General features: G+C 47.0%; 46 protein-coding genes (2 of these 46 running past the window's edge). 10 read left to right on the top strand and 36 right to left on the bottom strand.

Annotation, left to right across the window (positions count from 1 at the left end):
- From ACYVGR_RS13160 to ACYVGR_RS13100, 13 genes are all read right to left on the bottom strand, one after another.
- A protein-coding gene (locus ACYVGR_RS13160; RefSeq protein WP_460957279.1) for a CheR family methyltransferase crosses the window boundary here: on the bottom strand, window positions 1-1734 show its 5' portion. It extends 1701 nt beyond the left edge of the window; only the first 1734 of its 3435 coding nucleotides appear in the window; the start codon lies at window positions 1732-1734; its stop codon lies off the left edge, out of view.
- Between the two features lie 526 nt (window positions 1735-2260).
- The gene (locus ACYVGR_RS13155; RefSeq protein ID WP_460957277.1) at window positions 2261-4357 is read right to left on the bottom strand and encodes a BatA domain-containing protein; all 2097 of its coding nucleotides are present in this window, start codon (window positions 4355-4357) and stop codon (window positions 2261-2263) included.
- 171 nt (window positions 4358-4528) lie between these two features.
- Window positions 4529-5233: a metallophosphoesterase gene (locus tag ACYVGR_RS13150; RefSeq protein WP_460957275.1), complete on the bottom strand. Its 705-nt coding sequence runs from the start codon at window positions 5231-5233 to the stop codon at window positions 4529-4531.
- Window positions 5230-6273: a hypothetical protein gene (locus ACYVGR_RS13145; RefSeq protein WP_460957273.1), complete on the bottom strand. Its 1044-nt coding sequence runs from the start codon at window positions 6271-6273 to the stop codon at window positions 5230-5232. Before ACYVGR_RS13145 ends, ACYVGR_RS13150 begins: the two co-directional genes overlap by 4 nt.
- Window positions 6270-7931: an NAD(P)-binding protein gene (locus ACYVGR_RS13140; RefSeq protein WP_460957271.1), complete on the bottom strand. Its 1662-nt coding sequence runs from the start codon at window positions 7929-7931 to the stop codon at window positions 6270-6272. Before ACYVGR_RS13140 ends, ACYVGR_RS13145 begins: the two co-directional genes overlap by 4 nt.
- The gene (locus ACYVGR_RS13135) at window positions 7921-9465 is read right to left on the bottom strand and encodes a polyamine aminopropyltransferase (RefSeq protein ID WP_460957269.1); all 1545 of its coding nucleotides are present in this window, start codon (window positions 9463-9465) and stop codon (window positions 7921-7923) included. The genes ACYVGR_RS13140 and ACYVGR_RS13135 overlap by 11 nt, the downstream gene beginning before the upstream one ends.
- The gene (locus ACYVGR_RS13130; protein WP_460957267.1) at window positions 9458-9664 is read right to left on the bottom strand and encodes a DUF350 domain-containing protein; all 207 of its coding nucleotides are present in this window, start codon (window positions 9662-9664) and stop codon (window positions 9458-9460) included. The genes ACYVGR_RS13135 and ACYVGR_RS13130 overlap by 8 nt, the downstream gene beginning before the upstream one ends.
- A gap of 12 nt (window positions 9665-9676) precedes the next feature.
- Window positions 9677-9871, bottom strand: a complete 195-nt coding sequence (locus tag ACYVGR_RS13125; RefSeq protein ID WP_460957265.1) for a hypothetical protein — start codon at window positions 9869-9871, stop codon at window positions 9677-9679.
- 13 nt (window positions 9872-9884) lie between these two features.
- Window positions 9885-11192 carry a DUF4178 domain-containing protein gene (locus tag ACYVGR_RS13120; protein ID WP_460957263.1) on the bottom strand — a complete coding sequence of 436 codons (1308 nt, stop codon included), beginning with the start codon at window positions 11190-11192 and terminating at the stop codon, window positions 9885-9887.
- Window positions 11189-11542, bottom strand: a complete 354-nt coding sequence (locus ACYVGR_RS13115) for an S-adenosylmethionine decarboxylase family protein (protein WP_460957261.1) — start codon at window positions 11540-11542, stop codon at window positions 11189-11191. The genes ACYVGR_RS13120 and ACYVGR_RS13115 overlap by 4 nt, the downstream gene beginning before the upstream one ends.
- Before the next feature lie 252 nt (window positions 11543-11794).
- The gene (gene infB, locus ACYVGR_RS13110; protein WP_460957259.1) at window positions 11795-15235 is read right to left on the bottom strand and encodes a translation initiation factor IF-2; all 3441 of its coding nucleotides are present in this window, start codon (window positions 15233-15235) and stop codon (window positions 11795-11797) included.
- A 172-nt stretch (window positions 15236-15407) separates the two neighbouring features.
- A complete protein-coding gene (gene nusA / locus ACYVGR_RS13105; protein ID WP_460957257.1) occupies window positions 15408-16652 on the bottom strand; it encodes a transcription termination factor NusA in 1245 nt (414 codons plus the stop codon).
- Between the two features lie 108 nt (window positions 16653-16760).
- On the bottom strand, window positions 16761-17273 hold the full coding sequence (locus tag ACYVGR_RS13100; RefSeq protein ID WP_460957255.1) for a ribosome maturation factor RimP: 513 nt from the start codon (window positions 17271-17273) through the stop codon (window positions 16761-16763).
- A 190-nt stretch (window positions 17274-17463) separates the two neighbouring features.
- Here ACYVGR_RS13100 and ACYVGR_RS13095 point away from each other — a divergent pair, with 190 nt between their 5' ends.
- Window positions 17464-18582, top strand: a complete 1119-nt coding sequence (locus ACYVGR_RS13095) for an endonuclease/exonuclease/phosphatase family protein (protein ID WP_460957253.1) — start codon at window positions 17464-17466, stop codon at window positions 18580-18582.
- A 60-nt stretch (window positions 18583-18642) separates the two neighbouring features.
- On the opposite strand, the gene ACYVGR_RS13090 is transcribed toward ACYVGR_RS13095, so the two are convergent.
- The 5 genes from ACYVGR_RS13090 to ACYVGR_RS13070 form a co-directional block, all read right to left on the bottom strand.
- Complete coding sequence (locus ACYVGR_RS13090; protein WP_460957251.1) at window positions 18643-19053, bottom strand: molybdenum cofactor biosynthesis protein MoaE; 411 nt, start codon at window positions 19051-19053, stop codon at window positions 18643-18645.
- 83 nt (window positions 19054-19136) lie between these two features.
- On the bottom strand, window positions 19137-19385 hold the full coding sequence (gene moaD / locus ACYVGR_RS13085; RefSeq protein WP_460957249.1) for a molybdopterin converting factor subunit 1: 249 nt from the start codon (window positions 19383-19385) through the stop codon (window positions 19137-19139).
- Between the two features lie 130 nt (window positions 19386-19515).
- A complete protein-coding gene (locus ACYVGR_RS13080; protein WP_460957247.1) occupies window positions 19516-19797 on the bottom strand; it encodes a hypothetical protein in 282 nt (93 codons plus the stop codon).
- Between the two features lie 102 nt (window positions 19798-19899).
- Window positions 19900-20913, bottom strand: a complete 1014-nt coding sequence (locus ACYVGR_RS13075) for a S1C family serine protease (protein ID WP_460957245.1) — start codon at window positions 20911-20913, stop codon at window positions 19900-19902.
- 98 nt (window positions 20914-21011) lie between these two features.
- The gene (locus tag ACYVGR_RS13070; protein ID WP_460957243.1) at window positions 21012-21599 is read right to left on the bottom strand and encodes an RNA polymerase sigma factor; all 588 of its coding nucleotides are present in this window, start codon (window positions 21597-21599) and stop codon (window positions 21012-21014) included.
- 142 nt (window positions 21600-21741) lie between these two features.
- Between ACYVGR_RS13070 and ACYVGR_RS13065 the strand changes: the two genes are divergently transcribed.
- Window positions 21742-21933 carry a hypothetical protein gene (locus ACYVGR_RS13065; RefSeq protein ID WP_460957241.1) on the top strand — a complete coding sequence of 64 codons (192 nt, stop codon included), beginning with the start codon at window positions 21742-21744 and terminating at the stop codon, window positions 21931-21933.
- Between the two features lie 175 nt (window positions 21934-22108).
- Here ACYVGR_RS13065 and ACYVGR_RS13060 read toward each other — a convergent pair whose 3' ends face one another.
- Entirely contained in the window at window positions 22109-23113 is a 1005-nt protein-coding gene (locus ACYVGR_RS13060) for an NAD(P)H-dependent glycerol-3-phosphate dehydrogenase (RefSeq protein WP_460957239.1), read from the bottom strand.
- Between the two features lie 234 nt (window positions 23114-23347).
- Between ACYVGR_RS13060 and ACYVGR_RS13055 the strand changes: the two genes are divergently transcribed.
- Window positions 23348-25831 carry a DUF2339 domain-containing protein gene (locus tag ACYVGR_RS13055; protein ID WP_460957237.1) on the top strand — a complete coding sequence of 828 codons (2484 nt, stop codon included), beginning with the start codon at window positions 23348-23350 and terminating at the stop codon, window positions 25829-25831.
- Complete coding sequence (locus ACYVGR_RS13050) at window positions 25828-27060, top strand: hypothetical protein (RefSeq protein WP_460957235.1); 1233 nt, start codon at window positions 25828-25830, stop codon at window positions 27058-27060. Before ACYVGR_RS13055 ends, ACYVGR_RS13050 begins: the two co-directional genes overlap by 4 nt.
- Window positions 27061-27094: 34 nt before the next feature.
- Here the strand turns inward: ACYVGR_RS13050 and ACYVGR_RS13045 are convergent, their stop codons facing one another.
- Both ACYVGR_RS13045 and ACYVGR_RS13040 read right to left on the bottom strand, forming a co-directional pair.
- The gene (locus ACYVGR_RS13045) at window positions 27095-28510 is read right to left on the bottom strand and encodes an efflux RND transporter periplasmic adaptor subunit (RefSeq protein ID WP_460957233.1); all 1416 of its coding nucleotides are present in this window, start codon (window positions 28508-28510) and stop codon (window positions 27095-27097) included.
- 86 nt (window positions 28511-28596) lie between these two features.
- Window positions 28597-30105, bottom strand: a complete 1509-nt coding sequence (locus ACYVGR_RS13040) for a TolC family protein (RefSeq protein ID WP_460957231.1) — start codon at window positions 30103-30105, stop codon at window positions 28597-28599.
- 80 nt (window positions 30106-30185) lie between these two features.
- Between ACYVGR_RS13040 and ACYVGR_RS13035 the strand changes: the two genes are divergently transcribed.
- Window positions 30186-31028, top strand: coding sequence for an aminotransferase class IV (locus ACYVGR_RS13035; protein ID WP_460957229.1), 843 nt, complete (start codon window positions 30186-30188; stop codon window positions 31026-31028).
- On the opposite strand, the gene ACYVGR_RS13030 is transcribed toward ACYVGR_RS13035, so the two are convergent.
- A complete protein-coding gene (locus ACYVGR_RS13030; protein ID WP_460957227.1) occupies window positions 30993-31691 on the bottom strand; it encodes an ABC transporter ATP-binding protein in 699 nt (232 codons plus the stop codon). The two genes, ACYVGR_RS13035 and ACYVGR_RS13030, sit on opposite strands and share 36 nt — an antisense overlap.
- Before the next feature lie 340 nt (window positions 31692-32031).
- Here ACYVGR_RS13030 and ACYVGR_RS13025 point away from each other — a divergent pair, with 340 nt between their 5' ends.
- Window positions 32032-32736: a head GIN domain-containing protein gene (locus ACYVGR_RS13025; protein ID WP_460957225.1), complete on the top strand. Its 705-nt coding sequence runs from the start codon at window positions 32032-32034 to the stop codon at window positions 32734-32736.
- Window positions 32737-32833: 97 nt separating this feature from the next.
- Complete coding sequence (locus ACYVGR_RS13020; RefSeq protein ID WP_460957223.1) at window positions 32834-33973, top strand: 5-(carboxyamino)imidazole ribonucleotide synthase; 1140 nt, start codon at window positions 32834-32836, stop codon at window positions 33971-33973.
- A 545-nt stretch (window positions 33974-34518) separates the two neighbouring features.
- Here ACYVGR_RS13020 and ACYVGR_RS13015 read toward each other — a convergent pair.
- The 12 genes from ACYVGR_RS13015 to ACYVGR_RS12960 all read right to left on the bottom strand — a co-directional run bounded on the left by ACYVGR_RS13015 (window position 34519) and on the right by ACYVGR_RS12960 (window position 52234).
- The gene (locus ACYVGR_RS13015) at window positions 34519-35823 is read right to left on the bottom strand and encodes an MFS transporter (RefSeq protein ID WP_460957221.1); all 1305 of its coding nucleotides are present in this window, start codon (window positions 35821-35823) and stop codon (window positions 34519-34521) included.
- Window positions 35824-35954: 131 nt separating this feature from the next.
- The gene (locus tag ACYVGR_RS13010; protein ID WP_460957219.1) at window positions 35955-36596 is read right to left on the bottom strand and encodes a bifunctional 4-hydroxy-2-oxoglutarate aldolase/2-dehydro-3-deoxy-phosphogluconate aldolase; all 642 of its coding nucleotides are present in this window, start codon (window positions 36594-36596) and stop codon (window positions 35955-35957) included.
- A gap of 5 nt (window positions 36597-36601) precedes the next feature.
- The gene (locus tag ACYVGR_RS13005) at window positions 36602-37609 is read right to left on the bottom strand and encodes a 2-dehydro-3-deoxygalactonokinase (protein WP_460957217.1); all 1008 of its coding nucleotides are present in this window, start codon (window positions 37607-37609) and stop codon (window positions 36602-36604) included.
- A 19-nt stretch (window positions 37610-37628) separates the two neighbouring features.
- On the bottom strand, window positions 37629-39884 hold the full coding sequence (locus ACYVGR_RS13000) for an outer membrane protein assembly factor BamB family protein (protein ID WP_460957215.1): 2256 nt from the start codon (window positions 39882-39884) through the stop codon (window positions 37629-37631).
- Window positions 39885-39925: 41 nt separating this feature from the next.
- The gene (locus ACYVGR_RS12995; protein WP_460957213.1) at window positions 39926-40903 is read right to left on the bottom strand and encodes a hypothetical protein; all 978 of its coding nucleotides are present in this window, start codon (window positions 40901-40903) and stop codon (window positions 39926-39928) included.
- 258 nt (window positions 40904-41161) lie between these two features.
- Window positions 41162-42634, bottom strand: coding sequence for a RagB/SusD family nutrient uptake outer membrane protein (locus ACYVGR_RS12990; protein ID WP_460957211.1), 1473 nt, complete (start codon window positions 42632-42634; stop codon window positions 41162-41164).
- A 16-nt stretch (window positions 42635-42650) separates the two neighbouring features.
- Window positions 42651-45641 carry a SusC/RagA family TonB-linked outer membrane protein gene (locus tag ACYVGR_RS12985; RefSeq protein WP_460957209.1) on the bottom strand — a complete coding sequence of 997 codons (2991 nt, stop codon included), beginning with the start codon at window positions 45639-45641 and terminating at the stop codon, window positions 42651-42653.
- Between the two features lie 126 nt (window positions 45642-45767).
- A complete protein-coding gene (gene dgoD / locus ACYVGR_RS12980) occupies window positions 45768-47003 on the bottom strand; it encodes a galactonate dehydratase (protein ID WP_460957207.1) in 1236 nt (411 codons plus the stop codon).
- Between the two features lie 144 nt (window positions 47004-47147).
- On the bottom strand, window positions 47148-48503 hold the full coding sequence (locus ACYVGR_RS12975; protein WP_460957205.1) for an enolase C-terminal domain-like protein: 1356 nt from the start codon (window positions 48501-48503) through the stop codon (window positions 47148-47150).
- A 237-nt stretch (window positions 48504-48740) separates the two neighbouring features.
- The gene (locus ACYVGR_RS12970; protein WP_460957203.1) at window positions 48741-49982 is read right to left on the bottom strand and encodes a mandelate racemase/muconate lactonizing enzyme family protein; all 1242 of its coding nucleotides are present in this window, start codon (window positions 49980-49982) and stop codon (window positions 48741-48743) included.
- 66 nt (window positions 49983-50048) lie between these two features.
- The gene (locus tag ACYVGR_RS12965) at window positions 50049-51089 is read right to left on the bottom strand and encodes a LacI family DNA-binding transcriptional regulator (protein ID WP_460957201.1); all 1041 of its coding nucleotides are present in this window, start codon (window positions 51087-51089) and stop codon (window positions 50049-50051) included.
- A 308-nt stretch (window positions 51090-51397) separates the two neighbouring features.
- Entirely contained in the window at window positions 51398-52234 is an 837-nt protein-coding gene (locus ACYVGR_RS12960; protein WP_460957199.1) for a fumarylacetoacetate hydrolase family protein, read from the bottom strand.
- Between the two features lie 90 nt (window positions 52235-52324).
- On the opposite strand from ACYVGR_RS12960, the gene recO reads away from it, so the two are divergent.
- Window positions 52325-53017: a DNA repair protein RecO gene (recO, locus tag ACYVGR_RS12955; protein ID WP_460957197.1), complete on the top strand. Its 693-nt coding sequence runs from the start codon at window positions 52325-52327 to the stop codon at window positions 53015-53017.
- 37 nt (window positions 53018-53054) lie between these two features.
- Here recO and lptB read toward each other — a convergent pair whose 3' ends face one another.
- A complete protein-coding gene (gene lptB / locus ACYVGR_RS12950; RefSeq protein ID WP_460957195.1) occupies window positions 53055-53786 on the bottom strand; it encodes an LPS export ABC transporter ATP-binding protein in 732 nt (243 codons plus the stop codon).
- A gap of 51 nt (window positions 53787-53837) precedes the next feature.
- The gene (gene recJ, locus ACYVGR_RS12945) at window positions 53838-55577 is read right to left on the bottom strand and encodes a single-stranded-DNA-specific exonuclease RecJ (protein WP_460957193.1); all 1740 of its coding nucleotides are present in this window, start codon (window positions 55575-55577) and stop codon (window positions 53838-53840) included.
- A 40-nt stretch (window positions 55578-55617) separates the two neighbouring features.
- Here recJ and ACYVGR_RS12940 point away from each other — a divergent pair, with 40 nt between their 5' ends.
- Both ACYVGR_RS12940 and guaB read left to right on the top strand, forming a co-directional pair.
- Window positions 55618-56046, top strand: a complete 429-nt coding sequence (locus ACYVGR_RS12940) for a DUF2141 domain-containing protein (RefSeq protein ID WP_460957191.1) — start codon at window positions 55618-55620, stop codon at window positions 56044-56046.
- Between the two features lie 215 nt (window positions 56047-56261).
- Window positions 56262-57671, top strand: the 5' portion of a protein-coding gene (gene guaB / locus ACYVGR_RS12935; RefSeq protein WP_460957189.1) for an IMP dehydrogenase. Its footprint extends 63 nt past the window's final position; the window shows 1410 of its 1473 coding nt (coding positions 1-1410); its start codon is at window positions 56262-56264; the stop codon falls past the right edge of the window.

The following is a 57671-nucleotide window of genomic DNA, read 5'->3' as shown; positions in this document are numbered from 1 at the left end:
GCCTCGGAACTGCAAAATTTCCAGATCCTGATTCACAACAACACTGGCCGGTACGTACTGGCTAAGTAGTAGGTTATCAACAACTTTATCCAGATCAGAAACTAAATGGGCTGGCACTGACCGGTCGTTAACTGAGCTATCAGCCAGACCTGGTATTTTAGTGTTTGCCGACTGACGATAAAGACCTGAATCGCTATCCAATTGCCGGGGGATTTTATTAAACGTCGCCCGGCTATCGACATCATTTTTACGCGAGAAAACTTTATAGTTTTTTTCCAGCTGTGAAAACAACGGCGCCGAATTGCCTACTGCCTCCGATTTTCCAAGAACCAGATAGCCATTGGCATTCAATGCGTAGTGAAACTTCGCGATGGCTTTCCGCTGTAATGTACTGTCCAGATAAATGAGCAGATTTCGGCAACTAATCAGATCCAGTCGCGAAAATGGTGGATCTTTCAGGAGATTATGGGGCGCAAAAACGCAGAGATCCCGCACCGATTTATTGATTCGGTAATGGTCATCTACTTTCGTAAAAAAGCGCTGCAAACGCGAGGGCGATACGTCCATCATTTCGCCCCGTGTATAACTCCCCAACCTAGCTTTGGCCACCGCCGATTCGCTTAAATCCGTGGCAAACAGCTGAATAGTCCGGTTTAAAGCTCGGTCGCCAAGTACCTCCAGCAAAAGCATTGCCAGCGAGTAAGCCTCCTGCCCCGTTGAACAGGCGGGCACCCATACACGTATTGGCTCCTGGGCGGGCTTATCGCGGAGTAGTTGAGGCAGTAACACCTTCTGGATGTAATCCATTGTTTCGGGGTCCCGAAAGAAGCTGGTCACATTAATGAGAAGGTCATCATATAGCAAAGAAGCTTCATCCTGATGGTGTCGCAGATAGTCGGCGTACTGGTGCAGGGAGTCTAACTTATAGAGTAAAACCCGCCGGATAATGCGACGCCGGATCGTCGTCATTTTGTAATGGCTAAAATCAACTCCCGTAGCCCGACGTAGCAATTGAATAATGATTTTCAGGTCTTCGGCGGACTCTTTGATCGTATCAACAAGCAACGATTCACTGGTTTCGGGCTCTACCGTTTCGGGTAAGGTTGTCTGCCGAAAAACGGACGTTTGCTGGCCCAGTCGTTCCAGTTCACGCGCGATATCGGCAGGTGGTAAAACTCGATCCACCACGCCTTCAACGACTACTGATCGCGGCATGCTCTGAAACAACGCCGACTCGTCCTGAGCAAATGTAATTCCCCCGGCCGATTTAATCGCTCGAAGCCCCAGGGTTCCGTCAGAAGCCGTTCCGGATAATACGATTGCGATGGCACCCTCTTTCTGCCGATTGGCCAATGACAGGAAAAACTGATCGATCGGCATATGAATACCTGAGCGGTCCTGAATTGGCAATAAGGTCAGAACGCCATCCAGAACTTCCAAATCCTGATTGGGAGGAATAACGTAAAAATGATTAGGCTCTACCTGCATCCGGTGTTTCGCTTCCCGAACGGGCATGACCGTAGCCTGGCTCAACCTATCGACAAGGTGGTTTTCCTGAGTTGGTTCCAGGTGCTGAACGTAAACATAGGCGAGCCCGGTAGTTGGCGATAGATGCGCCAGTAATTCTAAAATGGCTTCCTGCCCACCAGCAGATGCACCAATAGCAACAATAGGAACAGGGAGAGAAGGAGTCGTTGAATCAGGAGGGTTAGGGGTAATGTTCTTTTTTGCCATATGGAGGAAGCTTCTCTAACTTAAGAAGCAGTAAGGCAGTTAAAGGATTGGGATACGTTGAGCAATCGTTTTTCTATAAAGGTATAGTTTACGACCAAGATGGCAAAAGAGACCGCGTAGTTCGTGGCGTATTGGCCGGTGGGCTCTATCCACTAAACAATTTATTCTCCTCTCTTTAACCTCTTTCTCTACCATCCAGCACCGGTATCATAGGCATTATACCTATACCACACGTTAGCTCGTGACAGAAACAACGAAAGTCGGTGAAGAATCTCTCCGGGAAGTCATTCGACGTTCTGGGCAAACGTCATTCTACTCGAACAACTCAAAAAGCATGTTGCCTGAGGAGACAACAAATTAGCGTTTGAACAATTTCGGGGAAGAACTATGCCCCTTGTAACTTAATCAGTTTTCGCTACGCTACCTGCTGGTCAGCCTCTGCCTAATTAATGTATTCGCAATAGGTCTTAATTAGGGTATTGTAATAATTAATGAGCGTAATCCGTATAGCACTCCCGGATAAGGGCTACCCTTTCATAAATCGTACCAAGCCCGCTTCGACCAACAGAAAGGCTAATGCCGCCAGAAGGAAATATTTCCACAAGCTTTTTCCCAGATTTTCCTGTTCCAGAACCTGCACAAAATCACCATCCTGAATACTGTCGAATACTTCCACATTGGGTTGGTTAGCAAAAGCCTTGCGCAACTCATCGGCCGAATAAAAATCCATAGCCGATTCCTCATTGCCGTGATTAAAAGCCAGTAAACGCTCGGTTTTTCCTTCACTGTTCAACAACTCATAATAGCCTGCTTCTACGTCCTGGCCGGCCGCCAATTCATTGCTTTTCGGCATTTCGAGCAAAAGCTGGTTACCCACGACTCGCTGTACCGGAATGATTTCCAGTTTATCCCGTTTCAGTTTATACACGGAGCGTTCGGATGGATTGCTCACCGGAATTGTAATCAGATTATCATCAAAAGAATAAGCTGTTCGTTGGGCACGCACGCTTAGAGCCGCCATTTTATACATAACTGGGACAAACAGCGCGTGTTCGGCCAGGTTACCGTAGGCTGATATCAGTGGACTGCCGAACATATAAACGTTCCCTGGCGTTGCCCCCCCTACCCTGGACTGAGTTAACAATGGGTTCCCATCGCGTAAGGTCAACAAGCGCTCTCCCGCACTCCACCGCCAGACGGGGGCTGCGGTCGGCATATTCAGAGGTTCAGATTGGAAACTCTGCTGAAATACATCGCGAAAGAACGGCGTGCGTCGATCAGGATCAGCGATGGGTACAGGAGTTGGGGTAGCTCCCGCAGCAGCCATCACCTGAACGCTCCCGATGCCTAACGCCCTTAAAAATGGTTCATACGAAGCCGCATTCGGTACAGCAGGTGGAATAATGGCCAAGCTACCACCCTGTTTTACAAAACGTTCCAGTTCGGTTCGAAGCGTGCCATTTATATCGGCAACGCCTTCCAGTAGTACTAAATCCGTTTCTTTTAACTGACCAACATCAAAATTCTGGGCATTGAAGCTCCGACGCACAAACAAACTATCGTTCGAATACACCGCATCGACATAACCCGTTGGTCGACCTGCCGGAGCCGCCTGCTGCTCGTATAAATGCAGCACCCGAACAGCGGGAGACGCTTCAATCACAAAAAAGTACTGATTATCGAAGGTGATTGGATAATCTTCAAATACAATCCGACCCCGGTGGTATCCTTTGGACGTTACATTGAAATTAAGCGAAACGGTTGCCGAACCGCCCGGCGCCAGCACAGCCGACGCGGTAGATGTCTGTGTATCATCTAGGTATAATCGTATTGGCAGGTTTTTCACATTCTCCCGTCCTGCGTTATTCAACTTCACGTTAATGCTATTGTTCTGCATTTCGCGAATAAACGGCGTGCTAAGCCAGACCGAATCAACATACACATTCTTGGTCGCCTGCGCATCCAGCGGTACAATAAACAGTCGGTCTGTTGTATCAATTTTCAGCCGAGATAAATCGCCTGCGGTACTTTTCTGAAAATCGGAGAACCAGAATAGTTGATTGCGGCCACCGGGATTAAGCGAACTCAGCAAATTACGCTGCCGTTTGTAAACGGTTTCGAGGGCACGCGGAGTATGGGCAAATCGAATAGACGTAACCCGATCCCGAACCGACTCAGCCGTGCCAGCCTGTTGCTCAGCGGCCGAGAAATCGTTGGTCAATAATTGAAGCGAGGTCGCATTGCGAAATAACGTCAGGAGTTCATCCAGCTTACTGGTAGCAATATCTAAGTAGCGTTTCGTATTACGCTCATTCTGCATACTGAATGAGTTATCGACATATAGGCTCGTAACGCCTTGCCGCGACAAACCTAGTTTATTCTTGCTCGGAATAAATGGCTGGGCAAAAGCCAGAACCAGGCACGCCAGGAACAGACAACGACACGCCAGAATGAGCCAGTGCTTTAACCTACGAAACGATTTGGTTTCGGTCTGAACGCTCCGGAGCAGGGCAACATTCGAGAAAAACACCCGCCGTGTCCGACGGAAATTAAACAGGTGAATGGCAATCGGCACCGAAATGGCCAGCAGGCCAAACAAGAAGGAAGGATAAAGGAAATTCATTCAGGCTGAATAGGAAAAGTTAGTTCATTGTCCTTCGTAACTTTTGAGCATTAAGTATCTTCGAAACAACGAATAACTGCTAATGATCATTATATCGCTACGCAGTGCACGTAACTGAGTATTTTATACTTAACGACCTTGTATGGTCCTTTCGTTTCTTTAGTGCCTAAGTTAGTCAGGGATTGTGATTTCGTAAAACGCAGTTTTGGTTTGTAGTACATCTGTATACGTAATTGACCCATTCTCATTCCCTATTGTCATAAAATCATCGATTGGCGTATGGCCGACAACCTGATGAAAACCAGCTAAATAATCGAATTTCGTCTCCGATCGATCTGCCCAAATTGGGCCACTAAATGGATCATGGCCGCCACGTCTGGCGCTAACCTCAAATAGCAGATTCCGAAGCGGAGACGGCTCTCCATAAACCTCATTCAATAATCCGGCCAGATAATAGCTAGGTGTGATGGTAAGCCCTTCATTCCCGATTTTTGTCAGAAACCGCATCAGCCATTTGTTTGTGATACCTGCATGCGTGAACAAATACGTTCCATGCTGATAGGCCATGTGAAAGAGGTGGTAATGTTTGTCGAATAAATCAGTCAAAGCCGGTTGCGCCCATGCCCGAAATCCTGAGCAGCGATAGCTGGGAAAATGCAGGTACTGCGCATCATGATTGCCAATTAGCAGGACAAACTTGTCGGGGTTCGACTGTTTTAATTGAATAATATCATTCAGATTCGAGTAAATTGTCTCATCGTCAACAATATAACTATCTGTATAATCGCCCAGAAAAATAACCTGGTCGTAATCGGTAAAATCAGCTTCCTTCCAAACTGTTCGTCCATGCAGGTCGCTTATGATAAGAAATTTCATGAACAATCTTTTCTCCGCCAGATAAAACCATCCAGCACATAATGGGTCATTTGCGGAAGCGCGAGTAAGGGTACTACCATCGCCAGCAGCCACCGTTCCTTAACAATCGGAAGTATCTGAAACCAGCTAAAAACCGAAGCATGTTCGCGCCAGACGAGCCCATCCCACAATCCTTCTTCAAGATAAGCCAGAATGCTGATCAAACTAAAAAAAATAAACCAATTATAGTTTTTTGATAGGAAGTGGTGCCATTTCTTCGGTTTTCGATCAAACATAGGCCGGTCGTTGAGCCAAATTAAGGCCATGTACGGAATGCCGTGCGATAGCACGTTGAGCATCGTAAATGCCATATCACCATTAAAATAAACGATCCCAAAATACCAGGACACGACTGTTCCGAAGATCAATAAGTTGCGAGGCCAGTTAATCCAGTGCCGATTCTGATAAAGCCAACTTTCTTTCCCGACATACAGCACGATCAATACCCAATAAAAAATCGTGGCCACGGTCTTTAGCCAATTGAGCTCGGGCTGGACAAAATCTCCATCCACAAACCAGTTAAAATGCCGATCGGGGGTCAGATGCCACCAGACGATCGGGTACACGGTAGCCGCATAAACAACCACCGTATCGAGCTGGGCCGACCAGTTGGGTACGTTTTCAGTACGGCTGTAAATTCGCATAAAGCCGTACTGTTGGCGAACAAAGTGAAACACCGCCAGATAAGCCAGCGTCCGCCAGAACCACAACCCATTGATACTGTGTAAAGCAACGCCCACCAGGTAGCAAACGACCGGAATCGCCACGAACAACAGCCGCTGTTTTTGGAAACGGGCTCGGTTCAAATAGGTACGAAACAGTGTGCTATACACGTGGGCCACATCGACCAGCAACACCAGAATAACCCAGCCAGCCAGCGGCATTTCGGCTGTCGTCTTGAAACGCTCGGGCAATAGGGCCACGATCAATAAAGCCACAAAAGGTGGAGCCAGGAGATACGCACCATCAAATCCGGCATTTTTTATCCAGAGCTGTTTCATAGCGTACTTATCACCTGTTTAGCCGTCCGAATTCCCTGATAAAATGCTTCCTCAAAAATAGAGATGCCACTTAAATCTGAATGGGCAAAAAACACCCGATTCGCCAGTGGTTGTTGCGCCCGCTGACGATCCTGCCCCCAAATGAAGCCGGGTGAAGGTGCAATCATACCATGCCCCCAAACCCAGATATCGGCCTGCGACACATAAGGCGTAACGCCCGGATGAGCACTCTCTAGCTCATCCAGTATCTGCTGGAGCCACGATTCATACGATGTTGTGTAGGCCATTCGGCGAGCCACGTCCGGCTCCTGCTCGGTTAAGGGTTTGTAAAAGGTGATTACCTTTTGGGAGCTGTCTCGCAAATCCTGATGGTTTGCTGAAATGTAGCCTACCGATGCTGTATTATAGAGGACATTGTCCCAGCAGAGTGGTAGCCCTCGCCCCTGCGGCAAGCCTGAAATAGTTAGATTAGCCACCATCCAGGGCGCATACCGAAAGTTTGTCAGCGCTGCCCGCGTCGGGTCGGCAGTGCGCAACAAGTGTTTCGTAATGAATTGTGGAGTCGCTACAATCACCTTACGCGCCCTTATGATTACCGTACGATTCGCCACCACATCGTAGGTATGGACCAGCACATCAGAACCGTTAAGTTGGAGATCAAACCCTAATAAATGCTGCCGGACTGGCGAGTCAGCCTGCGTCCGTAGCTGATCGGCCAAAAAACCATTTCCCTGTGGCCAGGTCAGCACCGAAGTAGGTCCGGCATTAGCCGCCCAGCCTTTTCTCGACGCAAAATAATGAATACCTGCCCAGGCAGAGGTCGTTGCCAACGTTGAGCCATAATCATCCCGACAGCTATAGGCTAGATACCAGCGCAGATACGGCGATGTAAACCCCTCTCGATCAAGGTAACTGGCGAAGGAAATGGCATCCAACGAGCGAAACTGTTCATCGTTAGACGAATGATCGAGCGGGATGGCAAATGCGTCAAGACCATCAGCGCCCTTAGCGTGTTTATAGCGTTCGACTAGTTGGAAAAACTGTCTGATTTGCTGTTTATCCTTGTCAGGCACACCTATCTCTGGCACTAGCCCCTCCTGCCAGTAGCCGTTAATAAACAGACGTTCTTCGGGGTCATGACACAGGAAGTAGTCGTTATAAACCGGCAGATTGTTCGCATCGAATCCCGTAATAACCTCACTTTCTCGTAAAAACTGGAGCAATTCTATATTTCGCAAATCAGGAACGGGCAGGTAGTGAGCACCATACGGATAGGCTGAAACGGCATTTTGTCCATAAGCGGCATTGCCCCCCGTATGAGCGTCCATTTCAACCAGAAGCACATCCCGAATGCCCTGCTGGTGCAACCATCTCCGCGCCGATAAGCCAGAAACGCCACCGCCAATAATGAGTACGTCGGTTTTTAACTGCTCGGCAATCGGTAATGTATATAATTCCGAAACGGCTCGAAGTTTATGCCCGGTCTGATGATTTGCCCCTACCAAACTACCTTTAATGTGGCTTATTGATCGCGTTGATGTACAGGAATCCAGTAAGTTGGCTCCGATCATCAAAGCCGCAGCCCCTGCGCCCGATTGTAACAGAAATTCGCGTCGGCTGATGTGCGTTTCAGCAGTTGGGTCCGTGTTATTGTCCATAGGGAGCCCACTCTTCTTCAAATGACTGAACCAGAACCTGATTATTTAATTTATTGACTTCCGTTGGCATGGCCGCCATATCGGGCGGAAAGTAAAGCATGTCATGAATAGTAGCCGCATCCACGAATCGTAGATTTTTTGGCAAGGCTCCACCAACACGCCAATGATGATTTCTAAGCGCCAGTACATACCCCCATTCGCCAAACGACGGAACATAAGCATGATAAGGAATTGTCTGGAAACCAACAGCCGCCAACGTATTTCGAACGCACCAGAACGATTTTCGGGCTACGTAGGGCGATGTCGACTGAACCACCACCAGCCCATCAGAAGCCAGTCGTTTTTCCAGCTCGGTATAGAACGTGGTACTGTATAATTTTCCAATCGAGTAGTTTGATGGATCGGGAAAATCAACAATCACAACATCGTAGTGCGTCGTATCCTGACGTATCCAGGTAAATGCATCGTTGTTAATCACCTGCACCTTAGGCGACAATAACGACCGCTGATTTAATTTCAGTAATGTTTCGTTCTGTTGAAACAGGGTCGTCATGCCTGGGTCCAGATCGACCAGGCGGATAGTTTGCACAGCCGGATATTTGAGTAGTTCTCGCACGGCCATACCATCGCCACCGCCAAGTACCAATATCCGTTTTGCATTCGGGCGTGCCTGCATGGCTGGGTGCACAAGGGCCTCGTGGTAACGATACTCATCGGCCGAACTAAACTGGAGGTTACCATTTAGATAAAGCCTGAGTTCCCGATTGTTGCGGGTCAGTACAATCCGCTGATAGGGCGTGCTTTTGCTGTAAATAACAGTATCCTGAAAGGAAATACCCTCGGCATAGGTCATAATCCGTTCGGCATAGACAAAGCCAGCGGTCAAGAGTAGAATAGAGCCCAACAATACGAGCGTAAAGCTGGGCCGAAACGTACGGGTTTCGGCAAATCGATACAGCAGAAATCCGGCTACGCCGATATTCATCAATCCGAAAAATAAGGACGTTCGAATCAGTCCAAGTTGTGGAATCAGAATTAGTGGAAAGATCAAGGACGCCAGTAAAGCACCGATGTAATCGAATGTAAAAACACGGGAAACCAGATCTTTGAAGGATAGCTGATTCTCCAGGATGCGCATCAAAAGCGGAATTTCCAATCCCACTAAAATACCTGTCAACCCAACCAGCGAGTACAGCACCAGCCGGAAGGAAGCCACATAATCAAACAGGACAAACAGCAGCGGGGCACTACACCCGCCTACCAAACCCACCAGCAATTCGATGCGGATAAACCACTTTAGCAGATTACCATCAAGGTGCTTCGATAGCCACGAACCGATGCCCATCGAGAACAGATAGACCCCGATGATGGTCGAAAACTGCATAACCGAATCACCCAACAGGTAGCTTGCCAGCGTACCTGCCACGAGTTCGTAGATAAGCCCACAGGTCGAAATAACAAATACTGATACCAGCAACAACCAGTGCAGAGACGTTAATCCCGGCCTGACTGCCACTCCTTCTTCGCTAACCATGAATGGCCGAACTAATTATGATAGACACGGCGATCATGAACGCAGCCGCCAGGATAGCCAACGCGACATTCTGTTCATCAAGAATCTTTTTCCAGAGATTTTCCGGCGTAATTTTCTCAATCACGACAAAGCTGATAACAAGGATGATAATACCAATCAACGAGTAAACGATAGAAGCAACAATGTATTTATATTCCATATCGGCTGTAGGTTATTTGTGATAAAATCGGGAATAGCCATGACCACCCGAACGGCCGGAGCTACTGTAAGCACCATTGCCAGCTTCGGTATTTTCCTTATCGTCGCCTAAGATGCGTGTTCCGGTAAAACCAGCCCAGGCGAATGCGCCAAGGCCAATCAGCCCAGCGACCACATAGTATTTGATTTTTATTAGCTCTTTAATCATCCTTATTGAGGAGTCAGGAGTTATCGGATTCTGTGTATACTTTCGAAAAATCGCTGTTGCTCCAGCGTTGCCCATCGTGCCAAAATCTACTTACATAGAGAAAAATCGGATAAATAGCCAGAAGAAGCAGAAACAACCCAATATTTGCTTCCAGAAACGTCTTTTGTTCAACACCGATCCGAAAGGATACATATTTCCCATCGGAAGTGGGGTAAATGTTTAGGTGGTATTTTCCCGTTGGAATTCGCGATAAAATGGCTTTATTATCCCGGCTTCCCTCCGACCAGCTTTCTCCATCTTCTACACCATAGTAATACTCCAGCGTTTTGGTAAATTCGTAAACCTTACCCGTCTGTTCATTGATCAACGTTACTGGTAACTCAAGCCATTGATTGTTGATATCCGCGTGCATGTCAAACGCAAGCGCTACGGGACCATCGACTTCGAACGAAGGACTTACTATTGGTTTGATAATGCCCGTTGAATCAGATTCTATCTGGTATGATTCTCTGAACAGTGGTTTTGAAGACTTTACCACACTAATTACGATCTGACATAGCCAAAGAGCTGCCAGCAATATTCCCGTAAATTTCACGACCGTTCGCCAACGATTTTCAGGATCAGCAGGCTCAAGTGCCCCAACGCCATATGGAATGGGTAAGTTGTTTGGATCGATAGCAAACGCAGCGGCTAAATCTTTCCGAGCTAGGTGGTTAGCCTTGTACCAGGTAGACTGGTTTTCATTCTGTTCGCCAACCAACATGTATGGCGGATCAATATATTCCGAAACGGTTAGTTGTGTATCCTCTAAAATATTCCAGTCGAACTCGCCTATGGCATCAACAACTTCGGCCGTGTAGCGATTATAAAGCCAATACTTTCGATCATCCGTTTTGATATAATACGTCTGGCCACCAACATGATAGTGTGAATAGGTTTTGTCTGTCGGTTCAATAAGTATCCAATGCCCGTTGTATTCTGCTAGCTGACTCGTACGTCCATCCTTCTGCAATAGCATATACTCAGACCAGTTGTAGGGGGCGTTCGCTTCTTTCTTATTCATAAAGCCGACAACCCGAATAAACTGACCATTCAGATAGCCTTCTGACCCGATTGGCAAAGTGGGGGCCAACGTTGTATTCGTGAACGTAGTCAGGGCTACGGGTGCCTCTTCATCTTCGTACTTAAAAAATGTATGGCAGTTTGAGCAGCCATAATACGAACTGCCCGATACATCGTAATACGTGATCGAAGTTTGGCACGTGGGACAAGCCAACGTGGCCGATGAAGAACTCCGACCAGAAGGAGCCGCGTCTGTCATCGAATGAGTTCTTGTTTAGAGAGTTCGGTAGCCGTAAAATGAGTCAGTATATCGGCATAAAACTGGCGAGCTTTAGCCGTGTTATCTCGCAGGTAATTCGATAGAAATACGTCGAAGGTGGCAATTCCTAACTCTGGCCAGGTATGAATAGACACATGTGACTCTGTAAGGCATACTACAGCCGTGAATCCTCCATTGGGAAATACATGATAGACCTCCCCTACTTTCGTTAAAGCCAGTGAGTCAATTAACTGGTCGAATGCATCTCGACACGATGACACATTAGTCAGGCAATCGGACGACGAGGAAAATGTTGACAAGAGATGTAAGCCTGGTTGGTAGGCGTTCATGAGTTTAGGTGCAGTAATACTAGTGAATATAAGACGCAAAGTTATTCGTAGCCAATAACGCGTCTTAAAAAAGTAGAATATCGGTTATCTGACTGGATAACAGGCACAAAAAAAGCCCCAACTGGTTTTCAGTTGAGGCTTGGTTTCTGAACCCGGATTTTTTTGATTTAACTGATTAGCTATGATTTTTTCGGTGAAAACCTTTTTACAAAATCAAAGTCGGTCAATTAAATCACAACAATCCTGGTCGGACTATAACGTACGTTTTACTTCTTTCAGTTCGAAGCTTTCGATTACGTCACCTACTTCGATATCGTTGAAGTTTTTGATGCTCAAACCACACTCGTAGCCGAACTTCACTTCATTCACATCATCCTTAAAGCGTTTCAGCGCACTGATTTCGCCTGTATGAATAACGATAAAGTCGCGGATAATTCGAATCTTGTTGTTTCGCTTGATATTTCCTTCCGTTACGTAACAACCAGCTACTGTACCGATTTTACTAATCTTAAATACCTCACGAACTTCAATATTACCAACGATAACTTCTTCAACAGTTGGTGCCAACAAGCCTTCCATGGCATCGCGCACCTCGTTGATGGCGTCGTAGATAATTGAGTAGAGACGAATTTCGATCTGCTCCTGCTCAGCTAAACGACGGGCACTTGATGATGGACGGACCTGGAAGCCTACAATAACCGCATCAGATGCAGAGGCCAACAGCACATCGGATTCAGAAATCTGACCAACTGCCTTGTGGATGATGTTCACTTGAACCTCTTCCGTAGAAAGTTGGAGCAGCGAATCTGACAACGCTTCGACCGAACCATCCACGTCACCTTTCACAATTACATTCAGTTCTTTAAAGGTACCAATCGCTTTCCGGCGACCAATCTCTTCGAGCGTAATGTGTTTGCGAGTACGCAAGGTTTGCTCACGCAGGAGTTGCTCCCGTTTGTTCGCAATTTCGCGGGCCTCGCGGTCCGTTTCCATTATGTTGAACTTATCGCCTGCCTGCGGTGCGCCTGGCAGACCCAGAATCTGAACTGGCGTTGATGGGCCAGCTTCTTTAATCCGCTCACCCCGATCGTTGGTCATTGCCCGAATACGGCCATAGTGTGCTCCTACGAGCATAATATCACCTTGGCGCAGCGTACCGTTTTCAACCAGTACAGTCGATACATACCCCCGACCTTTATCCAGCGAGGCCTCAATGACTGTACCGAGTGCCCGACGATTTGGGTTAGCTTTCAGTTCAAGAAGCTCGGCTTCGAGCAGAACTTTCTCCAGTAGGTCATCGACACCCAAACCAGATTTCGATGAAATTTCCTGCGCCTGATATTTACCACCCCATTCTTCAACGAGCATGTTCATAGAAGCCAGCTCAGCCCGAATTTTTTCGGCATCGGCACCTGGTTTATCTACTTTCGAGAAAGCAAATACAATAGGTACACCAGCAACTTGGGCGTGGTTGATTGCTTCACGTGTTTGTGGCATGATGCTATCATCGGCAGCAATCACAATAATAACAACGTCTGTTACTTTAGCACCCCGAGCACGCATGGCTGTAAAGGCTTCGTGACCCGGTGTATCTAAGAATGTAATCATCCGGTCGTCGCTGGTTTTTACGCTATAAGCACCAATGTGCTGCGTAATCCCCCCTGCTTCACCAGCCGCTACTTTAGCGCGACGGATGTAGTCAAGTAACGATGTTTTACCGTGGTCAACGTGACCCATGATGGTTACGATCGGCGCACGAGGCTGTAAATCATCTGGCTCATCAGCTTCAACATCAATACCAGCTTCGGTTTCATCTTCTGCCGATATAAATTGAACGTCATAACCAAACTCATCGGCGATAACCGTAATCGCTTCTGCATCCAGACGCTGGTTGATCGAAACGAACATACCAAGATTCAAACAAACCGAGATAACTTCGTTGATCGACACATCCATCAGTGAGGCCAGATCGTTTGCAGAAACGAACTCAGTCACTTTCAGGATTTTTGCTTCCAGTTCCTCCTGCTCATTCAACAACCGGCGATCCTCTTCGCGCTGGCTCCGACGATCCCGTCGGCGGTCGGCACCACGGTTAGGCGTATTGCCCTGCATCCGGGCGTTGGTTTGCTGAATCGCCTTCCGAACATCGGCTTGCGTTGGTGCTTCACGGCGATTTCCACCACCTCGGTTAGCGTTGTTGCCTCCACTGTTCCGATCGTTTCGGTTTTGGCCCTGGCCGTTTCCACCCCGATTGGCGTTATTACCGCCACCGCCTGAGCGATTATTATTATTGTTGGCATTGTTTCCAGCACCAGCTTGCCCTCCACCTCGATTGGCGGTATTCGCATTCTGATTCTGACCACCGCCCCCGTTATTCCCATTATTACGGTTGCCAGCAGCCTGGTTACGGTCTCCTTCACGTGGAGCACCCTGACCTTGACCTTGCTGACGATTTCCATCACGCGGTGCGGTGTTGCCGCCCGTCTGGTTACGATCACCTTGCGGACGATCACCAGGGGTACGATTGGCTGGGCCACGGTCGCCTTCACGCGGACCACGGTCATTCCGGTTATTACCACCCTGACCTTGTTGACCACCACCTTGTCCTGGCTGTGCAGTACTACCAACAGCACCTTCACGGCCGCCACGAATCCGTTTACGTTTTTTCTTATCGGCATTGCTGTTACCACCCCCTTGACGTGGGTTGTTAACAGGCAATTCAATCTTGCCAAGAATTTTCAGTCCACCAAGTTGATGGCTACCAGCCGCCCGAATGGTTTCCGTTGGGGCTTCTTCTTCGTTATCAGCTGGTTTTGCCTGTGGTGTTTCTGGCTTTGGTTTAACCTCTGCCGGCTTCGGTGCTTCAGCTCGAGCAGCAGGTTTTTGTACCTCAGGAATAACAACGAGCTTAGGCGCTTCAACTTTGGGCGCCGGAGTCTCAATTACCTTTGGCTCAACAACAGCTACTGGCGGTGCAGGAACCTCTTTAGGAACGGTAGGCGTTTCGACCGGAGTTGGTGTTGCTACCTGAACAGGTGCAACTGGTGCTGGCTTCACCTCAACAGGAGGTGCTGGCACCACAGGTTTCACAGCTTCTACCTCAGGCTTAACAACAGGGGCAACTGGTGGTTGCACTACTGCTGGTTTAGGCGTTTCCGTTGCAACAGGTGTTGGTGTAACTGGGGCAACTGTTGGTTTCGGCGTTTCAACTGGTTTCACCTCCTGGGGTGGCGTCACTTTTGCTTGCGGCACAGAGGAAGTAACTCCTGCTGGTTTGGCATTCAAATCAATTTTACCTACAACTTTCAATCCTGGCAAACCGGTCTGAGCAGTTTGTACGATTGGTTTCGACTCTACTGGAGCCGTTGCGGGTACTTCAGCCGGAGCTGATTCTGGTTTGTTTTCGACAATTGGACGTCTCGCGTCATCACGACGGTACAAAACGACATCCTCCTCCTTTGAACGCGGTGGCTCGGCGACCGCAACCGGCGGTTCGGCCCGGCGAGCTCCGTTCAGGAGTTCCGTTGATTTATACTCCTTCGCTAACACCTCCAACTGTTCCATGTTGATTTTGGTGTTAGGATTAATTTCAACCTTAAACCCCTTGGCAGACAGACTACCCGCAACAGAGGATAATCCTTTGTTGAGAATTTTTGCCACTTGGCTTAGGCGCATTGACTTTTCTTCTGCCATACTTCGGTCTATATTCCGCAAATTTAATGGTTGTTGGTATCTTATGAACACCACTTACAGCAATAAAAATCCCGCTTTTTGATAATGAAGAGTGAAAAGTGAAAAGTGATGAATAAAAAAGGGCTTGATATGCCTTTATTCTTCATTCTACATTATCCATTCTTCATTAGTCTTACTCAAACTCTTGTTTCAATATATTCACAATTTCTTCAACAGTATCTTCTTCCAAATCGGTTCGGCGAACAAGTTCTTCTTTGCTAAGCGCCAGTACACTTTTGGCGGTGTCGAGACCTACTTTGCGAAGTTCGTTGATCATCCACTCATCGATTTCATCGGAGAATTCCATCAGATCGACATCCTCGTCGTCTTCCTGACCCTCATTATCGCGGAATACATCGATTTCCATATCAACCAGTCGACCAGCCAGTTTGATGTTCTGGCCGCCCTTACCAATTGCCAATGAAACCTGATCCGGTTTCAGGAATACAGATACACGTTTGGCGTCCCGATCAATCTGCATCGTGCTAATTTTAGCCGGACTAAGTGCCCGGCTAATCAGCAGTTCGAGATTTTCGGTGTAATTGATCACGTCGATGTTTTCGTTGCCTAACTCACGGACAATGCCATGAATCCGGGAACCTTTCATACCTACGCAGGCACCTACCGGATCAATCCGATCGTCATACGATTCGACAGCTACTTTTGCCCGTTCGCCGGGCTCCCGAACAATTTTGCGAATTGAAATCAGACCGTCATAAATTTCGGGCACTTCAATTTCAAACAAACGCTCTAAAAATACGGGCGACGTCCGCGACAACACAATTTTGGGTGTTCCGTTGATCATCTCTACTCGGCTAATAACCGCTTTCACGGCTTCACCTTTACGATAGCGATCTTTCGGAATTTGCTCTGTGCGGGGCAAACTCAACTCGTTACTTTCTGAATCAACCAGGATGATCTCGTGCTTCAATAATTGATAGACTTCAGCACCGACCAAATCGCCAACCTGATCTTTATACTTCTGATAAAGGAGTTCTTTTTCCATATCCTTTATCTTCTGAATAAGCGTCTGGCGGGCCGTTTGAACTACCCGACGGCCGAAATCTTCCAGTTTTACTTCTTCAGCAACCTGTTCGCCTACTTCGAAGTCATCCTGAATTTTACGCGCTTCGGCGAGGGGTATTTTGTCATAATCCCAAATATCTTCGGAATCATCATCTACGATTTCGCGTGTACGCCACATTTCCAGGTCGCCACTTTCAGCATTGATGATCACATCGAAATTCTCGTCAGTACCATACTTTTTCCGAATCATTGTCCGGAAGACTTCTTCCAGTATGGCGATCATGGTGGGCCGATCAATATTTTTCGACCGAGCGAAATCAGCAAACGATTCGATTAATAGTCCACTGGTCATTTTTATTAGTAGTTTGTCGTTTGAAGTTAAAAGTTCGTAGTTCGTAGTTAGCGGATGCGTTTCATTCCTGCATCTGTCAACTACGGACTTCAAACCACAAACTTCAAACTATTTAAATGATACTTCTACATTCGCTTTTTTTATCTCCCCGAAGGCAATTGGCGTTGGACCAACTGGTGCTGCCTCGGTAGTTAAATCAGCATCCTTTTTCTTTTTACTCTTCGACTTCTTTTCGGGTTCTATATCCAGCACGATATGATCGTCGGCAACGGATTCCAGCTTACCTTTTCGGGTAGTTCCTTCATTAAGCGTAACAAGTAACTGCCGCCCAACATTACGAACAAACTGCCGCGGAAATGTCAGTGGATAGTCGACGCCCGGTGATGAAACTTCAAGCGTAAACGGGGCTTCACCAAAAAAATTCATTTCATCCATTTGTGTACCCAGCTTGCGGCTGATATTGGCACACTCATCGATGGTAATACCAGCATCACTATCTAACAAAATCGTCACTTTAATGCGACCACCCTGACGACCAACTACCTGTACATCAACGATGTAGAGTTGGTCGTTATTCAGATAAGGCTGAAGTAATTCGGTTATTTTTGCTTTGTCGTCCATAAGGTAAGGCTAACAAAAAAGGGAGTGCGACTCCCTTTTTTGATCAATGCCATATGGTTTTTGTGCCACAAAGATAATACGTTTCTGCGTGCATAGCAAGCCCCCAATTTGGAGGAGCTCTGTGCATTCCAGTCATTATAGCTTATTTTTGATTTTTTACAAGGTATCTGTCTTACGCAAAGACGACAGCATGGCAATAAGAATGCAAGTTGGGCAACTCGTAGCTTTTTTTTTCCGGTCTCTCTTATGGTCGCTTAACCTGCTTCTGGCATTGTACACCTGCCTGGCCTACTGGCTACTGTATAGCCTACAAACTGAACACTGGTTGGCGGGTATGCTCATGATTTCAATACCTGTTGCCTGGTTCCTAAACTTTATCACTGTTTTTCTGTGGCTTCCCACACGGCCCTGGCGAAGTTGGCTATCTGGCATTACGTTACTGATAGGTATTTTATTATTCGGGTCTCGAACCTTCGTCTGGAACCAGCCTGCTGAATCAGCTAATCAAGGAACTACCCTGAAAGTATTCAGCTATAATGTGCAGTCTTTTGGTGAGATGGAGTACATAGGGCTACCGCAGAGTTCGCCCCGTATTCGACGAACGCTTAATTATATAGTACGCTACGACGCGCCCATTAAGTGTTTTCAGGAATTTTATTCATCAACCAATCTACCCGATTACGATATTGTTGGGCGGTTTCAGAAAGCGGGCTATCCTTATTCTGCTTTTTTATATCCAGAACTGGCTCATGTAGCCAATGGTGATATTGGGGTAGCCATCTTTTCTATTTATCCTATTATCGAATCTGGGCGCGAATTATTCGAGATGCATAACGGTGTAGTTTGGGCTAATGTAAAAGTGGGCAATGATACCATTCGCATCATCAATGTGCATTTACATTCAATGGGGATTCGGGTGGGTAAGGTGCTGCGGCAAAAACAAATAAAAGGAGTGCAGCATGAAACTCGGGGCGTATTGAGCGCACTCCGGACCGGATTTATTGATCGAAATGAAGAAGTCCGTAAAGTTGAAGAATATATAAAGAATAGTCCGTATCCCGTTATTGTCACTGGTGATTATAACGATACGCCCTATAGTGTGGTTTACGAACGACTGCATCGGATACTACCCAATGCCTTTGAAGAGGCAGGCCGAGGGTTTGGCTTTAGTTATAATCGCCTACCCGGTTTTATACGAATCGACCATCAATTCCACGATCCGAAATTACCCGTTTTAAATTTCGAAACGATCAACTACATCAAGTACTCCGATCATTATCCTATTGTGGGAACGTACTTAGTTAAATGATATATGAAATAGGATGTATGGCCTATAAAACACCGCCATATATCTTACTTCATACATCATTTACGGGTGTGCGTTCACCCATTCTTCGCCATCAAGAAATACTTCTTTTTTCCAGATGGGTACTGTTTGTTTGATGGTATCAATAATGTAACGACAAGCATCAAAAGCATCAGCCCGATGCGCCGTCGATACACCGATTAGAACAGCCATTTCACCAATTTTCAACGTGCCTTTGCGATGGATAATGGCATAGCGTAGAATGGGCCAGCGTTGTTGAGCGACATCAGCAATTTTCTCCATTTCAGTAATGGCCATGCGATCGTAGGCTTCATACTCAAGCCGATCGACCGGACGCTCCTGTGTATTATCGCGAACAACACCTAGAAATAAATCAATCGCGCCTGCCTGATCTGATTGTAAATAGACCATAGCCGAAGCAATATCAATAGGATCAGCAGTAATCGTAATCATGGAAATAATAGAAAATGTGTACTGGATAATATAGGCTCCTGTGCGGAACAGGCAACAGCATGCCTTCTGGCTTATCCATTGGTCTACCCTCCACTGACAGGCGGAATCAGCGCAATTTCGTCGTTCCGGTTCAATAACTGATCAGGCTCAGCATATTCTCCATTAACAGCCACTAACAACGAGCGAATACCAGCCAAAGCAGGAAATTGTTGATGCAACTGACTCAGTAGATCGCGAACCTGGGCATTCTGGTTTAGAGAAATTGAAACAGTCGACTGCCCCGTTAAATCGCGGGTTATGCCGAATAAAAGTACTGAAACAGGTAAATCCATAGATCAATGAAAACTCAATAATAAAGCTAAGTAGAGAACGCTACAACGGTTGATTGAAGTTCGCTCTGGTCCAATAAAAAAGGTGCCACTATTTTTAGCTAGTGGCACCTTTGTAGGGTAGAATCGACATTTATTTCGAATCATTCATCTTCTTTTCAGCCTTCTTCATTTTCCGGTCAGCCTTATCGAGGGCTTTGTCGGTTCCCTCTTTTACGTCTTCCTTGGTATTTTTAGCTGCTTTTGATACTTTATCGCCTGCTTTATCAGCTTCCCGGCCTATTTTTCTACCAGTTGCTTTTGTCGTCTCTTTTGCCTGATGAGCGGCTTCTTTCGCTTTTTCTTTTGTATCCTGAGCGAATAAAACTGCGGTTGAAAGAACTAGCGTAAAAGCCAGCATCATTATCTTTTTCATGGTCGTTGAGTAACTAGTTTCGTTCTCAACAACATCCTGAACGAGTCAAATGTTTAAGGGGTCAAAAACTTCCGTAGTATGAAGTTCGGCCCTCCTCATATCTTACTCCTTGTGTTTGAATACTTTAACCTGATATACGTAATCCTGCATCCGCTTAATTTGCTTTTTTCGGGGCAGCTTCGCTAACGTATTTTTCTTGTTCAGGCGCAGCGGCTGACCTCTTAGCGAATCTGGGGGAATATTGTTCAGGGCTTCGAGCAGGTAATTGGTTTTTACGGCAAAACTCACACCCTCTGACGTAGTTTGTTTACCGCTGATAATTCCGATAACATTTCCCTGTTCGTCTAACAACGGGCCGCCTGAGTTACCTGGATTCACTCCAATAGCAACCTGATACGCCGTCGAATCGCCCCGATAACCTGTACCGGAACTCAGATAACCCTCGCCATAAACAATTTCTTCACGAGGATATCCTAGGGTATAAACACGTTCGCCAAGGTCAGAAGGGCGAGCTTCGAAACCATACGGAACGGGAGGCAGTGTACGAAACGCACTGTCGTCGCAAAGTTGCAGAAATGCCAGATCGTGTGTTTTATCCGCGTAAACGACGCGGGCTTTATACACTTCGCCTTTGGTGCTTTGCACATAAACAGAGTCGGCATCCCGAACAATGTGATTGTTCGTTACAAAATACCCATCTCCAGTTAGCAAAAAGCCCGAACCCGATACTTGGGCCGGATTAATGCTCAAGCCACGCCCCCGGCCATTCAAATCACTCTGCATTTTACGCTGATATGATTTAACTGCCTGAATCTCTTTACTTAACTGGCTATATTGCTGTTCTTGCTGATGGCTTTGCTGATAGGAACGATACAGGAAAATTGAGCCGAACGTAGTTATAATAGCTGCTGATGCGGCTACTGCCAATGTGGTACGGTAAGCATGCCACATATTACGAACTTTTCCAGGCTGCTCCGTTCCAGACTGATAAGCATCAGCTTCACGGCGCATCGCGTTCATATCAACTCCGGCCTGAATTTTCGCTAACCGTTGCTTAAAGCGAATTCGTTCACCATAAGCCCGGAGCGCGTTCTCAATGTCTTTTTCCTCGTTCATCTCTACTAATAGTTTTAGAGCTATAGGGTCATTAGTTATAGAGTTGGCTGACGCATTTATCAACTTTATACCTATGTGACTTCATAACTATATAACTTTCACTGTTTGTACTCCGAAAAGAAGAGTCGTTTCAGGCGCATCAGACATTTATACTTCTGCGTCTTGGCGTTATCGGCATTGGTATAGCCAAACTTTTCGGTAATCTCCTGCATACTCAGATGCTGGATGTAAAAATCATCTAATAACGTCCGACAAGGCTCACCAAGCCGGTCGAGTGAGTCAGCCATCAGGTCAAATTGCCGATCACGCTCTTCATGATCAGCCAGATCGTCGTTCAGGTTGTCAACTGCCAGTTCATTCGAAACCGGAGTTTCCACATCACGCACGACGAATCGATTTCGTTGAGCCAACTGTTTGAGCCATAAACGTCTGCCTATCGAATACAAGTAGGTTTTCAATTGGCAATGCAACTCCAACGAACCACTCCTCACCTTCTCATACAGCACAATTAACGACTCCTGGTAAATATCCTTGGCATCATCTTCGCTCCCATTGTTACTGGTCACAAAATGAAGTACCATCGGAAAGTACCGGCGGTATAACTGCATCAAGGCGCTGTCGGAGCCACTGGCTAAACCCGTAAGCAACTCCTCATCCGTTAATATGGGTTGCCTACCTTCCTTCATTGAGTTGAGTCATTACTTAATACAAAAGTGGCCGAAACGTAACCCAAAAAAAATTTAAAAAATATTGGGTTACCTTTTTCTCTATGGAGTATTAACACTGACATTAATCAGTAATCACTTAAACGAAAACATTTCCAAAACTATGAAAGCAATCACGAAATCCGCCTTCTTTTTCATGGCTATGATCGCCCTGGCTACGTCTTGCAGCTCGAAAAAGACCGAAAGCACCGAAACGACCACCACCACGACGACGGATTCTTCTTCGACGATGGCTACGGATTCGACGATGGCTACGGATTCTGCTTCGACGATGTCTGCTGATAGCGCGAAGTAATTTTTGCTAAGGCACAACTGCCGGTAAATTTTGCCGACACCGCTATAACGATATAAGAGCTCCCGGACTTATCTGGGGGCTTTTTTATTGTTGCAGGTTCAATGTTTCAAGTTTCAGGTTCAATGTTTCAGGTTTGCAGGAGGGAACATTGAACCTGGAACCTGAAACAATATTTTCATGTCAACAATCCCTTCAACACATTCATTTCGCCGGTTGGAGCTGCCCGTTCGTACAAAATGTTGTAAACGGCATTGGTAATGGGCATATCGACTCCAAATTTCCGATTGATTTCATAAATGCTCTTAACAGCATAGTATCCCTCGGCAATCATATTCATCTCTGCCTGAGCCGATTGAATGGTATATCCTCGCCCAATTAAGGTACCAAATGTACGATTTCGGCTAAAAGGTGAGTAGGCCGTTACGAGTAAGTCGCCGAGATAGGCCGAACCACTTAGGTCACGATGTTTGGGATAAATGGCATCGACAAACCGTTTGATTTCCTGCATAGCATTAGACACCAAAACGGCCTGAAAATTATCGCCATAGCCTAGACCGCGCGTGATACCACAAGCCAGCGCAATGATATTCTTCATGACAGCGCTGTACTCAATTCCATAAATATCATCCACAGGTGTTGTTTGCACAAAGCGGCAGCGCAGTAATTCGGCAACGCGTTCTGCACAAGTGGGATCTTGCGAAGCAATGGTTAAATAAGATTGCTTTTCAAGAGCGACCTCTTCTGCGTGGCAGGGACCAGCAATGACCGCCATCTGGCCAGTTGGCACGTTATATTGTTCACTAACCCAATCGGTTACTAATTGATTGGCACCGGGAATCATACCTTTAATGGCCGATACGACCGACTTTCCGGCAAAATGTTCTGGTTTCAGCCCCGTAAGCGCATCCCCTATAAAAGCCGCTGGTACCGCCAGAATAATATATTCACTATCCCGAAAAGCCTCCCGAATTTTCGTACAAACCTTCACTTTACGGGTGTTGATCTGCACATCGCTCAGATAACTGGGATTATGTCCGAATTTCTTGATGTGTTCCGCATCAGGCGATTTGCGAAGCCACCATTTAACACTGACGTTATTCTCGGAGAGGATTTTGACGAGCGCAGTGGCCCAGCTTCCTCCTCCTACCATTGTCAGCCGAATGGGTTGAGTTACTTTCATAAGGCAAAGTAAGGAAGAAAGGCGGAGAGTCAGTACAGGCTCTATCGGTTGTCTATTCGGTTGGTGCTGGTCTTAAAAGAAATAGCTGAATGAAACCTATTAAATGGCATCTGCTTACCGAAGACTAAGTTGTATAGCTTATGGAAAGGTAGTTCATCAGGCTGGTGGCTATTTTTTGCATATTTGCTCGCGTACTATCGTCGATAGTCTTCTAAACCTGCCACTTACACGATCATGGAGCTATTTCTGCTTGTACTGTTATTGATACTGGTTGTTGTTGGGAATAAACAGTTTAGCGCCGTTAAAGACGCTGTTAATCTCCAGAATACGGTAATAAGCCAGTTACGTGCTGAATTACTGGCGTTTCAGAAAGAGCTACGTAGTCGGCCTGCTTCAGTAGCTGAACAACCGATTGAGCCTATCGTTGAACAGGCCCCAGTAACGGTTGTCGTACCACTGATACCACCGATAATAGAGCCAAGCACCGAGCCAGAACCACAGTCTATTCTCGCAACGGAACCGGTATCCATACACGAAATAGCACCTCAATCTGAGCCTATTACCGTTCAGCCAGTTGCCCCCGAACCTGTTGTCCAACCAACTCCAAAACCTTCATTTTTCCAGCGTTTCCTCGTCGAAAACCCAGATCTCGAAAAATTTATTGGCGAAAATCTCATCAACAAAATTGGGATTGCGATTCTGGTGGCTGGTATTGGGTATTTCGTAAAATTTGCCATCGATCAGCATTGGATCAACGAAATTGGTCGAGTATTCATTGGTGTTCTGGCGGGCGGATTATTATTGGGAATCGCCCATCGAATTCGGAACACTTTTACAGCCTTTAGTTCGGTGTTGGTGGCGGGTGGCCTGTCTGTACTTTATTTCACGATTGCCATTGCGTTTTCGGATTACAAGATTTTCAGTCAAACGGCTGCATTTCTGATCATGATCGTGATAACAGGCTTTGCAGTCCTGTTGTCCATTAGCTATAACCGTTCAGAATTGGCCGTAATGTCGCTCATTGGTGGGTTTGCCACGCCTTTTATGGTAAGCTCTGGCGAAGGAAACTATGTTGTACTCCTTACCTATATCCTCATTTTAGACTGCGGAATGTTGGTGCTGGCCTATTTTAAGAAGTGGACAATTGTTCATTTCGTGGCTTATGGATTTACCGTATTGCTCTACAGCCTATTTCTGGGCGAAAAAATTCAGGGACAAGCGAATGCGCCTTATGCTGGTGGATTGATCTTCGCCACGCTATTCTACGCTGTTTTTATGGCGATGAACCTGATTTATAACCTGAAACAACAAGCTAAATTTTCGGCGGTGGAGATTAGCCTGCTCTTGAGCAATACAGCTTTTTATTACGCAGCTGGTATGTATCTTCTGGCGAATGTGAATCAAGGCGCTTATCAGGGGCTGTTTACGGCCGGACTAGCCGTTGTCAATTTTGGTCTCGCCACTTTCCTCTATCGACGCGAGGCAATTGATCGCACACTGATTTATTTGTTAATCGGTCTGGTCGTTACGTTTGCCAGCCTGACAATTCCGGTCCAACTGGATGGCAATTTCATTACCATGTTTTGGGCGCTGGAAGCCGTTCTGTTACTATGGTTAGCCCAGCGATCTGGCTTAGCGATGCTGGCAACTGCGTCTATACTTGTCATGGGCCTGATGCTTATTAGTTTGCTACTGGACTGGACGACGCTTTATTTGGATGAAGCAACTCCCCTACTTCGGGTCGTATTCAACAAAGCATTTATCACCAGCCTGATTGCCATTAGTAGTCTGGTAACAACCCGTCGATTACTCCAAAGCCAGCGTTCGCCATTTCATTTCTGGTTAGGTCAATTGAGTGTGACCACGTACCAATACATCATCAGCTACCTGACGATTATCCTCGTTTATTTTTCGGGTGTATGTGAGCTTGATTATCAGGCCACTCATACCTTGGGGTTCGATGCCAACCGCAAGGTTCTATTGGGCACGTATAATTTACTCTTTGCCATAGGTTTGTTGCTAATTGCCCGTCGAGACACGTTACGGAGCAGTTTACTGCAGGCTTCTGGATTCGGGGTTAGTCTTCTAATCTTATTCGTAATTTATTTTGATCCAGCCCTACACGATTCGTTAGCGGCTTATTTCCAGGGAGATGACGCTAGCCTTATTGGTTTCCCAGTTCATTACCTAAGCCTGCTTTGTGTCATTGGCCTGCTAGTTCTGTTAAATACACTTCGACCCCAGTTAGAACCACTTCCCTCGTTTGTTGGGTATATCTGGCCCTGGTTTGTGGGATTCGTGTTGGTCTATACGGCCAGTTCGGAATTGTATGCGCATGTGGTGTATTTCCATTTTTCAGGAACGAGTATACCGACGTCGAACACGCAAAAAATTGATGTCTATACCGAATATTATGCGCTGTTGGAGCAAATTAACAAAGTAGGCTTACCGATTTTGTGGGGCATTTGCGCATTTGCCTTTATGTATCTGGGATTCAGGCTCAAGAATCGTCAGTTTCGTATCATTTCACTGAGCCTATTCGCCCTAACACTCCTGAAGTTGTTCCTCCATGACCTTAATGGTATTTCAGAAGGTGGACGAATCGCAGCTTTTATTTCTCTGGGAGTGCTGCTGCTCCTTATTTCATTTATGTATCAACGTATCAAACGATTGATTCTTGACGTCGATTCCACACAATCCGTTTCTGAAGAACTATGACTAAACGAATCTGTCTCCTACTATCAGGCTTGATGCTATCGATAGCTGGGCAAGCGCAATCATTCCGGTTTCAGGCTTCGGTCAATCCTGTTCAGCAGTCAGGTTTTCAGCGAATTCTGCTACCGCCTGATGTAGTTGGCCATTTAAATGCCAACCTGACCGATATACGGCTTTATGACAGCCAACATCAGGAAACACCCTATCTACTAATCCGAGAACAGCCCACCTCAAAAGTGCCTTTTACCGACTATGAGTTGGTCAATAAACAATTACGCCCAAATGTGTCGACAACACTGGTAATTCGAAACCAAACAAAACGACCTATTAATGTACTGGAGCTTGCCATCAAGAATACGAATGTGCGTAAAAAGGCCCAGCTAAGTGGCAGTTCGGATGCGAAAAGCTGGTATGGCATCGACGACGATATCTGGATAAGCCCAAGTCAGAATTCGACGACAACACAGATGAAGCACATTAGCTTCCCGTTGAGCGATTACACGTATTACAAGCTGACAATCAACGATTCACTCAGTACTCCGTTAAATATTCTGCGAATCGGCTACTATCAGTCAGTACTTTCTTCGGGCGCTTACACAGCTATTCCAAACTTATCGTTTGCCCAACGCGACAGTAGCGACCGACACTCATATATTCGTCTGGCGCCTTCAAAGGGCACCCGATTTGATAAGCTTACAATTTTTGTTAAAGCGACTACCCCTTTCCGTCGTCAGGCCAGTATTGGGCAGTTTCGCACCCGAAAGCTAAAGCGTGGTCGTATTGATCACTGGTTCGAGATCATTCGGACGTTTGACTTGAGTTTAGCCGATAGTAACGAGGTAGACCTTCCGGGTATAAAAGCCAACGATTTGTTTCTTGTCATAGCCAACGATGATAACCCTCCACTCGTCATTCGGGACGTTCGGGCGTATCAGTTAACCACCTATCTGCTGGCTAATCTAACGGCTGGCCAATCCTATCAGCTTCATTTCTTAGCAGACAATATGGCTAGTCCGATTTATGATCTGACTCCGTTTAAGCCCATTATCCCTGTTAATCAGCCTGTTATTAATATTGGCACTTTGCAGCCAATTGATTCCAATCACGAACAACCAGGTTCATTTTTCAGCGATAGTCGAATTATCTGGCCTGCTCTCGGTTTGGTATTGCTGCTATTGGGCGTAATGTCGTATCGGATGCTCCGGGAGATGGGGGAGACGCCAAACCTATAAGGTTTTGAAAACCTTATAGGTTTAAAAGTCAGACCTAATTTTCTTTCTCATCTTCCTTCTTCTTATTCTTCTTAGGGTCTCGCTTAACGACGAGTTCACCGTTTTTAAGCTTTTTCGATACAGCGATGAACGGTCCTGAAATAATTTGTTCACCCTCTTTTAGACCCGACAGAACTTCGATGTTCTCAAAATCACTGATGCCCGTTTTCACCTCACGCTGGGTAGCCTTACCGCCTACATTCACGAAGACAATTTCTTTAGGCTTGTCTTTCTTTTCAGCCTGAGCAGCGGGTTTTTCTTCAACCGTACCATTACTATTGTCCTTCATCTTCTCCGTGTCGATGGCCGTTGAGTCGGCACTTCGGGTTGTGACGGCAGCAATTGGCACCGATAACACATTTGATTTTCGATCTGTCAGGATTTCCACCGAAGCCGTCATTCCTGGCTTAAAGGGATAGCCTTTTTTATCTTTTTCAGCGAGTAGATCAGCGTACGAATTATTCAGGATTTTCACTTTCACCTCAAACTCAGTTACCGCATCGGTTGATACTGATGAGGCAGCCCCAGAGGCACTGGTCAGCCCATTGGCAGTATTGCCAATTTCATAGACAACGCCTTTGAATTTGCGCCCGGCTGTTGTGTACGAATCCACCTCAATATCAGCCGTATCGCCCAGGTTCACACGCACGATGTCGTTTTCATTGACATTCACCCGAACTTCCATATTTTGAAGATTGGCGATTCGCATGATTTCGGTACCGGCCATTTGCGAGGTACCTACTACCCGTTCGCCCAGCTCGACATTCAGTTTCGATACTGTTCCGTTTACAGGTGAATAGATTGTTGTTTTACGGAGGTTCTCGGTCGCATCGCGCAGGCTGGCTTCCGCACTCTGAATGTTAAACTGCGACGCCCGAACGTTAGCGTTGGCCGCTTCTACTTCCTGTTTGGCAACGTTGTAATTGGCTTCGCTGGTCTCCAGATCGGAGGAAGAAATTACTTTATCGGCGAAGAGTTTACGGTTACGGTCATAGTCGGCTTTAGCCCGGATGAGCCGTGCGCCTGACTGCGCTACTGAAGCTTTTGACTGTTCTAATTGCGCCCGGCTTTGATTGACAGTTGCCTTGGCACGTGCCAGCAGCGACTCGTAGTTATCGGGGCGAATACGGCATAACAACTGACCGGCTTTAACCGGATCGCCTTCATTAACATAAAGGCCAATAATTTCGCCCGATACATCGGGACTTATTTTTACCTCAACTTGCGGCTGAACACGGCCCGAAGCACTGACTCGCTCCGTAATATCGAGCCGTTTAACCGACGCAAAATCAACTTCTGTTGCTTGTGGTTTCCCGATTAACCCAGTCTGCTTAGCAGCAAACAGACCACCTACAATCAGGACCACCAGTCCTCCTAATATCCACCAAATACGATTTGACTTCTTCTTCATAGTAGGGAAAGAGCGAAAGAGTGAAAGAGCCAAAGAGTGAAACTACTTACCATAGCCTTTCACTCTTTCATTCTTTCGCTCTTTCACTAGTTAAAACTAAGCGGTTTATTTTGGTAAAAATCTAAAATTTTGGTTCTGAACACATAATCGTATTTAGCCTGCACTAATTGCGCACGAGCATTATCGTATCGAAGCTTGGCAAGGCTGTAATCAACGGCATTGATCGCTCCGGCATTGAAACGACTTTCGGCTGCTTTAAACGCCCGCTCCAGCGACGAAACCGATGCATCCGTAGCGCGGTAACGGTTCGATGCAGCTAGCAAGTTGGTGTAAGCCGTTTCGATTTGCTGACGTAGTTGCAGACGCGTATTATCGGCAGTAAGTTGTGCAGTCTGCTGCTGAATAATAGCCGTGGTTACGTTGGTACGATACTGGCGATTCGTAAAAATAGGAATGTTCAAATTAAGCGATACACCCCGGTTGAGGTTATTGCTTATTTGTTCAAAAAAACCGTAGGTCTGGTACGTTCCGCCTGGCGAAGTGGTGATAATAGTAACCGGCTGTGTGGTACCAGCAATAATAACATTCGCATCTGTTTTATTCTGCACCGTTGTTCCATCAGCAATAAACCGCTGAAGACCTACCGTCGAATAAATTGACGATAAATTACCGCTCAGCGTAAGTCTTGGATAAAGACCTGCTTTAGCCACATCAATACCAATACGGGCACTTTCGGTACGAAGGTCGGCTGCAATAATCTGAGGTTGTGTTGCCAACGCGGCTTCATAAACCTGCAAAGCGGTGGCGGTATACCCTTCTATACGAGGATCAGGTAATTTGATGTACTCGATTTCAAAAGCCTGGCCACCGGGCAAATTCATTGCCTGAAGCAACGCTAATTTTGCCAGATCAACTGTATTCTGTGCGTTGACTACCGCCAGTTCATCATTGGCCAGTGTAGCCTTGATTTCAAACAGGTTCGCTTCGGGTGCCGAACCAGCATTCACTAATTTTTGGGTACGTTCTACCTGTAGTTGTGATGTTTCGGCCTGCCGTTTCGCAACTGTCAATTGCTCAGCCCCTGTCAGCACAGCTAAATATTGCTGAATGACGTTGAGAATAACGGTATTTTCAGTCGCATCCAGTTCTTTTTCACTCGCCTTAACGATGGTCTGATTTTGGCGAATCAGGTTTCGTAATTGGTATCCCTGAAAAACAGGCATCGAACCCGAAAGCTGAAAGTTATTCGACCGAACCCCTACATCGACGAACTGGTTTGTACTGGGGTTAATGTTCCGACCCGAGCTAAAGCCCTGCGAAGCAAAGCCATTGACGGAAGGCAGTTGGTTAAACTTGGATTGTTTTAATTGCAGTTGGCTGCTTTGTACCTGCAATTGTCCCTGACGAACGGTGATGTTATTTTTTAGGGCAATGTCGATACACTGCGGTAAACTCAGCACGGGTAACGTATCCGCTTTGCCGGTAGTCGCGCCTGGCGATACGGCTCCCGGTACGCTCTGCGCCTGTAAGCCTGTTACGCTTACCGACAGCAAACAACCCACGATTCCGATTCCTAAAAAAAGCTTGCGCTGCATACACATAATTTTGATGGTTCAATGTTACAAACTTACCTTCGGCGCAGCTATCGTTTTAGGATAAACGGCGCAAACTAAGCATGTTTCTGGTTTATAATTCGGATATACTTTCTGAAAACGAGTTTTGCCTACCGGCAAACGACCGTGCGTTCCAGTATGGCGACGGTCTTTTTGAAACGATTCGATACGAGAATGGACAGGTTTGGTTCTGGCCTGATCACTTTGCTCGCCTGACAGCTGGGATGGCAACCATGCAGCTCAATCGACCGGATGGGTTCAATAGCGAAGCCGTTGAGCAGCACATTCGCTACTTACTTTCAGCCAACGAGTTAACCAATCAGACGGCCCGCATCAAAATTCAGGTTTGGCGACAGGCTGGTGGACTTTATACCCCTACGACCAATGACATCAATGTTTTGATTACAGCTCGGGCCGGTCAAGGTTTTTCGTTGACAGAAAAAGCGGCAACGGGTATTTATGACTTGTTTCGATTGACGCCTTCACCAATTTCGGCCTTCAAAACGCTGAACGCCCTCCCCTATGTGCTGGCTGGTCTTTACAAACAGCAGTATACATTTGATGACGTTATTCTGCTCGATACGAATGGCAACCTTGCCGAATGCCTTGCCTCAAACCTGTTCTGGTATGGAAATCAAACCTTGTTTACGCCTTCACTCCAAACGGGTTGTATCAACGGCATCATTCGTCGACAATTGCTCCGATTAGCCCCTTCCGTCGGTATCACCGTTACTGAAGTAACTTACAAACCAGCCGTACTGACGCAAGCTGAAGCGGTGTTTTGCGCGAACGTAATGGGCATTCAGTCCTTGCGTCAGATAAGCGGTTTAGTCAATCTCCATCAGGAATCAGTCTTTTTTACCGACCCTTTACTTAACGCCTTGTTCGCTCAACTTCACCGCTGAGTCTTCCAGCCAGCCATCTTTCAGTCGAATTACCCGTGAGCCGTATTCGGCGTTGAGTTCGGAGTGAGTTACCTGTACAATGGTCACTCCGTCTTTTTGATTGAGTTCGCGAAATAGCTCCATAATATCGCGAGCCTGATCGGAGTGCAGGTTGCCCGTTGGTTCATCGGCAAAAATAACGCTTGGCTCGGCCGCCAGTGCTCGTGCAATACCCACCAACTGCTGTTGGCCACCTGATAGTTGCGCTGGAAACAGGTCTTTTTTAGCCACCATATTGAATCGGTCAAGCAGCTCGGCAACCCGGCTCTTCCGTTCAGAACTACTCAATCCTTTATAGAGAAGTGGGGTTTCGATGTTTTCGTACACTGTCAGTTCGTCAATCAGGTGATAAGCCTGAAAAACAAAGCCAATCCGTGTACGGTGAAGTTCGGTGCGTCTTTTTTCGGATAACTTTTGAACCGGCTGGTCGTCAAAAAAGTATTCACCTTCGGAAGGTTCTTCGAGCAATCCCAGGATGTGCAACAATGTCGATTTGCCCGATCCGGACGGTCCCATGATTGATACGAACTCACCCTGAGCAATATCTAAGTTGATGTTACGCAACACATACACCCGACCAAAACCAGCGGGGTAGAATTTCGAGACGTTGCGGAGTTGAATCATATTTAATTACTTTAGTAAAGATTTTAGTTAAGTTAAGCTGATTATCGTCAGGGTGTTTACTGTTCAGAAACCTATTCGTATAAACAAATATCGCAAAGCAATTGAGCATTCACAGCGTATTCTGTTTATACCAATCTATTCAATTTGCTATAGGCGGCTCAAGCGTCATGCCAAACTCATAGATTACTGATTAATAGAATTTTACAGTAAACAACTCTTGTCACAGCGTCCGTTACCGGACAAAGATATCCTTAAAACCGGACATCTTTTTTCGGGTTACCATGCAACACTGGTTCTCTTTTTTGCATCTACTAATAAATCGAATCAAACACCTTCACCAATGAAAGCACTAGTAGCCGGAATTTTCATACTTACAGCCAGCTTTAACTCAGCCAGCACCGACGATTGGAAGAAAGATCGTAGCGTTTCAGGCTTTTCGGGTCTGAGTGTCAGCAGCGGCATCGATGTTTATTTGACTCAGGGTAACTCCGAAAAACTAACTCTCGAAGCCAAAGGCGTCGATGAAGATCGGGTCATTTCGGAAGTTAAAAACGGCACATTGAAATTATATATTGAGCGCAAAGGCTTTAGCGGCTGGAATTTTGGCCGCAACAGCTATGTAAAAGCGTACCTGACGTTCAAACAGTTAAATAACTTGCAAGCATCGGGTGGAGCCGATGTATTTGGCCAGGGTAAACTGTCGTTCGATGACCTGAATCTGGACGCATCGGGCGGTTCGGATGTTAAACTGGACCTTAAAGCTGACAAATTAAACGTATCCGCATCGGGTGGGGCCGATGCTATCCTACAAGGGTCAGCCCGGACCCTGAATGCGAATGGTTCAGGCGGTGCCGATCTGGATGCCCGCAAACTGACCGTTGATGTCTGTAATGCCAATTCGTCGGGTGGTTCCGATGTGTATGTCAACGCCAGTAGAGAGTTGACCATGAAAGCATCCGGCGGGGCTGATATTTACTATTACGGTTCGGCCAAAGTGCTGTCCAAAAGCGAATCTGGCGGGGCAGATATTAAGCGGAAGGATTAATCGGGAAGAAAAAGAGCGAAAGAATGAAAGAGCGAAAGAGTGAAAAAGTAACTTTGCATACTTTTTCACTCTTTCGCTCTTTCATTCTTTCACCATTTTGACACCTACTATTGGCATTCTCGGCGGTGGCCAGCTTGGTCTGATGCTTCTGCAAGCCGCCATCGACTGGAATCTTCGTGTTCATATTCTCGATCCCGACGCTGAGGCTCCCTGTCGCCATCTTTGTACGCAGTTTACGCAAGGTTCGCTCACCGATTACGCTACAGTTTATCAATTCGGGCAGTCGGTCGATGTGCTGACTATTGAAATTGAGCGCGTTAATGTCGAGGCCCTGGAAGCACTTGAACGCGAAGGCAAACGCGTGTTTCCGCAACCATCCGTTATCCGAACGATTCAGGATAAACGGCTTCAGAAACAGTTTTACCGCGACCACAACCTACCTACTGCCGATTTTATTCTGACTGAAAATCGGGCCGATGTAGCTCTAGTCGAAATCTATCAGCCTGATTTTTTCCCAGCCTTTCATAAACTTGGTCGCGATGGGTACGATGGCCGGGGGGTTCAGCGGATTGCTACGGTTGCCGATGTTGGCAAAGCCTTCGATGCCCCTGGCGTATTGGAAAAAGCCGTTGATTTCGAGAAAGAACTGGCCGTCATTGTAGCTCGAAATGAGCGCGGTGAAGTGCATACCTTTCCAACTGTCGAAATGGTATTTCACCCTGAGTTAAATCTGGTCGAATACCTGTTTGCTCCGGCCGAAATCTCAGCCGAAATCAACCAACAAGCGCAGGACATCGCCCGCCGAACTGCCGACGCCTTTGGTATTGTAGGCTTACTGGCTGTCGAGCTATTCCTGGATAAGTCAGGTAATGTGCTGATTAATGAGGTAGCACCCCGACCGCACAACAGCGGCCACCAAACGATCAGAGCTAACGTAACGTCTCAGTTTGAACAGCATTGGCGCGCCATCCTGAACTATCCCCTCGGCGACACATCAGCCTATCAGCCAGCCGCGATGATCAATCTTCTAGGCGAAGATGGACATACCGGCCCAGCCGTTTACGAAGGATTGGAAAACCTACTGGCCATGCCTGGTGTCTTCCCCTTTTTCTACGGCAAAGCCATTACAAAGCCTTTCCGCAAAATGGGCCACGTAACAGTCATGGACGATTCCCTAGATGCGTTACGGGAGAAAGTATCGGAGGTCAAGTCGGGCATTCGTGTGGTAAGTGCATAATCATCAGTAATTAGGCTACCTTTAATTGGGTCCTTTTACCCGTATTCTTGATCTGTGAGGGTACCTATAGTATGCCCACAGACCGAGGATACGGGCGGATTAGCCCAGTAAGGGGTGACTTGTCAATAGTTAGTTGACTACATAAATAACTCGTAAGCGCCGTAGGTGCGACCTAAAATGAACAACTTGGGTCGTCCCTACGGCGCTTTTGGATTAGAATAGGCCTATATTTCTATCAACAAGCCGCATCTAATTGGTTTTCAATATTAAATCGAGCATTTGCCCCGTTAGGGGCTCAACAGCGTAGCGTCGGTAGCAGAGAATAAAACGTTTTCGTCCTGCGTGCCGTAGGTACGCAATGATTTGTGACAGTTGCGTACCTACGGCACGCGGGTTCTATGTTGGGCTTAGCTTTACTACCGACGCTGTGCTGTTAGGCCCCTAACGGGGCAGAAAATACGCAACTGATTAATAATTAACTAGGCGATTGTTTACGACAAATCTATCAGAGGCATAGAGATAAAACGGGCCATAATGAAACTATATCAGACGAGTTCTGCTACCTCAATCGTTTTGGTTTTGCGGGTTAGCAGGTGAATAATCAGCCAGGCGGTCAGGTATGTGAAGCCACAAATGGTAAACAGGATATTGTATCCTTCGGCCAGATTTCCGCTGGCTTTGTACTTATCCAATAAACTACCGACCAGCATAGGAAATAGGATACCCCCTAAAGCACCAGCAGTTCCGCCTATGCCCACAACAGAACTAACCGCCTGTTTCGGAAACATATCGGAAGCTAAGGTAAAGATATTGGTGGCCCAGGCCTGATGCAGTGCAACAGCCAGGCTGATGAGCCCTACGGCAATCCAGACACTTGTAGCGAATTGAGCTAGAATGATCGAAAGTTCCAGGGTGGCTAATACCAGCAGCACCGTTTTACGTGCTTTTATGGTAGGCCACCCTTTTTTAATTAACGAGGAAGACAAATAACCTCCGCCGATACTCCCGACTGTGGTAGCAGTATAAATCAGCATTAATTCCAGACTTGGCTTCTTCAAATCCAGGTTAAATGTGGACGAAAAATACGAGGGAAGCCAGAACAGGAAGAACCAGTAAATAGGATCGATCAAGCCTTTCCCGGTAATATAAGCCCAGGTTTGTGGGTAGGTAAACAGCTTAAACCAATTGATGGATTGTTCAGATGCGGTTTCGCTATTGGCCAACTCTTGCCCACTCTGAATGTAGTTTAGTTCTTCGGTGGTCAAGCGGCTTTGCTTCGCCGGAATATCGTAAAATAACAGCCAGAAAATAAGCCAGACAAAGCCTAATGCTCCCGTAATCCAGAATACTTCGTGCCAGCCATACTGATTTAATATCCAGGGAACAATAAGCACCGCCACTACCACGCCAATGCTCGTGCCTGCGTTAAACAACCCCGTGGCTAATCCGCGCTCTTTTTTCGGAAACCACTCTGCCACCGTTTTCACCGCAGCCGGATAGTTACCGGCTTCGCCAATACCCAAGCCTATTCGGGCCAGACTAAATCCCGTAACGCTTCGGGCAACAGCATGCAGCATCCCGGCAATGCTCCAGATAATAATGGTGATGGCGTAACCCGCTTTGGTACCGATTTTGTCGATAATCCACCCGAACAGTAAAAGCCCAACGGCATAGGCAGCCGTGAAGGCCATAACGATATGCGCAAAATCGGTTTCGCTCCAGTTGAATTCTTTCTCCAGAATTGGCTTCAGTAAACCAATTATTTGTCGGTCGAGGTAATTGATTGTCGTCGCAACAAATAGCAGAAAAACGATAAACCAGCGATAGTTTTTAATCTTCAAGTTGAGCATTATAGTACAAGGTTAAACGGGGGCCACAAAAATGTTTTATGAACGATTTTTTGTCATCCCGACAAAGGAGGGATCTTCGGCAACGGGTTATTTACCAAAGATCCCTCCTTTGTCGGGATGACAAAAAATCACTAAATGGTTTTTGGTATTTGTAAAAACTGCTCAAAATGGTCTTTCAAACCCGACCAGTTTTTCTGCTGAATGAGCGCTTTATCAAACAGGTGACTCCCAATACCCACGCCATCCGCACCGGCCTTAAAATAGGTGGCGATATTATCAAGACTTATGCCCCCCGTTGGAATTAATTTCAATTGATTCAGAGGGGCTTTTACGTCCTTTATGTAATCTGGCCCTAATGAAGTTGCCGGGTAAACCTTTACCATTGATGCCCCTAGTGACCAGGCATTATAAATTTCGGAAGGAGTGAAAGCGCCGGGAAAAATCGGCACGTTACGTTTTACACAGGCCTTGATGACTTTCTTGTTGACAACAGGTGTGACAATAAATTGTGCTCCGGCATCCAATGCCCTGTCAAGATCGTCTTTTGTACAAACCGTCCCCGCGCCAATATTCAGCCCTTCACTACTCGTCTCCAACGCCCGTTGAATCATGGCTTCGGCTCCCGGTGTATTCATCGTTATCTCAATAGTAGTCAGACCAGCTTCGCGGTAAACAGGAAGAATCCGGGCAACTACGTCGGCCGATAAACCTCTGATAATACCGACAATTGGAGCCTTTTCGAATAGCTCCCAGGAGAATGCATGTTGTGCCATACTAGTTATTTGCTTAGCGATACGAGCAGGTTCTTCGCTATTTTTACTTGCCCGGCAATGGTTGCTTTATCAATTAAATCGGCAGAAATCGTAGTTGTTCGATCGGCCAGGTGAAGCTCGACCACTGCCTGTTTATACAATTCGTATAGGTTGTTGCCACTACATAAAATCAATTGAGAATCGGGCTGTTTAAGGAGTGATTTCAGCTCATTACCAATCAGTAAACCGCTTAAATAAAGCGCATTCTGGCGCTTGGTTAGTTGATCAAACAGTTGATTGGTTCTTACCCTAAATAGGCTATTTAGAATAGACGATTGATGGGATTCATGAATGCCTCTTTTGAAGGCCTCTAATCCACTTTCATCAAAGGTAACCAGACTCGTTGGCTCCACAGAATCTTTTAAAATACTGTAGTGCGACATGAGATTAAAGACTTCGCCGGTCATAAACGTCTGCAAATCAACAACCTGCTGGTCCTTGATGTAGATATGTTTCGAATGGGTACCCGGAAAAATTAAAATCGACTCTTCATTCGTTACATGCAGGTTATCCAATAACGTGAGCAACCCAATTAATTGAGTTTCCTCACCGCGCATCACATCATGATCCGTTCTGACGCCCGATATGAGTATGATATCGTGGGCAAAACCCGCTTGTGTATCGAGCCGCTTAATGCTGGCCCGGCTGCCATCGATTGGAAACGGCAGAGTAGCATACGGGACTTCATCCATACCAATCGAAGAGGACGCCATACCCGAAATGACCACCGGAATATCGTCCAGATTGATACTCAGTTGATTGGCCAGTAAATTAATTTGCCGTTGTAGCTGCCCCCGAAAAAAATGATCCCGGGAGATTCCACTCGTTTCGCTGTTTGCTTTCCAGCGCGTGAATGTATTGGCGACACCTTCCTGAGATGTGATTTCGCCAATGAGTTGCAGATCAATACTATTTATGAGTCGTAGGCGAAATGAGGACGTCCCCCAGTCACAGCCTAATAGATAGGATTTCATCACTTATAGCTTTTTATACTTACGGCAAGGCAAACGCAACATACGATCCTCCTGGTTTTAAACCATATCGGGTACCGCCAGCAGCGATCACTATGTATTGTTTTCCATTGGCCATGTAGGTAATTGGTGTGGCAAACCCGCCAGCAGGCAGCTTATATTCCCAGACAATTTTACCCGTCTTTTTGTCAAAAGCGCGAAGTTTTTCGTCGTATGTCGCGGCAATGAACAATAAGCCCCCAGCCGTTACAATGGGACCACCATGATTCTCCGTTCCCGTGGGTGCTAACCCTTGTTTAACGAGTTCGGGAAATTCGCCCAGCGGGACTTGCCAGAGGTACTCGCCGGTATTCAGGTTAATGGCATTGAGTGTTCCCCAAGGTGGTTTGATGGCGGGGTAATTATCCTGATCCCGAAACTGCGTGTTGCCATTATTTAAGTAAGGCGGCATGTATGGGAAGTCAGCGCCTTTGGCTACGGGCGATGTAACAACCGAGCTATGAATATCCGGCGCAGCAGGTTTCGCTTCTGTTTTCAGCAAAAAGTTAATGATGGCGTCACGATCCTCTTTAGAAAGGTGTCCAAAGGATGGCATTCGCCCCCGGCCGGTTGTCAATAGCGTACTGATTTGTTCCCGATCCAGTCGCTTACCAACATCCGTCAAATCAGGGTAGGCTTGCGTTGCCGACGCACTCGCTTTGGCATCGGCGCTGCCTTTTCCATTCATTGCATGGCAAACTGAACAGTTCGTATTAAACAGGGAAGAACCACGCGTCAGAGCTACGTTTTTTTCCTGCATTCGGCTATCCCGCATCTTGAGCCACCAAAGCATGGTGTTGGCATTCTGGTATAAAATACCCTCAGGATCAGCCGCATTACCACCCCATTCGGCACCACCCCCAAACCCATAATAGAGGGTCCCTTCTTCGCTGGGGGGCATGTATTTACTACCTTTCCGGCTGTTCTGGAACCGTTCCAATACATACTTGTGCGCTTCGGGCGTGCGGGTTGTGATTTCGTTCTCCGTCAATTCCTGCCGAACAAACGGGGCAGGTTTAGTCGGAACGGGTTGCGTTGGCCAGGGCTTTTCGCCGGGCAAAGCGGGCGATGTTGGTACCTTAACTTCGTTTACGGGAAACAATGGTTTCCCCGTATCCCGGTCAAACACAAACACGTAGCCATCTTTGGTTGCCTGCGCGACTGCATCCACCATTCGGGACCGACCGTCGGGACCATTGTGTTTAACCGTTATCAGGTTTGGGGGACAAGGCAAATCGCGATCCCATAGATCGTGGTGAACGGTCTGAAAATGCCACACGCGCTTTCCGGTTTCTGCATTCAGTGCAATTACACAGTTCGCGAATAGATTTTGCCCCGGTCGAGCCCCCCCGTAAAAATCAACAGAAGGCGAGCCCGTACCCGCATAGACGATGCCTCGCTTCTCGTCGATGACCATACCGGCCCAGCAGTTAGCGCCACCCAGTTTTTTGTAGGAATCTTTCGCCCAGGTTTCATAGCCATATTCACCCGGCAACGGGATGGTATGGAATACCCAGGCCAGCTTACCCGTTCGAATATTAAACGCCCGGATGTAACCTGGAGGAGCATCGCCACCCTCATTAACGGCCGAACCCGTAATCAATAAATCTTTGTAGATAACACCGGGCGTTGTAACGCGGATTGAGAAGTTATTGACGTCGTAACCCAGTGTTTCTTTATCGCCAAGTCCTTCGTGTAAATCCACTTCGCCGTTCTTACCAAAACTCTCAATCGGCTTACCCGTTTCAGCATTAACGGCATACAGCGACGAGCCTACTGAGTATAGTATACGTTTGTCCCGAGCGTCGGCCTGGCCACTATCTTCCCAATAAACCACGCCCCGAACCGGATGAAAGCGAGGCTTTTTCTCGGGATTTGCGAACGGGTCAAATTGCCAGAGCTGCTTTCCTGTAGCCGCGTCAACGGCAAAAAGTTTCATTCGGGGCGACGTGCCGTAAAGCACACCTTTTATCACAATCGGCTGACACTGAATGTCCATACCGCGTTGTCCAGGCGTTGCATTGTCGCCGGTTTCATAGGTCCAGGCCAGCGTCAGATTCTTAACATTCTGGGTATTGATCTGAGTCAGTTTTGAGTATCGGTTACCCGCATTGTTGCCGCCATAGGTAGGCCAATCGTCGGCTGGCAGCTGTGGTTTCACGACAGTAGTATCCCAGTTAGCCGACAGGAAACTCCCTATAATCAGGGTTCCGAAGCAGGATTTCAGGAAGAAATTCATTGAAAAGTTGAGTTGGGTATAGGGTAAGGAGAGAGGTTACTTTAGGGCTTTGGCTTTTCGTAAAATTCGTAGGCTATTTTCCACTTTATTTCCTCTCCAGGTGCTGCTTTCAATTGTATATATGGTTCTGGGCAAGAGGTAGTTGCACAGGCCCAGTACACTAATTTTTGAAGGGGTCGATTGCCTGTTATATGCACACCGGCTCCCGTTTTTTGATTCTCAATACGAATATCATAATCGGCCGAGGTATTCCCAAAGCCTTGCAGGCCAGCACTATACACTTGTTCTTTTTTGTCCAGTGCCCGCGAATAAAGTAGCTGTTTCCCTTGTGGCAGAATGGTACTGCCAAAGCCTTTTCCTTCGCCTTTCACCTCAAAGGGAAATTCGATAGCAACGGTTGGGCCAGTGGGTTGTTTGTCAATGATGAAGAAATTGTGATCATAGGTGCTCGTTTCGATGGACAGTTTGCCCGTATTTTTCAAGCTGTGCTCCAACACCAGTTCGGGTTTGCCCTTGGTGAGTTTTACGATTTTGCGATAAACATACGCGTAGCCCGTTGGGCTCCTGAGTTCATGCGTAAACTCTAGATAGTCTTTGTGCTTTTTTACGTTCCAGTTTCCTTGCTCTACAATGTCGTAATACTTCGCAAAAGCATACGCTTTATCGTCAGGTTTGCGGAGTACACCCACTCCAATTTTCACGAATGTTTCGCCGGGTTCTGCCTCCGCATACCCCAATGGTGTGAACTCTTCCACCGGACCGCTGATGGCGTCGTGTAGCTTGGGGTCGTAGTTTTCAAACCACGGTTCTATAAAACTGTGGCCTTTATAAGTCAGCTCTTTAAATGCTCCCGCCCAGTCGAAACGAGTGCCCTGGTAGTAGCCCTGACTGGCGTCGGGCAGGTATAAACTCGTTTGAATAAGTCCATTGGACAGTTCGGCCTGTGGCCATTCAGCTAACGGCAACGTGTTGCTACACAACCCCAGTACAGCCAGCGTGGAAATGAGTATCTTTTTCAACCTAAAGTCAGTTAGAGATAAAAGATAGAACTAGTGTTCATCCCATTTAGATTCTATAGATTCTTTCGACTCTATCGTTTCTGATTATCAGTACACTAGAATCCCAAGAATCTATAGAAACAGTTAGAATCTATTTTGTCAAAGCACTAGAGATAAAAGATAGAACGCAGATTCTTACGATTAGCAGGATAAATTAAGATTATGCTAATCAGCGATTAATCGCACTGATCCTAAAAATCTGCGTTCTATTTTTTCCTACTACAAATTCGGATTTATTGACGTATCCGTATACGGAAGCGGGAACCAATAATTCGCTTTCGTGATCGGTTTAATTGGCTGTAAATCATCTGGGCTTTTAGCTGCGTTAGCTGCTTCGACCTGTTCGAGACGAATCAAGTCAAACCAACGGGTACGTTCACAGGCGAACTCCCAGGCGCGTTCCTGCACCACTGCATCCGCAAACTGAGCTGCGGTCAGGCCATCGCCTGGTGTCAGCGCTTTGGCACCGGCAGGTAAGCCCCGCAAGCGAACGGCATTTAGCGCATCATACGCAGCCTGGTCTGGCCCGCCCGTTCCACGGGCTTTTGCTTCGGCATAAATGGTCAGTACATGCGGATAGCGCATCATAACCGTAGGCAGCGAAATGCTAGATGTAACAATATTGCCTTTGATATACCATTTTTGGTAATATGGATGTTTCGTCAGGCTACTTTGCCACGGAATAGTTGTGGCACCTAAACCAAACTGCGTGCGGAACGTAGCATTTTTGCGAGGGCCTTCAGGGAAGTTCTTGAAGAAATTCAGTTCGGCAAACATATCGTCCCAGCCCCCTTCTTCACCAGGCATCGTCGTATTGCCATAAGTCGCATTCGCCGTACCGCTGCCGCCTGTAAAGCCGTTGATCTGAAACACCGATTCTGGAATAATGGAAACCGCCGGATCATTGGCAAAAACTTCGGCAAAGGTAGGCATCAACGCAAACCCATAAGTAGTCCGATTGTCGATTACTTCTTTTGCCTTTGCTGCTGCCAGATCATACTTATCGGTTTGCTTCAACGGCCAGCCAGCCATCGTCAGATATACATCTGCCAGGAATGCCTTTGCCGAACCCGCATTTGGCCGACCTGGATCGCGCCGGGTGTTCGGCAGCATAGTTTCGGCTTTTTTCAAATCGGCAACGATTAAATCGTACACTTCAGCCGGTGTCGATTTTTTGATGGTGAGCAGATCCGCCGAGTATTCGCCCGCCGTAACCAGCGGAATGTTGCCATAAAAACGGGTCAACCAATAGTACGAGAAGCCGCGAATGAAATAAGCTTCGCCCGCAATAATGTCAATTGTTGCTTTGGTACCGACCGTTTTCGAGTAGTTATTGATGACGTTATTGGCCCCCTGAATAGCTTTATAGCAGCCATTATAAACAGCCCCTGAGCGCTGATTGGTAGTCGATACGTTAAACTGATCGAATTCGCGCCAGTCGGCTTTGTTACTGGCAGGGTGCGTCGTTACGTCGTCGCTACCAATCGTAGCCGCATTGGCCGATGGGTGCAGAAACCCGTATGTCCATTGGTTGCCCAGTCCCCGATACGCGCCGGTCAGGGCCGACTCTAGCCCGTCCTGAGTCGAAAGAACATTCCCGCCGTAGAGCAGGCCAGTAGTGTCTTCTTCAAGATAACCTTTACAGCCAACCGTGAGCATGGCTGCCATTCCAAGTATGACTAATTTTTTCATGATTCGTTAAAGGGGTTTAGAAGCCCAGATTGATGCCGAGCGTATACTGTTTTGCGTTTGGATAGGAACCGTAGTCGATACCAATGGCGGTGTCGGTGCTAGAACCAACCCGAGCCGATTCTGGGTCTGGGCCTGTGTATTTCGTAAACGTGAGCAGGTTAGTAGCGCTGGCAAATACCTTGATGGTCGCTTTGTTATGGATGAATCCGTTTGGTACGTTATATGACAAGCTCACGTTTTTCAGACGAACGAAGCTACCGTTTTCGATGAATCGGCTCGATTGCGTGAAAGGCTGATAGGTTGTCGTAAAGGCGGGTACATTTGACGTTTCATTACCTGGCCGGTAATAATCCCGGATTTCAGACAGAATAAATTGCCGTGCATCGCCCGCGCCCGACATAGCAGCCGCCCGTGTGTAGTTGAGTTTATCGACCCCAAACACGCCGTTGAAGAATACGTTCAATGTCAACCCTTTGTAGGTAAAGGTGTTGTTCCAGCCCCCTGTTGCTTTCGGGAACGCCCGGCCTATTATCTGGAAGTCATCTGTTGTGATGGCGTTGTCGCCGTTCAAATCCTGATAATGCGGATCACCTGGTACGCGCCCCTGTTTAGCTGCCGCATCGGCTTCGTTGGGTTTCCAGGTACCCAAATACTTCAGGCCCCAGTAAGAACCCAGCGGCTCGCCGGGAATCAGCATAAATTCATTCGTTGTGGACATCCCACCGCCTACACCCGTACCCTGGCCCAGCCGTGGCAATCCTCCCAAACTGATCACCTTGTTTTGTAAGGTAGAGATATTAAAGTTCGTCTCCCAACGGAAACCACCAGCTACCACAGGTGAGCCACCGATCGAAAATTCAAAGCCTTTGTTCTCAATTTCACCCACGTTCCGGGCCTGCGTTCCGCCACCAGCATAGCTTGGAATAGCCACGTTCAGGAGCAGATCGGTGGTGTTTTTCTTGAAGTAATCCGCTTCAACGTGCAGTCGACCATTCAGGAATTCCATTTCCAAACCTACGTCTACCTGCTTGGTCGTTTCCCATTTGAGATTAGGGTTGCCGGGGTTACCCAAAATTACCCCAGAGGTTGCAGCCGAGTTGTTGTAGGCAACAACGGCTGTGCTATAGGTTGATATGGTAGCATAGGGGTTAATGGCCTGACTACCCGTCATACCCCAGCTCCCGCGCAGTTTCAGATTATTAAAGACGTTCAGTTTTTTAATAAACTCCTCTTCTGACAAACGCCAGCCAAGAGCAACCGATGGGAATACGCTATAGCGGTTAGCCGCAGCAAACTTGGATGATCCATCCCGACGGACGGCTGCCGATACCAGGTATTTGTCTTTGTATCCGTAGTTTACGCGACCAAGCAAAGACAGCAGCGTCCATTTCTGATAGCTCGACGCCACCGTTGCCGCTGTATTCAGACCGATGTTATCGTAGCCCAGTTGTGGGAACCGTAATCCCGACGCCGAAGCAGTAAAGTCGCGGTTGGTGAACTGTTGTGTTTCCAGAACAGCAACGGCATTGATTGAATGATTCCCTATTTTGACATCGTAGTTCAAATTATTCGTGTTTTGCAGGGTTACCTGCTCTGCCGAATACCGGCTTGCCGTCGGGACGTTGTTCGAAAGCCGCTTCCCGGTCAGGTTCAGGTTTTGTAAATTCAGGTAGTTGACGGCATACTGCAAATCGATGGATAGTCCTTTGATGGGGAGCTTGTAGTTCAGACCGCCATTGACGTTGAGGCCACTCTTATTAGCGTCAACCGACTGATCATATAAATAATCGAGCGGGTTGCGATACACCGAACCGATTGGATCAGTAAACGTCGGCTGACCATCGGAGCCATAGGCGGGTGTTGTTGGAGCCCAGGCCAATGCCTGAACAATAGCGCCACCATCGACTGTATTATGGTTTTGCGACCGTGTACCCCACAAATTCAACCGAAACGAGAGCTTGTCGTTAATCTGGGTATTGATGTTCGTCCGTAGGTTGTACCGCTTAAATCCGCTGTTGTTGACGATACCATTCTGATTCAGATAGTTTCCCGAAATCAGAAAGGTTGTTTTGTCACCTCCACCCGAAAGCGTGATCTGGTGCTGTTGCCCAGACCCATGGCGGAACACCAGACTCTGCCAGTCGGTGCCGCCATTTTGTTTATACTGCGCGATCTGATCAGCCGTAAACGGCAAACCTGAACCAACGGCCGTAGCCCGTGCATTCACAATCTCGGCAAACTCACCAGCGGGTAATACGTCATATTTTTTGATGATTTCCGACGTACTGAACTGACCTTCATAATTGACCTTAAGCCCTTTTGAGCCTTTCTTGGTCGTGATGATCACAACGCCATTGGCACCACGACTACCGTAAATAGACGTCGATGCGGCATCTTTCAGAATCTGGATCGTCTCAATATCGCTGGGGTTTACGAAGTTGAAATCAGCGCCAACGAACCCATCGACAATATATAGCGGGTTGTTGCTGCCCAATACAGAGTTGGCACCCCGTATCCGGATACGGGCATCACCACCTGGTGCACCGTTCGTCTGGCTCACCTGCACACCCGCAGCACGTCCTTGTAATACCTGATCCAGACGGGTAACGGGTTGTTGAGCAAATTCTTTGGTCGAAATGGCCGTCAGAGCACCCGTCACATCAGTTTTCTTCTGCGTACCGTACCCAACCACAACCACTTCATTCAAGGTTTTCTGATCCTCTGCTAACTGTACATTAATAACCGAGCGCCCATCTACAGGCACGGTTTGTCCCACGTAACCAATAGTCGAAAATACCAAAGAGGCATTACTAGCTGCATTTAACGAAAAATTACCCGACGCATCGGTAGATGTACCAATTGTTGTACCACTTACCTGAATATTGACCCCAGGCAAGCCCTGACTGTCGGGACCGGTTACTTTGCCGGTCACTCTGGCATTCTGGGCGAAGGCATAGCTATACCCCAGAAGCAGCAGTAAAACCCATAGTTTTACAGTTTTTTTCATAAGTATTAATTTATTAAGGGAAAAAGAAAATTAGATTATTGAGATTCTTTGGATGCTGTGTTTCTCATTGATTCGTTGGCTATTGCGTGTCGACAGAATCCAAAGAATCGATAGAGTCCAGCGCAGTTACCAGTCTACTACGGAGCCATCGAGGGCATTATAAGCCTCAGGATTTTTCCAGTCGTGACCGATTTTGTCTTTCATAAGCGCATCGTCCAGTTCAACACCTAAGCCCGGTCCTTTGGGAATCAAGACCGTACCGTCGCTTTGTAGTTTGAAGGGATTTTTGATGTAGCCATCGCCCAGCGAAACCTGCTCCTGTACCAAAAAATTGGGTACACTGGCCGCCAGATGAAGACCTACTGCCAAAGAGATTGGCCCCATTGGGTTATGGGGAGCAATGGGTACGTAATACGCTTCGGCCATGCCCGCAATAAGACGCCCCTCCGTAATTCCACCAGCGTGGCAGAGATCGGGTTGAACGATACTGACAGCCTTCTTTTCCAGCAGTTCCCGGAATCCCCATTTGGTGAAGATTCGTTCGCCGGCCGCTATAGGGAGGTGCGTTCCCCGTGCGATGTCGGCCAAAACATCCACGTTCTGCGCCTGACAAGGTTCCTCTACGAACATGGGCTGAAACGGCTCCAACTGCTTGATCAGCACCTTGGCGGTTTGGGGTGAAATATTCCCGTGAAAGTCGATGGCAATGTCCATATCGGGGCCACCAGCTTCCCGTAACGAAGCGAAGTTGTCGACCGCGTACTTAATGAATTGCGGATTCTCAACAATATTGGCGGGGTTCTTATGCGCAACGCCTGTTTTGATAACCGTAAACCCTTCCGCTTTCCGTTTCTTAATGTCTTCCGCATTGCTGGCCCGACCGTAAATTCGAACCCGATCGCGGGTTGGGCCACCGAGTAATTCATAAACCGGTACGTTCAGCAGTTTTCCTTTGATATCCCAAAGCGCATGATCAATACCGCTCAGCGCACTCGTCAAAATGGGGCCGCCCCGATAAAACGCATGTCGGTAAATAGCCTGCCAGTGATGAACAATATGGCGCGGATCTTTTCCGATCAGGTAAGGCTCTAGTTCTTTAATGGCGGTTTGAATGGTTAGCGCCCTGCCTTCTAGCAGCGGTTCGCCAAGGCCGTACACGCCAACATCGGTGTGGATTTTGAGGAAAATCCACCGTGGTTTAACGAGAAAGGTTTCGAGTTTTGTGATCTTCACCTTGCTGTAATCGGCAAAATGACCGGGACTGGCAGAATAAGATGTTTGTGGCAATACCATCGTACTCATACCAGCAACACCCAATACGGATTGTATGACGCTACGTCGGGACACGCCTGTTTTTTTCATACGTTTTATTCGGCAAAGGTTTACTTAATCGATTAAGCAATTCTAGAAAAAGAGAGGTAAGTACAAGTTTACGGTGGTCTTACCAACCTATGTAAGTTCGTGATGTCAGGTCATAAACCCGACGCTATGCAGTTATACTGTTAATTACGGCCGGATAATCGTACCGTCCATTTTGCGGACTTGCCAGTTCGATTTAGTTGTGATGGGATACTTAGCTGCCTCCTTCTCGTCAATGTCCACCCCCAAACCCGGCACCTCATTGACCGACATATATCCTTTGTTCATCGTCGGACAACCGCTAAACACGGCCTGAGTCTTCTCCGAAAACTGCACCGCTTCCTGAATCCCAAAGTTCCACACCGCCAAGTCAATGTGCGCATGGGCAGCATGACCTACCGGCGATACATCGCCCGGTCCGTGCCAGGCAGTGCGAATGTTGAACCACTCCCCTAACCTTGCTACTTTCATGGCGGGTGTGATTCCCCCAATCTGCGAAACGTGTATCCGAATGAAATCGAACCATTGGTTGACCATCGGCTCTTTGAACTCATTGATATTATTGAACAATTCGCCCATCGCAATAGGCACCGACGTTGCCTGCCGAAGTTGCGCAAACCATTTCATGTTTTCCGGCGAAAACGGATCTTCGATAAAGAAAGGACGATATTCTTCCACCCGCTTGATCATGTTGATGGCATCAATCGGCTGCACCCGTTCGTGTATGTCGTGGAGCAATTCGATTTCCTCTCCACACTCCTTCCGAACGACTTCGAACATTTTGGGCACCGATTTCAGATAGAGCCGTTCGTTCATGTAGTTGTCGGTTTCTCCTCCGAAATTGGCTACCTTGAAATCGGGTTTGTCGGCAGTAGCTCCTACTGCTCCGTAGCCTCCTTGCTGAATACGGATATATTTGAAACCATCAGCCATGAACTTCTTGACGCTATCGGCTGCGGCTTCGGGCGTATTGCCGCCCGCGTGGGTATAGCAGGGGATCGCAAAGCGCACTTTACCGCCAAGTAATTGATATACTGGCATTTTAGCCCGTTTTCCTTTGATATCCCAAAGCGCCTGATCGAGTCCTGAGAGGGCATTGTTGAGCACAGGGCCATTTCGCCAGTAGGAACTGACATAAGCCGACTGCCACATATCTTCGATGTTATCGACGTCTTTGCCTACACAGAACTCATTGAGGTAGGTATTGATGGCCACGATAACCGCAGCGGCTCGTTGGGTAAACGTAGCACAGCCAAGTCCATAGAGCCCCGGTTCCGTTGTTTCAACCTTAACGACAATCAGGTTGGAACCTTGGGGCGCCGTGGCAATAGCCTTGACACTTTTGATTTTGACAGCTGGCGCACCAACGGCATATTGGGGCTTGCCTTGCTGTTCACGAGCTTCGGCAGTAGAGATACCGCCAAACAAACCAAGGAGTCCGGCTGATGAGCCGAATCCCAGCATTTTCAAGGTGTCACGGCGGCTTTGGTCAAGGTGATTCATGAGAAAAAGAAAAGGTTTCAGAGACAGTATAGGGCAATGAAAAGACTAAAAAAAATTAATTTATCACTAATAAATAAATCCAAAATCCAATTTTTTCAGAAGTAAAAAAATAGGTACCCATTCAGAACAAAGTTCCATGCGTCTATTTCCAGTTTAGGTTTTGAATCGGTTTCCAGTACTTCTTTTCCTGCTTATATCTTTATTGTCCACCCTCTGCGAGCAATAAAGAAGCGCGTCTTACCAGTTATGAATCGCTCCGTCCGGGCTTTTCAAAATGGGGTGTGGGAACTGCGTTTTGGTCGTGACTTCCATAACGAACGTTGCTTTCTTAGGATCAAACTTCACTCCTAGTCCTGGATTTGGGTTTAGGTACAACTTTCCATTTTTAAAGTTTATGAAATCCTCGTTGAAATAAGCCGGACGTTCAGGTTCGCCCCCACCCAATTCCATCAAACAGCGGTTTGGACTGCTAGACCCTAAAACATGCACCAAAGCAGCCGTTGATAATGGGCCTGTAAAGTGTGGGATCATACCTGCATAATGGGTCTCGCAAAGGGAGGCTATCTTTTTAAATTCGCCAATGCCGCCAGTATTAGGAAGCGTAACGCGCGTGTAATCAATCAAGCGCTGCTCAATCAGTTCATTAATATCCCAGCGATCGCCAAATTGCTCCCCAACTGCAATGGGTACGTTGGTCATCTGGCGTACCGTTTTGTAGACGCCTGGGTTTTCAGAACGAACAATATCCTCTACGAAATAAGGCTCCAGATTTTCAAGCGCCTTGCAGATTTTGATGCCCTCCGTTAAGTCAAACCGGGTATGTAAATCAAGTGCCCATTTGCCACCACCGCCCACGGCAGCGTCGATACGCTTACAGAATTCAATTGTCTTTTTGGCGTTGTCGTAGAAATCAAACGGTTGCTCCCCATTGCCTCCTGTTGGCCCAATTCGATAGGCCCGTAAACCAGCTTCTATGCAATCTCTGGCCCGTTCTTCTTCCGTTTTGGCTTTCGACGCCCGGAAGCCAGTCGCATAACATTCAACATAATCACGGGTTGCACCGCCCAGCAAATCATAGACAGGTACGCCTAGTGCCTTTCCTTTAATGTCCCACAGTGCCATTTCAAGCGCGCCCAATGCGTGGAGTTTTTCGCGGCCCGGCGGATAAAACATACCCCGATAGACATTCTGCCAAAGGTGCTCTACCCGGAACGGATCTTCGCCAATGATCATCTGGGCACACTGCTCAATCATGTCTTTGGAGCCACCTTCGCCAATGCCAATAATACCCCCGTCGGTCTCTATTTCAACAATTCCACGAGCCTGATTAAACAAAGGTTTGTTGTACCCAGGCGCTGCGTAATACCGGATTTTGGTGATTTTTAACTTAGGCGCGGCCAGCGCAAGATTTAATGGTAGGCCAGCGACAATAGCCGCTGACCCGACAACAGAGGATTTAAGAAAGTTTCTACGTTGCATGTACTGTTAAGGGTAAGGAATAGTCGATTCAATGATTAGCTTAATCGTTTAAGCAACTGAGTAAATTTAAGTATGAACAAGCTGTTTTGTTTTTGAAGACGCTCGAATAATCAACTCTGCCTCCATGAGTATATGAGATGGTTCTGCCTGCGGATATTTCAACTTTTTCATCAACAATTCAACTGCTGTTTTGCCTAAAAGGCCGATAGGTTGCTTTACGTACGTTATTGGACAATAATACAGATCAAAGGCCTCTGCCTGCCCGAAACTAACAATGGCCAGATCGGAAGGGACATTTATGTTTAGTTCATTCAGGTATTTCAACCCATTGATAGCCAGGCTATACGTAGCAAAAACAATGGCGTCAATCGGCTGCTCATACGCCAGCATTTCATCAATAGCCGCTTTCACGCCCTGCTCAATGGCACTAATATGTGTTTGTTTCAACCAATGCTTCTGAAATGGTACGCCATTGTCAGTCAAGGCTTCTACATATCCTCTTATTCGTTCCTGCATGTGGAAAAGCTGCGAATCATAAGCAATCATTCCAATGCGTTTATAGCCGCTTTTCACTAAATGGGCACTAGCACTATAAGCTGCTTTATAATGGTCGGTGGATACGAAATCGGTTTGTATATTCGGGAAATATCGGTCTAGCAAAACAAACGGAATATTTTTCGCCTGTAGGTACCGTATTTGCTCAGCCGAGTCTTCAGAGGAAACGATGATAAATCCATCTACCTGCCGATTAATCAATACGTCTAATAAATCCCGTGACTTCTCGGCGTTTTCGTCTGAACTGCCGATAATAACGGTATAGCCATTTCGCTTTGCTTCGTCTTCAACTACCCGGGCGATATTCGCAAAAAACGGGTTCGATATATCTGCAATAATTAATCCGATGGTATGTGTTTTGCCGCTTCGTAAACTTTTGGCCAGGTGGTTAGGCTGGTAGTTAAGTTCTTTGGCTATTTGCCTGATCTTGCCAGCAATCTCCTGCCCTACCCGACTTTCTTTTTCTTTTCCGTTAAGAACATAAGACACCAGCGCCATAGAAACGCCTGCACGCTGCGCTATATCCTTTAACGAAGTTTTTTTAGTACTCATCTAGTAATAATTGCGCCCAAATCTATGCTTAAACCTTTAAACAAAAAAGAATTTACCAATATTTTTTTACTGATTTTTAATTGAATAGTACTATTTGTGTCAGAAACGTCATGATCTATCCATTTACAATAGACTTTCTGCCGAAACAACGCTGAGTCTGGTAGCCTACAACCAACTCGCCTAAAAATTATGGGAGCCGTAAGAAAGTACTTTCCTACGGCTCCCATCAGTAAACTAACATTCGTCCCAAACTGGATTCTATGGATTCTTTTGATGCTATAGAATCTAGCTTGCTAAACTCCGAGCTTCTAAGCAACTATATTCGTCAATGTTCCGATTTCGTCAATACTAATGCTGATTTCGTCGCCAGAACGTAGCGTAAAATCATCGGGCGGAACAATACCGGTACCTGTCATCAGGAAGCATCCCTGCGCGAACGAACATTCTCGATAGAGAAATTCTACGAGTTCTGTGTGTTGCCGTTTCATCTGGTTGATGGCGATACTATTTGTAAAAACAGCCTGTTGATCCCGGATGATTTCTAACCGAATTTGCGTTTCAGGAGCGATTGGTGTTTGCGGAACATACAAGCATGGACCCAAAGCGGCACTTCCGTCATAACTCTTTGCCTGAGGTAAATACAACGGATTTTCGCCCTCAATGCTTCGCGAACTCATGTCATTGCCACAAGTATAAGCCACAATTTTACCCGACGATGTAATAAACAACGTCAGTTCAGGCTCGGGCACATTCCAGGTCGAATCGGCGCGAATCCGAACGTCGGCACCTGGCCCGACAACCCGTTCGGGCGTAGCTTTGAAGAACAGTTCGGGGCGGTCGGCATCGTAAACGCGATCATAGAAATTGTCGCCCCCCGATTTTTTGGATTCTTCCATCCGAGCGTTACGGCTACGCAGATAGGTAACTCCCGAAGCCCATACTTCCTGCCGCCCAATGGGAGCTAATAGACTGGTCTGGGTCCAGGCTTGATATTCTTCTGACGGTTGAGAAATGGCAGTCGAAGTGACTAAAAAGTCATGCAAATTATCGCGATTGATCAATTCATCCCAATCCTCAGCGGGGATGGCATAAAACTGATTTTCAAATTCTGCGACGATACCGGAGCGGGTTTTGTAGAGTTTCATGAAAGGCTAATTTATCGGCAATTATAGCGCACTTAGGCGACTTTTTACAGTAAAAAGTGTTATATTAGATAGTTTACTGCTTTCCAGGAAATGCTGCAAAAAACCCGGGGTCTTGCCCTTAGCTACCTTCGTTACCGCGAAACGTCTATCATCGCCCGTATCTACACCGAAGAATTCGGCTTACAGAGTTACATTGTCAATAGTGTCCGTACGGCCCGGAGCAAGAATAACAAGATAGCATTGTTTCAACCGCTAACGTTGCTGGATATGGTCGTTTACAACAAGGATGATCGCGATCTACACCGGCTTTCAGAGGTTAAAACCAGCTACCCATTTCAAAGCCTACCGTTCGAAGTTGCGAAGTCAACCATCGCGATGTTCGTGACGGAAATGCTTAACAAAGTGTTGAAGGAGGAAGCCAGCAGTCCGCAGCTATTTCGATTTCTGGTCGATTCGGTTCTATTCCTGGAAGAAGCCCGAACGAACTACGAGAATTTCCATCTGGCTTTTTTACTCAAGTTGTCGTTTTTCTTAGGATTTGGTCCAGAATCGGCCCGTGAATTTGATGATCAGCTTCGCGAAAATTCCTATCCATTCCTGCCAGATCATGAAATGGAAACGGCGCTGAATATCATGCTACGTTACCCCCTCGGAACGCCCATTAAACTCCAGCGATCGTCAAGAAATGAGTTGCTGGATGCGCTGGTGGCCTATTATCAGATTCACATTGACTCAGTAGGTGAAGTAAAATCGCTGCCGGTATTGAGAGAAGTGCTGGGGTAAGTATTGTACCCACGGGCTAAGCCCGTGGGTACAAGTGCTAAATCTTCCGTTTTAGCTCAAAATGTTGCCCCAGATAAACCCGCCGAACCTGATCGTCATTGGCCAGATCTTCGGCAGTACCCTGTTTTAGAATTTTACCTTCGAATAACAAGTACGCCCGGTCGGTGATGGAGAGGGTTTCATTTACGTTATGATCCGTAATAAGGATACCAATGTTTCGGTGTTTCAACTTAGCGACAATGCTCTGAATATCTTCAACCGCAATTGGGTCAACCCCCGCGAAAGGCTCATCCAGCAGAATAAATTTAGGATCAACGGCCAGCGCGCGAGCAATTTCAGTGCGTCGACGTTCACCACCAGAAAGCACCTTTCCTTTACTCTTCCGAACGTGCGTAAGGCTGAACTCTTCCAGCAGTTCTTCTACTTTTTCTTTTTGTTGCTTCTTCGGCAACGACGTCATTTCAAGTACCGCCAGCACATTTTCCTCAACGCTCAAATCACGAAAAACGGACGCTTCCTGCGCCAGGTATCCCAAACCAAGCCGTGCCCGCTTGTACATGGGTAAGTTGGTTACGTCTAAATCATCAATAAAAACCTTACCGCTGTTGGGCTTTACCAGACCGACCGCCATATAGAATGACGTTGTTTTACCAGCGCCATTTGGTCCAAGCAGCCCAACAATTTCTCCCGTTTCAACCTGGTAAGACACATTGTTGTTGACCAACCGCGACCCGTATTTCTTAATTAAATTTTCTGTTCTGAGAAGCATTCGTTTCAGTCGAAAAGTACTATACCTACGGGCTTCAGCCCGTGGCAGTAACTACACTTTTAAATCTTTAAGCATTAACTGCAAAGAGACATTTCCGTTAAAAAAATTCTGTTCCACCTGATAACAGATTGAAAAAGGTCTTCCAGCCCTGAGCTGATCTGCCATGTGCGCAAGACCAAACCCGATGGCCGTCAATGTGTGCCCTGATCGTCCCTGCCGTACACTTATTTTCAGATGCTTTTCCTTCATAATAATGGGTTCGGCAGCCAGATACACATCGTCTGTCATGAAGGTCGGTTGCAGGTTATGTGGACCAAAGGGCCCCATCTGCTTCACAATCCGGACAAGCTTATCGCTAATTTCACTGAAGTCCAATGGGAGATCAATGTCAATTAGCGGAGTCAGATGTTCTTCTTTAATAGTCCGGGCCACAACCTCTTCAAACTTCCGCCGAAACGCGTCAATATTGCTAACCGCCATGGTCATACCTGCTGCAAATGTGTGACCGCCAAACTGTTCCAGCAAATCGGCACATTCTTCAATAGCTTCGTACACATCAAATCCCGGCACCGACCGTGCCGATCCAGCCGCCTTATCGTTCGACTGGGTCAGGATAATCGTTGGCCGATGAAAATGCTCGATACAACGTGACGCCACAATACCAATTACCCCTTTATGCCAACTGGCATCAAACAGAACCGTACTTTTGGCATGGGTTAACACATCACTCTCCCGAATCATCGCCAACGCCTGTTCGGTAATGCTACTATCAAATTCGCGCCGACTATTATTATGCTTATTAATCGCCATCGCAAACTCGTCGGCCTCCTCTTCCGATTCGGCCAGCAGTAGTTGAACAGCCGCTTTCGCATGCTGAATTCGGCCAGCTGCGTTGATTCGCGGCCCTAAACCAAAAACCACATTCGTAATGTCCAGCTCCCGCGTAAAACCCGCTATTTTGATTAACGCTTTCAGCCCAGTTCGTGGTTCTGCGTTAAGATATTTTAAGCCGTAGTACGCCAATACCCTATTCTCGCCCGTAAGCGGTACAATATCTGAGGCAATACTAACGGCCACTAAATCGAGACAGGGATAGAGTTTTTCGGGTTCGATGCCCTTGTGCATGCAAAACGCCTGAAGCAACTTAAAGCCAACCCCACAACCGCTCAACTCTTTATAAGGATACGAGCAATCAGCGCGTTTAGGGTCCAGCACAGCAGCCGCATCGGGCAATTCGTCGCCAGGGCGGTGGTGATCGCAGATAATAAAATCGACGCCAAGTGCTTTCGCTTCGGCCACGCGCTCAATTGATTTAATGCCACAGTCGAGGGCAATAATCAACGAAAACCCATTCTCGGCGGCCCACTCAATTCCCTGTCGTGAAATCCCGTAACCTTCCTTATATCGGTCGGGAATATAATAATCTATCTTTGTGTGATAGTTTTTCAGAAAGCCATATACCAATGCTACCGAAGTCGTGCCATCTACATCGTAGTCGCCATAGATCAGGATTTTCTCCTCCCGTTCAGGCAGCATGGCCATTTGAAGGCGCATGATAGCCCGATCCATATCCTTCATCTCGAACGGATTATGCAAATGACTAATTTCGGGCCGAAAAAAAACACGCGCATCATCGTAGGTTGTGACACCTCGCTGAACCAGCAAAGCCGCCAGAAATGGACTGATACCCAATGACTGCGTTAACGACTGAATAGCAGTTTGCTGCTCCTTCGAGTCAGGGAACGGTTTGGGTATCCATCGTTTAGGTGGTGGGGACGGCTGAGCTATCATAACTGCAAGATAAATCCGTTTTTAGAAAAACGCTCTGTCTATGTTCTTTTTGCTTTCAATTCTTACTCTCTTTTCTCCGGGTCATAGTCCTGTCATTTCATCATCGAAAGCGACTTTAACCATTGACATTCACAATATCCGTTCTCAGAAAGGGTCTGTTTATATTGCGATCTATAAACCGAATAGTGGATTTCCTGACGGTAAGCCAATTGATGGAAAAAAAACTGAAATAAAAGGAACGAGCACACAAACAACCTTTTCAATTGAACCGGGCGAGTATGCCGTAGCGGTTTTTCATGATGAAAACGACAATGGGGTACTGGATAAGCGGATGTTTGGTATTCCTAAAGAACCCTACGGATTTAGCAATAATTTTCGACCCCGAATGTCAGCTCCCAAGTTCAAAGATTGTCAGTTCACGGTTGGCAACCACGACAAGACTATCAGTATAAAGCTGGATTCTTTCTAAACCAGGATTCGTCTGATTGAACTGATTTTTATGATTTATTTAGCCATAAATGACTTACTCTTTGTTAGTAATAGCCAAGTTGTAAGGTTTTCAATCGTTATGAATTAACAAAATCATAAAAATCATTTTCATCAAAAAATCCTGCTGGGTTGCCGCTGCAATTCAGATTTTTTTTGTAATTTTACCCGGCAAATAACACAACCTGCTATTTGCTCATGAGCTTAGATACCAGTAAGTTCCTTTACGAGGCTCTCACCTACGACGACGTACTGCTGCTGCCCGCCTATTCAGAGGTTCTTCCACGCGATACGCAAACCGTTACCCAGCTTACCCGTAACATCCGTTTAAACATTCCGCTTATTTCGGCGGCAATGGATACCGTTACCGAATCGGCATTGGCTATTGCCATGGCGCAGGAAGGCGGAATTGGCATTATCCACAAAAATATGAGCGTTGAAGCCCAGGCCGAACAGGTCCGCAAGGTAAAACGTTCGGAGAGTGGAATGATCATTGATCCTATCACCCTACTCGAAACTGCTTCATTGGGTGATGCGCACAAAATTATGCGCGAGTTTAAGATTGGCGGTATTCCAGTTGTTGATGAATCGGGCAAACTCGTTGGCATTTTGACTAATCGTGACCTGCGTTTCCAGCACGATATGTCGAAACCGGTCACCGACGTTATGACGCAGAATAACCTTATTACGGCACGAGAAGGCTTAACGCTTGAAGAAGCCGAGAGTATTCTCCAGCAACATCGGATTGAAAAGCTACCTATCGTCAACAACGACTATCACCTGGTTGGCCTGATCACCTACAAAGATATCCTGAAGAAGAAGAGCCACCCAAACGCTTGTAAAGACGAATTGGGTCGGTTACGCGTAGGTGCTGCTGTTGGCGTTACACATGATCTTACCAAACGCATTGAAGCCCTCGTTAAAGCGGGCGTCGACGTGATCAGTGTTGATACGGCGCACGGCCACTCGAAAGGCGTTCTGGATGCTGTTCGCGGCATCAAAGAACAGTTTCCTAAACTACAGGTGATTGCCGGTAATGTAGCAACGGGCGAGGGGGCCAAAGCCCTGGCCGATGCTGGTGCCGATGCCGTGAAAGTTGGTGTTGGACCGGGCAGTATCTGTACTACACGCATTATTGCGGGTATTGGCATGCCACAGTTAACGGCCGTTTACGAAGCATCGAAAGCATTACAGGGAACAGGTGTCCCCGTTATTGCCGACGGTGGCATTCGGTTCTCCGGCGACATTACGAAGGCACTTGCTGGTGGAGCCAGCACCGTGATGATTGGTTCTCTGCTGGCCGGTACCGAAGAAGCGCCTGGCGAAGTAGTTCTTTATGAAGGTCGGCGGTTTAAAACCTACCGGGGTATGGGCTCCGTAGAAGCCATGGAAGATGGTTCGAAGGACCGTTATTTTCAGGATGCAGAAGACGATATCAAGAAGCTCGTTCCCGAAGGCATTGTGGGTCGGGTGCCCTTCAAAGGTAAAGTAGCCGAGATTATTTATCAGATGGTTGGTGGTTTGAAAGCCGGTATGGGCTACTGTGGTGCTATCGACATTCCGACTTTACAACAAGCTAAATTTGTAAAGATCACGACGGCTGGCGCT

This window comes from Spirosoma litoris, from assembly GCF_054776755.1.
Note: the sequence above shows the minus strand (reverse complement) of the source record. Positions and strands in the feature narration are given on the sequence as shown.

Bases quoted from the DNA above. Each gene is read 5' to 3' on its own strand.
- ACYVGR_RS13155 (WP_460957277.1), bottom strand. From the start codon at position 4,357: ATGAATTTCCTTTATCCTTCCTTCTTGTTTGGCCTGCTGGCCATTTCG.
- ACYVGR_RS13150 (WP_460957275.1), bottom strand. From the start codon at position 5,233: ATGAAATTTCTTATCATAAGCGACCTGCATGGACGAACAGTTTGGAAG.
- ACYVGR_RS13145 (WP_460957273.1), bottom strand. From the start codon at position 6,273: ATGAAACAGCTCTGGATAAAAAATGCCGGATTTGATGGTGCGTATCTC.
- ACYVGR_RS13140 (WP_460957271.1), bottom strand. From the start codon at position 7,931: ATGGACAATAACACGGACCCAACTGCTGAAACGCACATCAGCCGACGC.
- ACYVGR_RS13135 (WP_460957269.1), bottom strand. From the start codon at position 9,465: ATGGTTAGCGAAGAAGGAGTGGCAGTCAGGCCGGGATTAACGTCTCTG.
- ACYVGR_RS13130 (WP_460957267.1), bottom strand. From the start codon at position 9,664: ATGGAATATAAATACATTGTTGCTTCTATCGTTTACTCGTTGATTGGT.
- ACYVGR_RS13125 (WP_460957265.1), bottom strand. From the start codon at position 9,871: ATGATTAAAGAGCTAATAAAAATCAAATACTATGTGGTCGCTGGGCTG.
- ACYVGR_RS13120 (WP_460957263.1), bottom strand. From the start codon at position 11,192: ATGACAGACGCGGCTCCTTCTGGTCGGAGTTCTTCATCGGCCACGTTG.
- ACYVGR_RS13115 (WP_460957261.1), bottom strand. From the start codon at position 11,542: ATGAACGCCTACCAACCAGGCTTACATCTCTTGTCAACATTTTCCTCG.
- infB (WP_460957259.1), bottom strand. From the start codon at position 15,235: ATGGCAGAAGAAAAGTCAATGCGCCTAAGCCAAGTGGCAAAAATTCTC.
- nusA (WP_460957257.1), bottom strand. From the start codon at position 16,652: ATGACCAGTGGACTATTAATCGAATCGTTTGCTGATTTCGCTCGGTCG.
- ACYVGR_RS13100 (WP_460957255.1), bottom strand. From the start codon at position 17,273: ATGGACGACAAAGCAAAAATAACCGAATTACTTCAGCCTTATCTGAAT.
- ACYVGR_RS13095 (WP_460957253.1), top strand. From the start codon at position 17,464: ATGGCAATAAGAATGCAAGTTGGGCAACTCGTAGCTTTTTTTTTCCGG.
- ACYVGR_RS13090 (WP_460957251.1), bottom strand. From the start codon at position 19,053: ATGATTACGATTACTGCTGATCCTATTGATATTGCTTCGGCTATGGTC.
- moaD (WP_460957249.1), bottom strand. From the start codon at position 19,385: ATGGATTTACCTGTTTCAGTACTTTTATTCGGCATAACCCGCGATTTA.
- ACYVGR_RS13080 (WP_460957247.1), bottom strand. From the start codon at position 19,797: ATGAAAAAGATAATGATGCTGGCTTTTACGCTAGTTCTTTCAACCGCA.
- ACYVGR_RS13075 (WP_460957245.1), bottom strand. From the start codon at position 20,913: ATGAACGAGGAAAAAGACATTGAGAACGCGCTCCGGGCTTATGGTGAA.
- ACYVGR_RS13070 (WP_460957243.1), bottom strand. From the start codon at position 21,599: ATGAAGGAAGGTAGGCAACCCATATTAACGGATGAGGAGTTGCTTACG.
- ACYVGR_RS13065 (WP_460957241.1), top strand. From the start codon at position 21,742: ATGAAAGCAATCACGAAATCCGCCTTCTTTTTCATGGCTATGATCGCC.
- ACYVGR_RS13060 (WP_460957239.1), bottom strand. From the start codon at position 23,113: ATGAAAGTAACTCAACCCATTCGGCTGACAATGGTAGGAGGAGGAAGC.
- ACYVGR_RS13055 (WP_460957237.1), top strand. From the start codon at position 23,348: ATGGAGCTATTTCTGCTTGTACTGTTATTGATACTGGTTGTTGTTGGG.
- ACYVGR_RS13050 (WP_460957235.1), top strand. From the start codon at position 25,828: ATGACTAAACGAATCTGTCTCCTACTATCAGGCTTGATGCTATCGATA.
- ACYVGR_RS13045 (WP_460957233.1), bottom strand. From the start codon at position 28,510: ATGAAGAAGAAGTCAAATCGTATTTGGTGGATATTAGGAGGACTGGTG.
- ACYVGR_RS13040 (WP_460957231.1), bottom strand. From the start codon at position 30,105: ATGCAGCGCAAGCTTTTTTTAGGAATCGGAATCGTGGGTTGTTTGCTG.
- ACYVGR_RS13035 (WP_460957229.1), top strand. From the start codon at position 30,186: ATGTTTCTGGTTTATAATTCGGATATACTTTCTGAAAACGAGTTTTGC.
- ACYVGR_RS13030 (WP_460957227.1), bottom strand. From the start codon at position 31,691: ATGATTCAACTCCGCAACGTCTCGAAATTCTACCCCGCTGGTTTTGGT.
- ACYVGR_RS13025 (WP_460957225.1), top strand. From the start codon at position 32,032: ATGAAAGCACTAGTAGCCGGAATTTTCATACTTACAGCCAGCTTTAAC.
- ACYVGR_RS13015 (WP_460957221.1), bottom strand. From the start codon at position 35,823: ATGCTCAACTTGAAGATTAAAAACTATCGCTGGTTTATCGTTTTTCTG.
- ACYVGR_RS13010 (WP_460957219.1), bottom strand. From the start codon at position 36,596: ATGGCACAACATGCATTCTCCTGGGAGCTATTCGAAAAGGCTCCAATT.
- ACYVGR_RS13005 (WP_460957217.1), bottom strand. From the start codon at position 37,609: ATGAAATCCTATCTATTAGGCTGTGACTGGGGGACGTCCTCATTTCGC.
- ACYVGR_RS13000 (WP_460957215.1), bottom strand. From the start codon at position 39,884: ATGAATTTCTTCCTGAAATCCTGCTTCGGAACCCTGATTATAGGGAGT.
- ACYVGR_RS12990 (WP_460957211.1), bottom strand. From the start codon at position 42,634: ATGAAAAAATTAGTCATACTTGGAATGGCAGCCATGCTCACGGTTGGC.
- ACYVGR_RS12985 (WP_460957209.1), bottom strand. From the start codon at position 45,641: ATGAAAAAAACTGTAAAACTATGGGTTTTACTGCTGCTTCTGGGGTAT.
- dgoD (WP_460957207.1), bottom strand. From the start codon at position 47,003: ATGAAAAAAACAGGCGTGTCCCGACGTAGCGTCATACAATCCGTATTG.
- ACYVGR_RS12975 (WP_460957205.1), bottom strand. From the start codon at position 48,503: ATGAATCACCTTGACCAAAGCCGCCGTGACACCTTGAAAATGCTGGGA.
- ACYVGR_RS12970 (WP_460957203.1), bottom strand. From the start codon at position 49,982: ATGCAACGTAGAAACTTTCTTAAATCCTCTGTTGTCGGGTCAGCGGCT.
- ACYVGR_RS12965 (WP_460957201.1), bottom strand. From the start codon at position 51,089: ATGAGTACTAAAAAAACTTCGTTAAAGGATATAGCGCAGCGTGCAGGC.
- ACYVGR_RS12960 (WP_460957199.1), bottom strand. From the start codon at position 52,234: ATGAAACTCTACAAAACCCGCTCCGGTATCGTCGCAGAATTTGAAAAT.
- recO (WP_460957197.1), top strand. From the start codon at position 52,325: ATGCTGCAAAAAACCCGGGGTCTTGCCCTTAGCTACCTTCGTTACCGC.
- lptB (WP_460957195.1), bottom strand. From the start codon at position 53,786: ATGCTTCTCAGAACAGAAAATTTAATTAAGAAATACGGGTCGCGGTTG.
- recJ (WP_460957193.1), bottom strand. From the start codon at position 55,577: ATGATAGCTCAGCCGTCCCCACCACCTAAACGATGGATACCCAAACCG.
- ACYVGR_RS12940 (WP_460957191.1), top strand. From the start codon at position 55,618: ATGTTCTTTTTGCTTTCAATTCTTACTCTCTTTTCTCCGGGTCATAGT.